We start from the raw sequence: 57671 nt of genomic DNA, 5'->3' as shown, positions 1-57671 counted from the left end.
GTTGAGGAACAGTCGCAACCCAGTGTCCCTGTGAGGACACAAGTGGTGGCAATGAGCGAATATCGAGATGTGATCGAAGCGCTCGGTACAGCACAAGCCAATGAAACCGTTGAAATTACCTCGCAAACACAAGATATCGTTGAAGCTATTTATTTTGATAGTGGCGATCGCGTTGAAAAAGGTCAGCTTTTGGCTGAGCTTAATGCGCGTAAAGAGGTGGCGCGCGTTCAACAGTTACAATTTAGCTTGAACGAAGCCCAACGTCAGTTGGAACGTTTAACTTCGCTACGACGTCAAAATGCGGCATCACAACAGCAGGTTGAAGAGCAACATGTCGAAGTGAATCGCCTTCAGGCCGAACTCGAGGTAGCGGAAGCCACTCTAGCCGAAATGAAAATCTACGCACCGTTTACGGGTCGGGTAGGTATCCGAGAAGTCAGCCCAGGCGCCTTAGTTGCACCTGGAGATACCTTTACAACATTAGATGACATCTCGCCCATCAAAGTAGATTTCAGCGTTCCGGAACGTTATTTTGCAAGCCTCGCTGTTGACCAAGAGGTCATTGCTCGCAATCGAGCGTATCCAGGGGAACAGTTTCGTGGCCGCATAACGAGTATTGATTCACGCATCGATCCCGTCACTCGGTCAGTGCGTGTTCGTGCCAAACTGGCAAATGATGATGAACGCTTACGCCCAGGTATGTTGCTACAAATCACCTTGTTACGCAGCATTGATGAGGCTTTGATACTCCCTGAAAAAGCGTTATTACCGATACAGAATCGTCAGTATGTGTTTGTTCTAACACCTGATAACCGCGCCAAACAGGTAGAAGTAACCATTGGTCGTCGGAAGCCGGGTGTAGTCGAAATTACAGAGGGCATTAAACCGGGTGACGAAGTTATCGTCGAAGGCTTAGTGCGCCTGCGTGATGGTATTCCTGTCGATGTAAGGGAGGACTAGGGCATGTTGTTATCTGATGTATCAGTAAAACGCCCAGTCTTTGCCACTGTCGTCAATGTGCTGTTAATTATTTTCGGTATTGTTGCATTTACAATGCTTCCGTTGCGTGAGTTTCCAGATATTGATGCACCTGTGGTAACCATTAGTACAGACTATCCTGGGGCGAGTGCTGAAGTCGTAGAAACGCAAGTAACACAGCTTATCGAAGAACGCATCAGTGGCATTGAGGGGATAAAAAATATCTCGTCACGCAGCCGCCCCGGGAATTCATCGATTAGCATTGAATTCACGCTTTCACGCGATATTGATGCAGCCTCCAATGATGTGCGCGAACGGGTATCACGTGCGCTGGATAATTTGCCCGAGGAATCCGATCCTCCCGAGGTTTCAAAAGCGTCTTCGGATGAAACAACGGTGGTTTGGTATAACTTGCGTAGCGAGAGTATGTCGATACTTGAGCTGACCGACTATGCAGAGCGTTATATTGTGGACCGCCTCGCTGTTGTCGATGGTGTTGCGCGTGTGCGTATTGGTGGTGACCGTCGCTATGCAATGCGTGTTTGGCTTGATCGCGACGCGATGGCTGCACGTCAAATCACCGTGACGGATATCGTCAGCCGCTTACGTGAGGAAAATATTGAGTTACCAGCGGGCGAAGTCGAGTCGACTGAGCGCGAATTTTCTGTGCGTATGGCACGCGCCTACTTATCTGAGGACGATTTCCGCAATTTAGTGATTCGTCAGGGTGATGACGGTTACTTAGTGCGGCTGGGTGAGGTTGCGCGTGTTGAGCTTGGCGCTGAGGACGACAAGACTGACTTCCGTGGTAATGGCGTCAATATGGTCGGTATCGGCATCATTAAGCAATCCAAAGCCAATACCCTCAGCGTCGTGGAAAATGTGCGCGAGGAAATGGAAGTGTTAGAAAAAACACTACCAGAAACCATGTACTTAGCCACGAGTTACGACTCGTCTATTTTCATTAAAGGCTCGATTGATGAAGTGTATAACACACTTCTCATCGCGATGGCCTTGGTTGTGGTGGTTATTTATCTATTTCTCGGCAATATCCGAGCGACCATTATCCCCGCGTTGACGGTACCTGTGGCTATTATTGCTTCGTATATTGTGCTGTTTTCACTCGGATTCTCGATTAACTTATTGACCTTGCTGGCACTCGTACTCGCAATCGGGCTTGTGGTTGATGATTCGATTGTTGTGTTGGAGAACATTTATCGTCGTGTTGAAGAGGGCGAGCCGCCACTACTCGCTGCTTATCGGGGCGCAAGAGAAGTGGGCTTTGCGGTTATTGCAACGACTTTAGTGCTGATTTCAGTATTTGTACCGTTGGCGTTTTTGGAAGGCAATATCGGTAAGTTGTTTACCGAGTTTGCTTTAGCGATTGCAGCGGCTGTGGCGTTCTCCAGTATTGCAGCGCTGACGCTGACGCCGATGCTGGGTTCTAAAATACTACATAAAAAAGAACGCACTAGTAAGTTTGGTATGGCATTCGATCGCTTCTTTAAGTGGCTTGAGGCTAAATATACCACCCTACTAGAGGGCAGTATCAAGCGTCCGAGTTTGGCATTGGTTTTAGTTTTTCTGAGTGGTGTGGTGAGTTACGGCGCAATGCAATTTGTACCACAAGAATTCGCACCACCGGAGGATCGCGGTACCTTCTACATCAGTATTAAAGGCGCAGAAGGAGCGAGTTTTGAATCTAATTCGCGGCACATGGATGAAATTGAGCAAATTCTGCTGCCTTATATCGATCAGAATAAAATAGACCGCGTTATTGTTCGGGCGCCCGGCTGGGGCAACTCAGCGGGGATCGCGATTGTCGGTGCAATTCCTTTTGAGGAACGTGACTGGTCGACTTTTGAACTTATGGAAGAGATGCGTAAAAAACTCAATCAAGTCGTCGGCGTACAGGCTTTTGCCTTCATGCGCAGTGGTATTAGCGGTGGCGGTGGTCGTCCGGTGCAGTTTGTACTGCAAGGTAATACCTACGAAAAACTGGCTGAGTATCGCGACATTGTGATTGAGGAAGCGGCTAAGAACCCGGGTTTGGTTGAAGTTGACAGTGACTATAAAGAGACTTTGCCGCAACTATTAATCGAAGTAGACGAAGTGAGGGCTGCCGACCTCGGTGTATCCGTTGAAGATATTGGTATTACGTTGCAATCGATTTTAGGGCAACGTCGGGTAACGACCTATCTTGATCGTGGCGAAGAGTACTATGTCATGCTTGAGGGTGAGAAGGCTGACTACCGCAGCCCGAGTGCTATCGACAATATTTATGTTCGGTCAGGTAAAAGCGGCGAACTGATTCCACTGTCTAATGTGGTGAAGGTGAGCGAACGTGCTACCTCATCACAGTTAAATCGTTATAACCGTATGCGTAGTGTCACCATTGAAGCCAACCTAGCCGACGGTTATTCGCTCGGCGAAGCGTTGAGCTACCTAGAGGGCGTCGTCGACAAAAAACTTCCAGAAGACGTTTCTATTGATTACAAAGGTGAGTCGCAACTTTATAAGGAGAGTGGCAGCTCGATAGTATTTGTCTTTGGACTGGCATTAATTATTACCTTCTTGGTACTTGCGGCTCAGTTTGAGAGCTTTATCCACCCACTGGTGATTATGCTGGCTGTTCCGATTGCTATTGTAGGTGCTTTTATTGGTCTGTATTTGACTGGAAACAGCATTAATATCTATAGCCAAATTGGTATCGTCATGCTTATTGGCTTGGCGGCGAAGAATGGTATTTTAATTGTGGAGTTTGCCAACCAGTTACGTGACGCTGGCCTCACGTTCCGTGATGCAGTGATTACGGCATCGCGACAACGCTTGCGACCGATTGTAATGACGGCATTTACCACGTTAATGAGTTCGGTTCCGCTTATTCTGGGAACAGGGCCCGGTTCAGAAAGTCGTATGGTGATTGGTACGGTTATCTTCGCGGGAGTCGCGTTATCAGCGTTCTTAACGCTGTTTGTGATACCGGCACTGTATATGTTGATGGCTCAGAAGACACAATCACCGATGGCGATTACACGTCGTTTGGAGTCATTGCAAGAGGAATACCCTGACCACCGTCACTAGGCTGGGGGTCAGTAATGCCAGAGGGGCGAACGGTTTATACCGGGAAGCCCCTCAATAATTTTCTGAGCAAAACTCGGGTGGTTGGTAAAAATGCCATCCACACCCATGTCATGTAACTCTTCGATATCATGCCCTTCATCTACGGTAAATACGTAGACTTCCAGTGCGCGTCGGTGTGCGTCATCAACTAACTCCTGTGTGACAAAATCAACATCAACGTGAACAGAGTAGGCGTTAAGACGCGATGCAAAATCACAGTAGTCTAGTGGGCAACAAGTGGTTAAGGCACCTACGTTGATATTTGGTCGACGGTGTTTTAAGCGCTGTAACCAATGGTGATTAAACGAAGAGACGAGGATCTGATCAGGCTTGAACAGCTTCCGTTCCAAAACATAATCGATGTCGAGAAGCAGCGACTGACTTGGGATATCCCCTTTTAACTCTATATTGACGTGACAATGTCCCGCGATATGCTCAAGTGCTTCACGCAGGGTGGGAATAGGTTGCTGACCGAATACCTTAAGCGCTCTCACTTGAGCTTGAGTCAAATCGAGCAACCGTCCTGGTGAAGTGGTTAAGCGTTCTAAGTATCGGTCGTGGAATACAAATCGCTCGTCGTCGACGGCATAAACGTCAAGCTCAATACCAAAGGCATGGCTATCAATCGCTCGACTGAATGCCGCTAGGGTGTTTTCGGGCGCTTCGAAGCTCGCACCCCGATGCGCCCAAATTTTCATGACCGAACCTTAGCCATCGCTGAACCCATTCGGGTCACAGAACCGGGTTGAAGTGCTTCATCAAACTCTATTGCCCCTTTAGCGAAGGTCATCACTACTGTGGAGCCGAGTTTAAAGTGACCCATCTCTTCACCTTTATTGAGACGAATGGCTTCAGGTCCAGATGTTGGGTAGGACCAATGTTGTATCCGAGCGCCCGTTGGAGGTGTGACGGTCCCCGACCAAACTGTGCCAATACTAGCAACAATCGTCGCGCCAACGAGTACCATCGACATCGGACCGACTTCGGTATCAAATATTGCGACGACTCGCTCGTTGCGTGCAAATAGATTCGGTACGTTTTGTGCCGTGAGCGGGTTGACAGAGAACAGGTCACCTGGAATGTAAACCATCTTACGCAACACACCATCGACCGGCATATGAATCCGGTGGTAATCTTTCGGAGCGAGATAAATGGTGGCGAACGTTCCTTCACGGAACGGTGCCGCGTCCTCGTCTTTTCCACCTAGCAGCTCAAGCAACGAATAATCGTGCCCTTTGGCCTGGAAAATACGGCCTTCCTCAATATCTCCGAGCTGACTTACGGCACCATCAACGGGATGAGCTAGATGGTCAGGTTCATCAACGATTGGACGTAATTCAGGTTTTAAACGACGAGTAAAAAACTGGTTGAACGTGGCATAATCGCGCGGATCCTCTTGAATCGCTTCGGACATATCAATTTTGTACTGTTTGATAAACCAGCGAATAAAAGCTTGAGTAAATATCCCCGCTTTCGCAGCTGCAAATCGACCCACTAAACGTGATAGTAGGTGTTTTGGAAGTACGTATTGAAGGCCAATTTTGAATCGTTCGCTGCTGCTCACTTACAGTTTTCCTCTTGCTGAAACTCGAGACGGCTTATTAGCCAACATAGACTCGATAATCCGATGATAATTTTCTAATCGCCATGGCTGTATTTCACCTTTTTCCACGGCCTCTTGCAATGCACAGCCCGGATCATTTTTGTGTTTGCAATCTTTAAACTTACAGGTCCCAAGATAAGGCTGAAAATCAACATAGCCACTGGCGACTTGCTCCGGTTCAAGGTGCCACAATGCAAATTCGCGTATTCCAGGGGAGTCGATCAAGGCACCACCACTGTTTAGTGGATACCAAGTTGCCACAGTCGTCGTATGCTGACCTAAACCAGAGTTCGTCGAGACTTCTTTGGTTTCGGTTGCAACGTCAGGAAGAAGCCGATTGACGATGGATGATTTTCCGACACCACTTTGACCGACAACAATAGAGATATGTTCACTCAACATGTTGTTAAGTTCAGTCATACCTTCTGCAGTCTGACTACTCACAAGAAGCACTCGGTAGCCGATCGCTTGGTAGTCAGACAACCGCTGTTCAATAAACTGGCGTTCTTCAGTGTCAATCTCTTTTAACAAATCGGCTTTATTAAGAACGATAATCGGCTCAATATCGATCGCTTCACAAGCAACGATGTAGCGATCGATAATCTGTGTCGTAAAGCTCGGGAGTACGCTCGAAATAACAAATATCTGATCGATGTTTGCTGCAACCGGTTTAAGGCCATCATAATAATCAGGTCGAGAAAGCAACGACTGACGTTCGTGCACGGCTTCGATAATGCCCCGCATACCATCTTGTGCCTGAACCATTGGACGCCATTGCACTTTATCCCCAGTCACCAATGAATCGACAGTACGCCGTATATGACAACGAATTATTTCATTATCGGTGGTCAGCAAGTCGGCGTGTTGGCCGTAACGACTGACAATGATGCCTGTTTGGCTGGCTCCTAGCTGATCGCTGGCCACGTCGATCTCTTGCGCGAGACGCTTCTCGCGGTTCTGTTGAATTCGACGTTTTTGTCCTTTATTCAGCCGTTTTTGCTTCGCCAATCGCTTTACCTTGTTGCCACTTACAGTTTAACGCTATCATAACCTAAAATGAGTCGAGTTAAGAGAGTTGGAATGAGTGAAGAACAAAAAAGTCAGCGGTTAATTTGGATCGATTTAGAAATGACGGGGTTAAACCCTGACTACGATCACGTTATTGAGGTGGCAACCATCGTCACGGACGCAGATTTGAATATCCTTGCTGAGGGTCCAACCATAGCGATTCATCAGCCGCAGTCAAATCTCGATAAAATGGATGACTGGAATGTTAAAACTCATACTGGCTCCGGCCTCGTCGAGCGGGTGAAAAAGAGCCAGCACAGCGAAGAGGATGCAGTGCGCGAAACCATCGAGTTTTTGTCACAGTATGTCGAGCCCAATACGTCGCCTATGTGCGGTAATTCAATTTGTCAGGACCGCCGCTTTTTGGCGCGACACATGCCGGAGCTTGAGGCTTTTTTCCATTATCGAAACCTCGATGTAAGCACGGTAAAAGAACTGGCCAAGCGTTGGAAGCCCGAAGCCATGAATGGGTTTAAAAAGAAAGGCGCACATGAAGCACTTGCTGATATTCGTGAGTCAATTGATGAGCTCAAACATTATAGAGCACATTTTTTCGCCATTTAAACGACTGGTGGTGAAAAAGCGGTTGACGTTGGCGGCGGTTTCAGTAGAATACACGCCGCACTGACGATGCGGGAATAGCTCAGTTGGTAGAGCACAACCTTGCCAAGGTTGGGGTCGCGAGTTCGAGTCTCGTTTCCCGCTCCAAGTCAGACTCTCCTAAGTAATTATATCGAAATGCGGGAATAGCTCAGTTGGTAGAGCACAACCTTGCCAAGGTTGGGGTCGCGAGTTCGAGTCTCGTTTCCCGCTCCAAATCTCCTTTATCTCAGTATTCGCTACCCAACATCCCTTTTAAATGCGCTACAACGCTGCGTCCTAACGCGCTGTGATCATAGCCGCCCTCTAAGCTAGAAACGATACGTCCAGAACAATGTTTGTCGGCGATCAACTTCAGTTTTTGCGTAATCCAAAAGTAATCATCTTCTTTCAATAAAAACTGCGACATCTCATCCTCAATATGACCATCAAACCCCGCTGAGATGAGAATTAATTGGGGTTTAAATGCTTCGAGTTGGGGCAAAATCTGGTAGTACACAGCCTCTCGCCAATCTAAACTTTTACAGCCTGGCGGTAGCGCGATCGAAATAATGTGATCATCGTTTTTGTTCTCATCGACGTAAGGGTAGAGTTGTGACTGAAAAGTTGAGCAAAACAGGATATCAGGGTGCGCTTGCACTATATCTTCCGTGCCGTTGCCATGGTGCACATCAAAATCAACAATTGCTACGCGTGATAAACCATAAGCCTGCTGAGCGTAAAGCGCTGCAATGGCTATATTATTAAATACACAAAACCCCATTGCTTGACTCTTTGTCGCATGATGCCCCGGAGGTCTCACAAGGCAGAATGCCTGTTTGTTTTGGTCGGCTAACACTTTATCTACGGCAGCCACGTTTGCGCCAACCGCATGGAGTGCAGAATCAAGCGTGTCGGGCGTCATCGGGGTATCTGGATCGAGCCAAACATGACCCTCCTGGGGTTGCTTACTATACAACTCACTGATGTACTGGTCGCTATGCGCTAGTTTTATATGCTCTAACGTTGCAGGACCCGCCTGCTCACGAGTCAACACAAAGTCGAGCCCTGAACGAATAATCTGGTCATTCACTGCGTCTATGCGACTCGGACACTCAGGATGTTCCTTATCAGGGTTATGCAGTAGACAGTGAGGATGAGAGTAAAGGTAAATACTCATGAGGGCGACTCTTGTTGGGTTTGGTTTTGCTTGAGTTCGAGTTTGAGCATGACTTCACCCGGCTCATCACTCGCTTGACGCACAAACCCTGACTTCTCAAACACATTGAGCATGGGTTTATTATTCACGAGTACCACGGCTTGCATCGAGTCGAGTCCACGTAGTCTGGCGATTCGTATCATTTCTTGTAGCAACAGACTGGCCATTCCCTGACCTTGATAATGCTCACGTGTGACAAACGCTACCTCGCAACTATTATGGGACTCAATATAGTAATAGCGCCCCACGGCCATGATTTTTGCAGCCGAGCCTTTTTGACGCACAATACACAGTGCAAGATCAACGGACTGATCAATACTCACTAAAGTACAGGACTTTTCTCGACTCATTTGTGTCGGGACGGCGTTATAGCGCAATTGGAGCGTTTCTTTTGTGTGCGAATAGAAGAACTCTTGTAGACGGCGTTCGTCGGACGGGTATAGCGGCCGTAAATCAAACTCTTCTCCGGCAAAGCTGATTTTTTTAAAACCAATCTCTCCAAGTTCAGGCACATCACTTGGTGTTAGCTGTTGGTAATGGGGTACCCAGTAATGCTGGCGCACTTGCTGTAATAACTGCTGCCTAAACTTAGGGTGGGCAACACGGATGAGCTCGAGTGCCCGTTCTCGAATACTCTTACCGCGCAACGATGCGACACCGAACTCAGTCACAACATAATGAACGTGACCGCGCGAGGTCACCACGCCAGCGCCTTCACGGATGTGTGGCACGATACGAGAGGTTTTACCATCCTGCGTCGTTGACGGTAGGGCGATGACCGGTTTACCACCTTGGCTCAGCGATGCGCCTCGACTGAAATCTACTTGTCCACCAATACCCGAATAGAATTGATGTCCTATCGAATCGGAGACCACTTGCCCAGTTAGGTCGACTTCAATCGCGCTATTAATGGCGATCAGGTTGTCGTTGCGCGCGATGTTCGTTGGCGAGTTGACATATTCACTTGGATAAAAGCCAACGTGGGGATTTCGATCGACAAAGTCGTATAACGCTTGGCTACCCATGCAAAAGCTGGTGACAATTTTGTTGGGATGGAAGGTCTTTTTACGGTTATTAATCACGCCTTGCAGCATCAGGTTCATGATGTCATCGGTGATAAGTTCGCTGTGTACACCCAGATCCTTATGATTGCCTAAGTAGTGAAGCGCCGCAGCGCAAATACGACCTAAGCCAATTTGCAAAGTACAACCGTCTCGTACTAATAGGGCAATATACTGTCCAATACGTTCAATAATTTTATTGTCCACGGTATCGGGGGGCGGTAATTCAGGTAGCGGCTGATCGTGGTACCAAAAGTAATCAATCTGATTTTTATGCAAGAAGGATTGACCAAAGGTAACGGGCATATGCTCGTTGACTTGTGCGATTACGGTATTAGCAGATTTAGCAGCAGCAGCCACCACATCAACGGAGACCCCCATCGAGTGATAGCCATATTGATCGGCTGGGCTGACCATGATTAGGGCCGCATCTAAGGGTAATATGCCATTATTGAACAAGTTAGGAATATCGGAAATAAAGCAAGGTGTGTAGTCTGCTCGTCCTTCATTAACCGCCTTGCGAACGTTATCACCGCCGATAAAAAAGGTGTTTACTTTGAATAGCTGTTGATGCTCGGGTAAAGCCCATTTATTGTCAGATAGAGTCATGAGCTGCACAATTTCAATATCGTGCAGGTGCTTTGCATTTTCGATCAGGTCGTCGATTAACGCCGTTGGCACCGCCGCGTGCGAACCGATAAAAATGCGTTGTCCAGACTTTAAAATCTTGGACCAGTTAAGTTTGCTCATAGTCACCACCTTGCGGGGATTTTCTTTATTTAGATTGAGCGCTAAATAAGCTAAACTGTTACAGGATGTTGCAAAATCGTATACAATGTCGCCGCTAATACAAAAAATATAACAAAAAGTTGGACGCATATCCGTGAAATTTGTCAAAACTCATGAGTCACTCACGCATACATTATGTCTATTGTTACTGAGCTTTGTCTTGGTCGGCTATGCGTCTTTAGTCGAAGCGAGTACGGTTGAGGACCAACCCCCTCAGTCTATCGAGTCGCAACTCGACGAATATCTTAATCAATCGGTGGCTGATGATTTTGACGGCAAAGCTTTTTTGCAGCCCGTCATTAGTCGGCTCTCGCCAACGACCCCCCTTGCCATACGCGTCAGAGCACTTACTTACTGGGCATCCGAGTTTGCCTATGAAGAACAGTATGATAAGGCGAATGAAATTTTAGATCGGTTGGAAAAAGAGGTTCAGCAGAGTAGTGACGCGAATCTAAAAGCTGAATTACTGGCCAATCGAATCGATTTACTGGTATTTGCAGATAAGCTCGACAAAGCCTTTGTTAAAGTGCCCGACCTCGAGGCAATTATGCCGCGAGTGCGCAATCCTCGAATCAATTATTACGCCTATAACTTGCTTTCGCGACTCTACACACAGTGGAGCCGCTATGAAGTTGCGTTGGGCTATTTAATTAAAGCACAGTCCGCGCTCGATCATATGGAAGGTATTAGTCAGCTTCGCCGTCGATTGTACCTTAAGTCATCCATTGCAGATATTCAGTTACGCCTTGAACAATGGGATTTAGCGTTGAAAACCTCGCAGGAGGCACTGGATGAAATCGGCGATAATTCTATTCCAGCCCTGTCTTATGAACTTTGGTTTACTCAGTATTATGCCTATACCAGTCTTGGCAACTATGAACGTGGACTCACGGCGCTACAAAAGGCATATCAGTATACAGAGAACTTTCCGTACCAACGCGCCATCGTATTGAATAATTTCGGCGACTCGTACATGCGGTTGGAGCAGTTGGATAAAGCCAAAGATCATCTAAATGAAGCCTTGGCGTTAGCCAAATCAATAGATTACGACGATATGGTGCGCACGGTCGAATTTAACCTAGGTTTTATCGCTGTGAGACAAGGCGATAGTTTGGGTTTGCAACAGATGAAACGGGTCGTTGACTATTTTCGCGAAACCGACCAACTGAGTGCGCTTGAACAAACGCTAAAGGAACTTGCGCAAGCCTATGAAGTTATGGAGCGGTATAAAGAGCAGGCGGTTGCTTTAAAAGAGCGACAGTCTATTCGAGAAAAAATCTTACAGAATTCGCAAAGTAAGGCGTTAGCCGAAATGCAGGCACTGTATGATAATCGCGATAAAGCTCAGCGAATAGATTTGTTGGAGCAGCGTAATAAGCTGAGCGAGCAAGTCATCGAGAATAATCGTCAACAAACAATAATCACTTGGTTGGCCATTATTCTGGGTGGTTTTGTATTCTTCGCGCTGCTGTTGCTGTACCGCAAAGTGAAAGAGTCTAACCGTAAATTGCAGCAGGCCAACGTTGCTTTGTCAGAGCAAACCAAACGCGATCCGTTGACCGGATTGGAGAACCGTCGCTCGATGCAACTAGCGATGGAAGCGCGCAGAAAGCAAAACGTCACCACACCAATTGGTCTCGTGTTACTCGATATTGACAACTTTAAGCGAATTAATGATACCTACGGACACCATACAGGCGATGAAGTGCTGGTGGAGATGAGTCGTCGTCTGCGAGAGTTGTGTCGCGAGGACGATAGCCTGGTACGTTGGGGCGGAGAGGAGTTTTTATTTTGCCTCAATCGCGTTAACCAGCAGCAGCTCATCGAGCTTGTGAAGCGTATTCAGCACGCGGTGTCGTCCGAACCGGTCGAGACCTCGAAAAAAGAGATAGAGGTGACAGCCACTATTGGATTCATTACATTGCCTTTCAGTCATTTCAGTGAGGCTGAGCTAGACTGGGAGAGCGCTCTAAAGTTGGCGGACCTTGCTCTTTATTCGGGCAAAGCACGTGGTCGTCACTGTGCGGTTGGCGTCATGGGATTAACAGAGCAAGGGCATGCGCACATGGATGACTTAATTGATAACTCAGACGCAGCTATCGAAGATAACTGGTTAGTACTTGAGTTAGTCGAGGAAGGTTGATGAAGCTATCGCAATTTGGTCCCGGGGCGCTTGTAGCAGCTGCATTCATAGGTCCGGGAACGGTAGTAACGGCCTCGCTGGCTGGCGCTGAATTCGGTTATGCGCTGTTATGGGCATTGATGCTTTCCACCGTCATTTGTGCTGTTCTGCAAGAGATGGCGTCGCGCATTGGCGTCATTACGGGTAACGGGCTTGGTGAAAATATCCGTTCCCAAATGACCACGCCTTGGCTGCGTGTTCTTTTCTTCACACTTATTATTGCGGCCATCGTGGTTGGTAACAGTGTTTACCAAGGCGGTAACTTATCGGGCGCTACACTCGGTGCGCAGGAAGTGCTAGGGCAAGTACCGTTATTGTCGGATTGGTTTGCTCAGGGGTGGCCGTTAGTTTTTGGCGTATTAGCAGCCGCTATTCTTTGGCAAGGCAAAGCCAAGTTTATCGAATATGCGCTGATTACGCTGGTTTTGTTAATGAGCCTCGCGTTTATCGGCACGTTTTTGCTGACCGATCCGAACTGGCTCGGTGTGGCCGATAGCTTGCTGCGCTGGCGTTGGCCTTCGGACGGTATTATCACCGTTATCGCGCTGGTCGGAACTACGGTGGTGCCCTACAACTTATTTCTTCATAGCGCGTCGGTGGCAAATAAATGGTCCGGTGATGACGGAGTAAAACAGGCTCGGCTCGATACGTTTATCTCGATTCCATTAGGCGGTTTAATTTCCATGGCGATATTGGCGACCGCTGCCAGCGCTTTTTTTGCTCAAGGCATCGTTATTGAGTCCGCCGGCGATCTTGCTGTTGCCTTAGCACCACTGTTCGGTGACTCAGCGAAGTACTTAATGGCGCTTGGCTTATGTGCCGCGGGTATTTCATCAGCCACCACTGCGCCACTCGCATCTGCTTATGCGCTATGCGGCATCATGGGGTGGAAGCAATCATTAACAGGCTTTGCGTTTCGTGCCATTTGGGCAACGATTCTAGTGCTCGGTGTTGTCATTAGTAGCCTCGATCTATCGCCGATTAAAGTGATCTGGTTTGCTCAAGTTGCTAACGGTATTTTACTTCCGGTTATCGTCGGTTTCATTTGGTGGTTGTGTAATCAGTCGACGATGGGACACATGAAAAACAGTATCGTGGGTAACGCATTCGCAGCCATCATCATGTTAACCAGTATCGTGCTAAGCTGGAAAAGTCTGCATCATGTCTGGCTGTCCGTCACTGGTTAGTCACAGGTATTTGCGTTTAAAAATAAATTTTTCGTTGACAAACTTTCTTTCTACATCTATATCGTCATTGTCGTTATAGGCGACAGACTTTTTGTTAGGTTTTAGTCTGTAGGAAGGGCTTGCCATGACCGCAATTACACGTGAATTTTTATTGAGAAAACCGTTTAACGATTTCCGCAATTATCCCTATGGTTTCTCTCGCTCTGGGGATTTTTCCATCCGAGAAAGTGACGCACTAACTCAATATGGCTGTTTAATCACTGCTTTACTGCAGGGTGAATTAACGCCTGGCTGCGATGAAGATATCTCATTGCTCGCATCGGCTCGTGGTGAACAAGCGCCAGTAACCGTTGTTGAAAAGGCTTGGGCAAAGTACCAAGCACGCATACACCGCCCTAAGGTGGCAAGTATGTATGGTAAAGGTAAACTATCCGATGAAGATTTCGGTTACTCCACTGACAGTGAAGATGACTTAATCGTCGAGGATTAATTGAGGAAAGCGTCTGTGACTGAAAAAACAGGCGCTTTTTTGTTGTTGTTTTGCGCGCTTCTTTGCTTCTGCCGCTAAATCAGAAACGTCATGATACGAGTTACAGCGATAGTAGTCTGGCTGTACAATACCGATCGCAATGCCTAATAATGGGAATTGCGCACGTTCTCCCGTTCTGTCATTGGCCAAAATATACTGCCTTGCTTGATCAGCAGTCGAGTAAAACTCATTCACTTTGGCCTCAAAACGCGCCACTACGTCGAGGTACTTATCTCTGTTAGTAACAGCAACAGGCGAGATAGTGACAAAGTCGTCGCCACCGATATGACCGATAAAGTGATGACTCTCAGCGAATATCTCGCGTAACAGCTCGCCCACCCACGATATTACTCGGTCGCCTTTCGAATAGCCGTAAACGTCGTTATAGGGTTTGAAGTTGTTAAGATCAAAGTAAGCGACTTCAAAAGCTTTATTTTCATCGAGGTACTGGGAGATAGTGCGGTGTATCGGCACGTTTCCCGGTAACAGTGTTAGTGGATTAGCGTAGCGTGCATTCTGAACTTTTACTTCGGTGATGCGTCGCAAGAGATCTCGAATGGACGCGATGCCTTGAAATCGACTATTTTGTGTAACAATAAATTGTTTGTAGATATCAACATCAAAATCATCGGTCACTTTGTTACTGACCAAATCGATCGGTGTTTGCCAGTCCACAATCATGGGATTCTTATCCATTACTCGAACGACATCTTTATTGGCGTAAAGAGCGCGTCCATAAGATCCCGAGAATAGCTCCATAATCGCTTCGCGGCGCAACATACCTACCGGCTTACTGTTGTCGACAACGGGAATTGCGGTGAGTTGCTTGTCATTGGTGAATAAATCAAGCGCCACATGCGCTTTTGTCGTTGATGGGATGCTAGGCGCATCTTTAACTAACTGAGCAATGGTATCGCCATTTTGTCGGTGAGAGCTGGCAATACGCTCTATCAGTTGTGAATCCGGGTGTAAGGGCGGGCTTTGAACGGGCCGACAAAGATAAAAACCTTGATACAAATGGATTCCCAGTTCATTCAACTGCTTTAACTCTGCTTGAGTTTCGATACCCTCTGCAATGACCTTTGCGTTTAAATTGCGAGCAAGGTTGATAATTGACTGCACAAACTCCTTTTTAGTCGCATCATGTTGTAGTTCCTTTATAAAATAGCGGTCGATTTTGACGAAATCCGGTTGTAGCTCCGACCATAACTTGAGCCCCGAATAACCCGCTCCTAAATCATCGATAGCAACGCGCAGTCCCAGTGCGCGATAATGCGCGATAGCTTCAGATAATAAGTCGGTATCATCGATAGGATAACGTTCTGAGAGCTCGATAATGATGCGCTCCGGTGCTAACCCATGTAGTTCCGAAAGTCGCAGCGTGCTGCCTGTGGGATGGCTCTCATCTTTAAGTACGTTGGGATTAACATTGAGGAATAGCTTAGCGTCTGTTTCAAGTTGTACAAAGCGTTGAATGGCTGCGTTGCGGCAAGCTAATTCGAGCTCCGAGAGAAGCTCTTGCTCTTGTGCTAGTTTAAAGAGCTGGTCAGGGAACTCGAGCGAATGTCCCTTAGGACCGCGAATAAGCGCCTCAAATCCCAAAATTGTTTGCGATGCATTGTCAAATATTGGCTGAAAAAGAGGTGACAAACGGTCATTTTCAATGAGTTCTAGTAGGGCGTCCCGATTCGACATGCATAGTGAGCTGACTGATTAACGATGGCGTCAATTTATCTCATTTGAGTGACGAATTTGTGACAACCGGACTAAAAAGCGGCTTAGACAGCCGCTTTTTAAACTCGCTATTAACCGAGACGTTTAATAGCATGGTGTGCAATATCATTGCGGTAATAAACGTTATCCCAATGAATATGTTTAACTAATTGATATGCTTCAAGCTGTGCTTGCTGGACGTCATCGCCAAGTGCCACGCAACACAACACACGACCGCCGTTTGTTAACAAACGACCTTGCTCGTATTTTGTGCCAGCATGAAAAACCTTGTATGACTCCGTGGCTTCGGGGATGCCTTTAATTTCGTCACCCTTATTATAGGACTCAGGGTAACCTCCAGCAGCCATCACTACGCCTACAGCGGTGCGTTCATCAAAACGAGCTGAAGCGCCCGCCAACTGACCTGTAATCGCCTTCTCGCAAAGCTCGACCAGATCCGAGCGCATGCGCATCATGATGGGCTGTGTTTCGGGATCACCAAAGCGACAGTTGTACTCTAACACTTTGGCAGAACCATCTGGAGCAACCATCAAACCAGCATAAAGAAAACCAACATAAGGTGTACCTTCCGCTGCCATACCGTCGATGGTGGGCTGAATGACGTGCTGCATAACCCATTCGTGGACTTCATCGGTGACAACGGGAGCGGGAGAATAAGCCCCCATACCACCGGTATTAGGACCCTTATCACCGTCATCGCGCGCTTTATGATCTTGACTCGATGCAAAAGCGACTGCTGTTTTACCATCGGCGATAACGATAAATGAAGCTTCTTCGCCCGTGAGAAATTCTTCGATGACCACACGGCTGCCCGCTTCACCGAATTTATTGCCAGCTAACATGTCGTCAATTGCTGCATCGGCTTGCTCAAGGGTTTCAGCAATAATGACGCCTTTACCTGCGGCTAAGCCGTCTGCTTTTATGACGATAGGTAGTTGGTTGTCACGTACATAGCTTTTAGCCGCCGCAATATCCGTAAAGGTATCGTAGGCGGCTGTCGGAATGTTGTGACGTGCCAAAAAGTCCTTACTGAACGATTTTGAGCCCTCGAGTTGTGCGGCTGCAGCAGAGGGACCAAAAATCGCAAGTTTACGCGACTGGAAAAGATCAACGATACCTTTTACCAACGGCGCCTCAGGACCAACAATGGTGAGATCGACCGCATTCTCTTGGGCAAAGTCAGCTAACCCTTCGATGTCTTCAGCACTGATGCTGACATTTTTAAGGTTCGCTTCATCGGCTGTGCCCGCGTTGCCCGGTGCAACAAAAACCTCAGTGACTTGTTTTGACTGGGCGGCTTTCCATGCGAGCGCATGCTCGCGGCCACCGCCACCAACTACCAATATCTTCATGTGTTACCTTTGTGTTGTTGGTTTTCTAAACTTCAGTGTGAAGCGATCGCTCTCGCCAATCGCTTTGTATATCTCGGCATCATCACCTTCATTAACATTTAATGTAGGTGGTAGGTTCCAGACACCATTAGGATGGTCTGCCGTATCTTTGGGGTTGGCATTAATTTCACTGGCTTCAACAAGCTCAAAACCTGCTTGTTCAGCGATATCAATAACCCATTGTTGATGAATATATCCCGATTCGGCCATCGCATCCGCGCTCGCATCCTTTGGTAGGCGATGATCAACAACACCTAAAATACCGTCTGGCTTCAACGCACGCCAAAACTGCTTGAATGCGTCACGTACTGCTTCTTCACCGCCGCTCATGTACCAGTTATGTAAGTTACGGAATGTCAGTACGCGGTCAGCGCTGTTAGGCGGCGCAATGTCGCTTTCCAAATCAGTCAGTGGTGCAAACTCGGTGATTTCGACATTGCCGAACACCGCTTCGGTTTGGATACGATCCGTGAACTTTTCTAATGATCGTTGGTAATAGTCGCTACCCGAGTTTTGCGGAAAGTGCGCAGCGTAGAGCTGACCGCTTTCGCTTAAGTAAGGCGCCAGAATTTCTGTGTAGTAGCCACCGCCTGGCCAGATCTCAACCACTGTCATGGTTGGAGCGAGCTCAAAAAACTCAAGAGTTTCAACAGGATGACGAGCTTCGTCGCGCTCTACATAGCGTTCCGTGCGGCTGTCGTCTTGAACGGCTTTTTCTAACGTCATGCTAGAGCCGACTGAATTTTCGTTCGACGCTTGCCCGCAAGCACTTAAAGTCAGTGCCGTGGCAATTGATAACATCAATTTTGTTTTCATTTTGCTTCCTCCGTAGTTGTTGAAGATAGATTAGCCCTGCTGAGGCAGGGCTGCAAATCTGTCTAACTATTACCTACGGATTAATGACGGAAATGGCGCATTCCCGTAAATACCATTGCAATGCCATGTTCATCGGCAGCCGCAATAATTTCTTCGTCACGAATAGAGCCACCTGGCTGAATAATCGCTTTAATGCCCGCCTCCGCAGCGGCATCGATACCATCGCGGAATGGAAAGAACGCGTCAGACGCCATAACAGAGCCAGGCACATTGAGACCTTCGTCGTTAGCTTTTATGCCTGCTATTTTTGCACTATAAACGCGGCTCATTTGACCGGCGCCAACACCGATTGTCGCGCCGTCTTTGGCATAGACAATCGCGTTAGATTTTACAAATTTAGCCACTTTCCAACAGAAACGCAGATCGGCCATTTGCTCATCGGTTGGCGCAACTTTTGAAACGACGCGTAACTGTGACTCATCCACGTCTTGCGCGTCTGCTTCTTGAACTAATAGGCCGCCGGCGACGCGTTTGTAGTCCCATTGCTCGGTTGACTGCGACCACTCTCCACACGCCAATAAACGGACATTTTTCTTCGATTCGATGACGCTTTGTGCAGCTTCACTGACCGAAGGCGCAATAATCACTTCGACAAACTGTTGGTCGATGATTGCTTTAGCGGTGGCTTCGTCAAGCGGGCGGTTAAACGCGATAATGCCGCCAAAAGCGGATGTGGGATCGGTTTTAAAGGCGCGTTGATAAGCCTGTTCAATGGTGTCTGCGACAGCAACGCCACAAGGGTTAGCATGTTTAACGATGACACAGGCTGGCTCAACAAAGCTTTTTACGCATTCGAGCGCGGCATCGGTATCCGCGATATTGTTAAATGACAACGCTTTGCCTTGTAATTGTGTTGCGCTCGAAACCGTACCTCGCGGCGCATCTTGTTCGGTATAAAATGCGGCCTGTTGGTGGCTATTCTCGCCGTAGCGTAGGCTTTGCTTGTGATTAAACTGGAGATTATAGGTGCGAGGGAATGCTGCTTCATTGCGCAGACGACCACCTAAATAGTTTGCAATCATGCCGTCATATTGCGCGGTGTGCTCAAACGCTGACACAGCGAGCTCAAAGCGCTTTTCGGCTGACACTGCGCCGTTGTTTTGCTCCATGTCAGCGATAACAAGTTCATAATCATCACTGTTAACCACGATCGTCACATCTTTATGGTTTTTTGCTGCCGCACGAACCATAGTAGGACCGCCAATATCGATATTTTCGATGGCATCCTCAAAGCTGCAGTCCGCCTGCGCGACAGTTTTAGCGAATGGATATAAGTTAACAACGACCATGTCGATAGGCGCAATATCGTGAGTATCCATCACCACCTGATCGACATCGCGACGACCTAAAATACCACCATGAACCTTGGGATGAAGCGTTTTCACACGGCCATCCATAATCTCTGGGTGTCCGGTATGATCAGAGACATCAGTGACGGTGAGGCCAGAGTCTCGTAACAGTTTTGCGGTACCGCCTGTAGATAGGAGTTCTACACCACGTGATGCTAATTGCTTGGCAAACTCTACGATACCGGTTTTATCTGAAACACTTAAAAGAGCACGTTTGATAGCTGGGGTCGTCATTATAAAGCCTTAATTTGAATTACAATTAATGGACAGTTTAGTAAAAAAAAGAGCGCCAGAAGGCGCTCTTAAGTAATAGGCAATTAATTCATGCCATATTTCTTTAATTTTTTGCGTAAAGTTCCACGGTTGATGCCAAGCATAGTGGCCGCGCGCGTTTGATTCCCTCGAGTATAGGTCATGACTTCTTCAAGCAGTGGAGCTTCTACTTCTGATAAAACAAGCTCGTAAAGCTCTTCAGGATCTTGACCGTCGAGTTGACGTAAGAAGCTGTTGATAGCTTGTTTGACTGAGTCACGTAACGGCTTAGGTTGTGAGTTATTTCCAATAGTGGTTAAAGGAGATGTATTCTCACGATTTGGGTTTTGATCAAACATAATGCGCTTATCTCTTTCCTACAGTGACAAAAAATAATGTTCCAAGGTATTAATCTGCTGTTCAGCTTCTTCAATACCGTTAAACGCTTGGCGAAATTCGCGTCCGTTAGGACGCTCATTGAGATACCAGCCAACGTGCTTGCGAGCAATGCGCACACCTTTATATTCGCCGTAGAACTGATGTAAGGCTTTAACATGTTCTACGACAGTGCGAGCGACTTCGTTGAGCGGAGGTGCTTGTAAGTGCTCCCCGTACTCAAGGAAGTGCTGTATTTGCTTAAATATCCAAGGATTTCCCTGGGCACCCCGTCCAATCATGATGGCATCGGCACCCGTATATTTAAGCACGTGCGCTGCTTGCTCCGGTGACGTGATATCTCCGTTAGCAATGACCGGAATCGAGACTGTGTCTTTAATTGCACGAATTGTGTTGTACTCTGCTTCACCTCTATACATGCACGCACGTGTGCGCCCGTGTATGGCTAGCGCCTGAATACCACACCGCTCGGCAATCTGAGCAATTTCAATTCCGTTTTTGTGGTCTGGGTTCCAACCCGTTCTTGTTTTTAACGTGACGGGCACATCAACCGCTTCGACCACTGCTGTTAAAATGTGTTCTACAAGCTCCGGATGTTGCATTAACGCTGAACCCGCGAGCTTTTTATTCACTTTTTTTGCCGGGCAGCCCATATTGATATCAATAATTTGAGCGCCTTGGCTGACGTTTATTTTAGCTGCCTGAGCCATTAACTCGGGCTCAGAACCTGCTATTTGCACTGACCGAATACCGAGCTCACCAGAGTGATCCATGCGTTGCATTGACTTGTCTGTTTGCCAAACCTTCGGATTACTCGACAGCATCTCTGATACCGTCATACCGGCACCTAGCTTATAGCAAAGTTGCCGGAATGGCTGGTCAGTGACTCCCGCCATCGGCGCTAAAATCAGATTGTTTGGCAAAGAATATGAACCAATCCGCATCGGTCAAAAACTACTCAGCGAAAAGGGAGAGAATTTTATGGAATTTATGGGATAAAGAAAAGGCTAAAAAGTATGCAAATTAGGTCTTTTTTTAATTTTTTACTATTGACAAAAGTCGCGCAGAGTCACTCTGCGCGGTATCCTGCCAACATCACCCATTCTTCTTGTTGAGTTGGTGTTTCAAATTCGATTTCCGGCGCGTAAGCGTCCATGACCGACTGTGCTTGGCGTGCCAGTATGCCGGATAGTACGAGGCGTCCACCTGGCTTTACGAACTCTTTAATAACATGAGCTAACTCACGCAACGGACCAGCAAGTACATTAGCTAATACAATATCAGCTTGGAGGCTTGGATGCTGTTCAGGTAAGTAGACGTCAAATTTATCGGCGACATCATTGCGCTCAGCATTCTCCTGTGTCGATATTAACGCTTGTTTATCGATATCAATGCCCAGCGCATGAGCAGAGCCCAATTTAAGCGCGGCAATGCCTAAGATTCCAGAGCCGCAACCAAAGTCCACAACCTGCTCGTCACCTTTTACATGGCTATCAAGCCATTCGAGACACATCGCCGTAGTTGGATGAGTCCCGGTGCCAAATGCCATACCAGGGTCTAGCAATATATTGACGGCATCGGGCTCTGGGATATCGCGCCAACTTGGGCAAATCCATAGCCGTTTACCAAATTGGATGGGATGGAAGTTGTCCATCCATTCGAGTTCCCAGTCTTTGTCCTCAAGTCCATCGAGTTTGTACTGCAGTGGTTTGGGTAGAACTTTAGCTTTCTCTAAGTTAGCCACGACAGGCTTCATATCGATATCGGCATCGAATAAGCCAGTCACTAAGGTATGTTGCCATAGCAAGACTTCGCCCAGTGGTGGCTCGAAAATTGGCGTATCAGCTCCATCGCGATAAGTCACTGCTTGTGCACCGTTGGCCATGAGCATGTCACCCACTTGGGGTGCATGCTCTTCTGAACTTGATAATGTCAGTTGAATCCAGGGCACTGTTTAGTGACCCCCAAGGCCAAGCTTCTTCTCAAGATAGTGGATGTTCGTACCACCGTGTTGGAAGTTTTCGTCAGCCATGATGGACTTTTGCAATGGAATATTGGTTTTGATATTTTCGATAATCAGCTCATTCAACGCATTGCGCATACGAGCAATGGCGATGTCACGGTTTTCACCGTAGGTAATTAGCTTGCCAATCATTGAGTCATAGTTCGGTGGCACTTTATATTCGGTGTATACGTGTGAATCCCAACGCACACCAAACCCACCGGGTGAGTGGAACCGAGTAATTTGGCCCGGTGAAGGGACAAACGTCTCAGGATCTTCCGCATTGATACGACACTCAACGGCATGCCCGCGAATCACGACATCTTCTTGATTGAAGGAGAGTTGACGACCCGCAGCAATACGTAGCTGTTCTTTGATCAAATCAATACCTGTCACCATTTCGGTAACGGGGTGCTCAACCTGAATACGAGTGTTCATCTCAATGAAGTAGAACTCACCGTTTTCGTACAAGAACTCAAAGGTACCTGCACCACGATAGCCAATTTCGATGCAGGCTTTGGCACAGCGCTCGCCAATGAATTTACGCATTTCTGGTGTAATACCTGGTGCAGGGGCTTCTTCAACCACCTTTTGGTGGCGACGCTGCATGGAGCAATCACGCTCACCTAAATGAACCGCATTACCTTGCCCATCAGCCAATACTTGCACTTCAACGTGACGTGGGTTTTCAAGAAACTTCTCCATGTACACGACCGGATTACCAAAAGCTGCACGCGCCTCGTTTTGAGTCATGCGGATAGCACTGAGTAGTTCACTCTCTTGACGCACAACGCGCATGCCACGACCGCCGCCACCGCCAGCGGCTTTGATGATAATTGGATAACCGATGCGTTTTGCCAATTTAATGTTGCGCTCATCGTCATCGTCCAACGGGCCGTCTGAACCCGGTACACAAGGTACACCCGCCTTTTTCATGGCTTTGATAGCTGATACTTTATCGCCCATTAAGCGAATCACGTCTGCCGTAGGACCCACGAAAACAAAACCTGACTTCTCAACTTGCTCAGCAAAATCAGCATTTTCAGCAAGAAAGCCGTAACCTGGGTGAATAGCGGCGGCGTCGGTAATTTCAGCGGCACTGATAATTCTCGGAATATCGAGATAACTTTCAGTTGCAGGCGCTTTACCGATACATATCGCTTCGTCCGCTAATAAGACGTGTTTTAGGTTACGGTCAACCGTTGAATGAACAGCGACCGTTTTGATGCCTAGCTCTTTACACGCGCGCAGAATGCGAAGTGCAATCTCACCGCGGTTTGCTATGACCACTTTATCTAACATGATGCGTTCCCGGTTTAGTCTTACTCAATGACGAACAAAGGTTGATCAAATTCAACGGGTTCTTCGTTTTCGACCAAGATTTGCTTGATAACGCCGCTCTTATCCGCTTCGATTTGGTTCATCATTTTCATCGCTTCAACGATACACAGCGTATCGCCTGCATTAACGCGTGAGCCAACAGTCACGAATGGACTTGCGTCTGGCGAGGGTGCCTCATAGAACGTACCGACCATTGGTGAGCGAACGATATGACCTGAAATCTCCTCTGACTCAGCGGACGCGCTGTCAGAACTTTGCGGTGCTGCCGGTGCGGGGGCTGCTTGTTGAGGCGCGGCACTGTATTGGATAGGTGCTTGCGCTGGTTGCGGGCTGTAACGGTTAATGCGAACAGACTCTTCGCCTTCTGTAATTTCTAATTCCGAAATGCCCGATTCTTCAACTAACTCAATGAGTTTCTTAATCTTGCGGATATCCATGGTGCTGTTTAACCTCTAATTTATTTTTCTAGAGTTGAATCGATGAGCCGATTAGCCGCAGCTAACGCCAGCTCGTAACCGTAAATCCCGAAGCCGCTAATGACACCCTCGGCTATATCTGCCAAATATGAGTGATGTCGAAACGCTTCGCGACGATAAATATTGGAGATGTGTACTTCGTAAAAAGGTATTCCCACGCCAAGCAATGCATCTCTTAGCGCTACGCTGGTATGCGCGAATGCGCCCGGATTAATGATGATCATCTGGGATTTGTTAGCCGCTGCGTGTACCCATTCGATCAGTTCATATTCGCGATTGCTTTGCTTGCACTCGAGCGTTACATCGAGCGTATTCGCTTGTGTTTGAAGTAACTGTTCAACATCTTTAAGCGTTTCATGTCCGTATATATTGGGCTCACGGCTTCCTAATAAGTTCAAGTTAGGGCCGTTTAAAACCAAAATATGCTTTTTTTGTCGAGAAGTGTTTTGCATATTGCCGCCAAAAGTTACGAACATGTTAAAAGTCAAAGATTAATGGCGGTTCAGTACAATTTAACCGCCATTTTGACAAAACTTTCTGCATTATAGTTGAGTTATGCTAGTTTGCAGTAAAATACTGGTCTTATCAGCGATTTTCGCCGCAAACTCTAGTTTGCAGTGTCTTTCATCTTTTGTAAATGTTCATTGAACGCATCTTCATCCAAAAAGCCGGTTACACGCCACTGCTTGAGCTCCTCGCCAGTTGGGGAGAAGAATAAAAGCGTTGGTAACCCCAGTACTTGGTAGTCGCTGAGTAGTTGCTTGTGTTCCGCGGTATTTGCCGTGACGTCTATCTGCAACTTTTTAAACTCGCCAAGTGCACGCTGTACTGAACGGCGTGAAAAGGTATATTGCTCAAACTCCTTGCACGCAACGCACCAATCAGCATAAAGATCGACCATCACCCACTGCTGAGATTGGCGTGCGTTATTCAGCTGTTGCTCAAGCGCTGCTCGCGTTTCAACCTGAGTGAAAAAACCGTGGGCCTGCTTAACGGCGTAATATTTATCGACTTGCCAATAGCTACCAGCGACGGCTGTCGCCGTTACCAGGAGGTAGAGTAAAGCGCGGCTTAACGGATGCTTCAGATCGTTAATATGTCGTCCCATATACACCGCTAGACCGACAAAGTAAGTAAGCCATAAAAAGAAGCTTACTGTGTCGTTAAACAGGCGCTCTAATAAGAAAGCCACAGCAGCTAATAGTAACCAGCCGAGCAAGTGCTTGATGATATTCATCCAAGCGCCGGCCTTTGGTAATAACCGTCCACCTGATGCGGCAAATATAATTAACGGCAAACCCATGCCTAAACTCAGCGCGTAGAGTAAAACTGCGCCCGAGAGCCAGTCGCCTGTTTGCGCAACGAATAGCAATGCCCCACTGAGTGGAGCGGTCGTGCAAGGTGAAGCGACTAATCCTGAAATCACACCAATAGAAAAAACACCGGCAATACGGCCGCCGCTTTGTTTTCTGCTGATTTGGTCTAAACGAGACTGCCAACTCGACGGAAGTTGCAGATTGATGATATCCAACATGCTTATTGCAAAAATCGCGAAGGCGATCGCTAAAGTGCCAATGATTGCGGGGTGTTGGAAATAAGCCTGAAATTGCATCCCCATTGAAGCGACGATAAGTCCTAGCAACGAATAGGTGATAGCCATTCCCTGTACATAAATGAAGGCAAGAAATACGAGATTTCTAAGTGTTTTCGGTCTATCGCCTACCACTGTCGCCGAGATGATTGGGTACATTGGGAATACGCACGGAGTAAAGGCGAGTCCGATACCGAGTAAAAAGAAAAGTCCCAAAGTGGCGATATCAACGTGTTGGATTTGCCAGTTGGCGGCTGCAGCGCTAGGCGGCGCATTGGATGACTCATTGGTATTACTCTGGACACCAATAGTGCGTGTTTCGGGCGGATAGCATAAGCCGGCGTCGGCACAGCCTTGGAAATGAAAGGTCACCTCGTTGACATCAGTATTCAGTGCATAGGTCAGTTCGACGTAGTTGCGATAAATCTGACTCTCCCCAAAGAACTCATCGATGTGTGACTCCGCAGGTGGGTAGTCGACAGGCCGAGTTAACGCCGACTTGGGCGTCAGCTTAAATGCGTGCTGGTATAAGTAATAGCCGGGCTGGATCTCGATACCAAAGGTAAGAGGTTGCTCACTAATAACTTGAACCTTAAACGCTTGGTCAACGGGTAAAAATTCAGGTTGTTGGTTGAATAGATTTTTGTTCTGAGCAAGTGCGCTGGTGGTGAGTAAGCACCAACCAACGAAAGCAAGTAAGAAAGTCGAACATATTTTTTTCATGGTTTGGTTTGTACCTCAACCCAGTCCAAGTAAGACTCAAGTCCATCAACGATTTCTGTAACGATAAACTCGGGTGAATCATAGTTGTGCTGTTCGCTGATAAACTGCTTAAGGTTTGCGACCTGCCAATGATGGGTTTTAATCACCAACCAGTATTCGCTGTCGCACTGAACTTTATCCTCCCAGCGATAGTAAGAACTCACCTTGGGCACGATTTTTACGCAGGCGGCTAGACGTCGCTCAATCATTGTTTTGGCTAGTCTATCAGCAACTTCGCCATCGTCGGTAGTGGTGTAAACCATGCGGATGGGGGTAGTCATGTTCACCTCGAATATGATGAAAAAAATTTTCTTGCAAACCTTGATAACAGAAAATCATACCCCATTTAAAGGTCACGACTAAATTTAAACGCCCACTCAGTGGGTTTTATCAACAACAATAGGTTAAGGAGTTATCGAGAAATGAAACTTCGTCCTTTACACGACCGAGTCATTATCAAGCGTATCGAAGTCGAGGCGAAATCGGCAGGCGGTATCGTTCTAACTGGCTCAGCAGCAGAAAAATCAACGCGTGGTGAAGTCGTTGCTGTTGGCAACGGACGCATCTTAGAGAGCGGTGAAGTACGTCCACTTGACGTTAAAGTGGGTGACAAAGTGCTTTTCAATGAAGGGTACGGCGTTAAGACTGAAAAAATTGACGGCGAAGAATACCTGATCATGAGCGAAAGCGACATCTTGGCTATCCAAGAGTAAGCCGAATCTAAACAGTCTCTAAGAGTACAGTTAAGAGGAATCAAAAAATGGCAGCAAAAGAAGTAAAATTTGGCAATAACGCGCGTCAAAGAATGTTGAAAGGTGTAAACACCCTTGCAGACGCGGTTAAAGTGACCTTAGGTCCTAAAGGCCGTAACGTTGTTCTAGATAAATCATTCGGCGCACCAACCATCACTAAAGATGGTGTTTCTGTAGCGAAAGAAATCGAGCTTGAAGACAAGTTCGAAAACATGGGCGCTCAGATGGTTAAAGAAGTTGCCTCTAAAGCTAACGACGAAGCAGGCGACGGTACAACCACTGCAACGGTTTTAGCACAAGCTATCGTAAACGAGGGCGTTAAAGCAGTTGCAGCGGGTATGAACCCAATGGATCTGAAGCGCGGTATCGATAAAGCAGTTACTGCGGCTGTCGAAGAACTGAAGAAGATCTCTCAACCTTGCGCTGACAGCAAAGCCATTGCACAAGTAGGTACTATCTCAGCTAACTCTGATAGCACCATTGGTGAAATCATTGCTAAGGCGATGGATAAAGTCGGTCAGGAAGGCGTTATTACCGTTGAAGAAGGTCAAGCGCTGCAAGACGAGCTTGATGTTGTCGAAGGTATGCAGTTCGACCGTGGTTACTTGTCTCCTTACTTCATCAACAATCAAGAAAGCGGCTCTGTTGAACTCGACAACCCATTCATCTTGTTGGTTGATAAGAAAGTATCGAACATTCGCGAATTACTGCCTGTACTTGAAGGCGTATCGAAAGCAGGTAAGCCATTGCTTATTATCGCTGAGGACGTTGAAGGCGAAGCGTTGGCGACCTTGGTTGTTAACAACATGCGCGGCATTGTAAAAGTTGCGGCTGTTAAGGCACCTGGTTTCGGTGACCGTCGTAAAGCCATGCTACAAGATATCGCGGTATTGACCGGTGGTACGGTCGTTTCTGAAGAAATCGGCATGGAGCTTGAGAAAACTCAGCTCGAAGACTTGGGTACTGCTAAACGTGTTGTTATTACCAAAGACAACACCACTGTTGTTGATGGTAACGGTGATGACGCTGCGATTGAAGGCCGTGTCACGCAAATCAAACAACAGATGGAAGAAACTTCATCTGATTACGACCGTGAGAAACTACAAGAGCGTCTTGCGAAACTCGCTGGCGGTGTTGCGGTAATTAAAGTTGGCGCAGCAACTGAAGTTGAGATGAAAGAGAAGAAAGCTCGAGTAGAAGACGCGTTGCACGCAACTCGTGCTGCGGTTGAAGAAGGTGTTGTACCGGGTGGTGGCGTTGCCTTGGTTCGCGCTGCAAGCAAGCTAGCGGAATTAACCGGCGACAATGAAGAACAAAATGTAGGTATTCGCATGATGTTACGTGCGATGGAAGCACCACTACGTCAAATCGCTTACAACGCGGGTGCTGAAGCGTCTGTTGTTGCAAACCGTGTACGTGAAGGTGAAGGTAACTTCGGTTACAACGCAGGTAATGACACCTACGGTGACATGCTCGAGATGGGTATCCTTGACCCAACTAAAGTAACTCGCTCTGCACTGCAATTTGCTGCATCGGTTGGTTCATTGATGATCACGACCGAAGCAATGGTTGCCGAAATCCCAAAGGACGATGAGTCTGCTGGCGGTATGGGCGACATGGGTGGCATGGGCGGTATGGGCGGCATGATGTAATCTGCCGTTCAACTTCATGAACACTTAAAAAAGAGCCCTGCGGGGCTCTTTTTTTGTTTGTTTGTGTAATCAGGGAATCTTTTGGTTATATTGTAGTCAAATCTTGTGAGTCAATTACCTATGGAGGTGATTATGAAAAGGATATTGGTTACATCGTTGATTCCGCTATCACTTATCGCAACGTCTGTGCTTGCGGGTGAGGCTAAAGTAACGTTCAAGGATGTCGAGAAGTACACTGATTTTTCGCCAGCCACGGGCATTGAGTCGCGTTTCCAAGAAAAGACAAAAGAAGACTTTACTGAGAAATTTAAAGAGCTGGCTAGTTTATTGCCAAAAGGCCAGACTTTTGATGTGACGGTCACCGATGTCGACTTAACTGGACGTGTCGAGCCTACTTATGGACAAAGCGCGACATCATATATTCGGGTTGTACGGCCTATTGATTTTCCCCGCATGAATTTGACTTACAAGTTAACCGACGCGCAAGGACAGGTCATTAAAGAGGATTCTGTTGTTGTGAAAGACATGGGATTCGATATGGACAGTATGGCGTCGATTAAGCGACAACGTAATATTAATTACTATGAGCATAAGATGCTCGAAGATTGGTTTAAGCAAACCTTCTCCGAGCAAATTAAGGTTAACCAGCCTGGCGGATCTGCTTAAGCCGAGCCAACGTCTCTGTTAGTAACTGGAGTTGCTCGACAATGGTTTTCAACAATTCCTCATTGTCACGCTCCAGTTGCCACGCTTCTACGTTCTTTGTCACTTCCTGGAGATACGGCTGAAAGCGGTTACCTTTGGTATCGAAGGCTGTCTGTTCAACAAAAATGCTGTCAAACTTAGCTTTACCCTGCTCTCTTAAGTCATCTAAATACTGGTCAGCGTCTACAACTTGGCGGTACAACACGCGAAGGTGTTCTTGTAACTGCTTGTCAACGCGATCAATTGCTTCACTCATCGTTAGGTTCCTCATTCGCTCGGCATGATGGGTGTTTTACTGTCACGGTTAGGAATTTCGCGAACGAGCTTGGGTACTAAAAACCCAGGCAGTCTGGCATTAATCTGTCGCCAAAGCTCACGTGCGCGTGCGTCGCTGACGGCAAAGTGCGCAGCTCCTTGAACCGGGTCGAGTTGGTGTAGGTAATAGGGTAACACAGACGCATCGAAAAGCCTTTCGCTGAGTTGCGAGAGTGAGTCTGCGTCGTCATTGATTGATTTTAGTAATACGCTTTGATTCAGTAATGTAATACCACGTTGTCGCCACGGCGTTAAATGCTTTTTAAGTGAGCTTCCGATTTCATTAGCGTGGTTGGCATGTATTACCAATATCACTTGTTCGAAGCGCTTGGTTAAATGCGAGGCAAGACGTTCGGTTAAACGTTGTGGCAATACCACCGGCAGGCGAGAGTGAATGCGCAACCGTTTTATTTGTTTTAGTTCGGCCAATTTATCGGCGAGTTCGATGAGGTATCCATCATTGGCAAACAGCGGGTCGCCGCCACTTAAAATGACTTCATTCACTTCTTGATGCTGACGAACGTACTCGACACATTCGTCAAACTGCTTACGCGGTAATACATCATCCGCATAGGGATAGTGGCGACGAAAGCAATAGCGACAGTTTATAGCGCATGCCCCCTGAACCAGAAGTAGTACACGCGATGCATACTTATGAAGTAGACCTTGGGGAACTGCATGCTCACGTTTGTCGGTCACTTCATTAAGCGGGTCAGTGCTGTACCCTGGCGTTACTGTGAATTCATCAGCGAGGGGTAGCACTTGTCGCAGGAGAGGGTCCTGTGGGTTTCCAGCTTCCATCAACTCGACAAAGGGCCGCGGCACACGGAACGAAAACAATTTTTTTGCTTCGAGGTGCTCGTTGAATGCACTGGGATCGAGCCCTAATGTTGTAAGCAGCTGGCGCGGATCTTTATAGCTTTTAGCCAATTCGAGCTGCCATTCATCGCGCGTTGATACTTCAAGGGTTTGCACTGCACGACTCCCTATTTGACAATTAATGTCATTATTTTACCTGAAAATCTGCTTGGATTGGTTTATTATTGCGGCAATCAAGTTGTATTGAGAAACAAGGATACAAAATTTATGGCGAATTACAGCACCAACGAATTCAAAGGTGGCTTAAAGATCATGCAAGACGGTGAGCCATGCTCTATCGTTGAAAACGAGATGGTTAAGCCAGGTAAAGGTCAGGCGTTTAACCGTGTTAAAATCCGTAAGCTAATCAGCGGTAAAGTCGTTGAGAAAACGTTTAAGTCGGGCGAGTCTGTGGAAGGCGCCGATGTAATTGAACTGGAGTTGGCATACCTTTATAACGACGGTGAGTTCTGGCACTTCATGAACAATGAAACTTTTGAGCAAGTTGCTGCGGATGCAAAAGCCGTCGGTGAAGCTGAAAAGTGGTTGGTTGAGCAAGACGTATGTACGCTTACCTTGTGGGAAGGTAACCCGATTAACGTACAACCACCTAATTTCGTTGAGTTGGAGATTACTGAAACCGATCCAGGGTTAAAAGGTGATACTGCCGGTACAGGTGGTAAACCTGCAACGCTAAGCACCGGTGCAGTAGTGCGTGTCCCATTGTTCGTGCAAATTGGTGAAGTTATTAAAGTGGATACTCGCTCAGGCGAATATGTTTCACGCGTGCAGAAGTAAATACTATGTCTGACTGGCGTTCAAAAGCCACGTTAAACGTATTAAAGAAACGAGCGGAGTTGTTGCGGCAACTTCGTTCGTTTTTTTTCGAGCGCGATGTTTTAGAAGTCGATACACCACTATTATGTCAGCACGGTGTCACCGACCGCCATATTGAAAACCTCAGTACGCGCGATAGTCGAAACAACCTACGTTATCTTCAAACTTCCCCCGAATATGCGATGAAGCGTTTGTTGGCCCAATACCGACATAGCATTTATCAGTTAAGTCATGTAGTACGAGATGATCCGGTGGGTCGTCACCATAACCCTGAGTTTATGATGTTGGAATGGTATCGAGTGGGTTTAGACGATGACCAACTGATAGCTGAGATTGATGAGCTATTAATGGCAGTTGCTGGTGCACCGCCCCTAGTAAAGTTGACGTATCAAGATGCCTTTTTGCGACATATGCAGTGTGACCCGCTAACAACTGTTGGAATAAAGGCTATTCATCAGCGGCTAAAAGAGGATGAGCGTACACGAGAATGGATGACGGATGAACGAGATGAAAATACTATACTGCAAGTTGCGTTTAACTTTTATATCGAACCGCGGCTATCTTATTCAAAGCCTACGGCTATCACGCATTTTCCTGCCAGCCAAGCTGCATTAGCCCAAATTGACTCAGAAGATCCGCGGGTGGCACGCCGATTTGAAATTTATTGGCACGGTATTGAGCTCGCTAATGGTTATTTAGAACTCACAAATGCGTCAGAGCAATCACTGCGGTTTGAACTGGATATTCAAGCGCGAGAGATTGCTGGACTCCCTTATCGTTCCGCCGACAATTTAATGTTGGCAGCGCTTGAGCATGGACTCCCCCAGTGTGCTGGCGTCGCTATGGGGTTTGATCGTCTTTTAATGATTGTGGTTAATGCTGACGCTATTGACCAGGTGTTACCGTTCTCCTATCAGTCTGCTTAGTGATTATATAATGATCTCGCTTGCTACAACGTTGCGTATGTTATAATATAACAGACTAATCGTAGTGAAGGGGGGCTTATGACTTATTCAAAGCAACAAAAATTGGATCGCGCTGGTATTTGGATTACCACTGTGTGTGCTATTCACTGTTTGTTATTGCCTCTGATCCTGCCTCTATTGGCACTCGTTGGTTTTTCTTTTCTCGGAGAAGACCTTCTCGAAAATGCGATTTTAGGTATCAGTGTTGTGGTTGGCTTAACGGCATTGATCGGCGGAGCAAAACAGCATGGTAAATGGTCGTTGCTACTACCCCTGTTAGCTGGCGCTTTAATATATTCTCAACGTGATGTACTTGGCCCATGGGGTGAACCGGTGATTATCGCAGTAGGCGCTGGTTTAATTATCTACGCTCATATTAGTAATTTACGTCGTTCACGTAAATTAACGGCTTCAACAAGTACACCCCTCGCTGAAGCCGAAAATATCTAGCCTGTTTTTCGTTCTAATAATACACCGGCTTCGATATGGTGTGTGTAAGGAAACTGGTCGAATAAAGCCGCTTTTGTAACAGTAAACTTATCGCTCAGATCGTCTATATTCCGTATCAGTGTTTCTGGATTACAAGATATATAAAGTATCCGTTGGTACTGACTCACTACATCAAGTGTAAGATCATCTAAGCCTGCGCGAGGCGGATCGACAAGGACGGTTCCAAAGTCGTAGCTCGTTAGGTCGATATTCTGCAAACGTCGCTTTTCTACATCACCCTTGAGTGCTTCACTGAATTCTTCCGATGACATGCGAACAAACTCAACATTATTGATTCCGTTCATTTCGGTAGCGAGCTGAGCCGAAGCTACTGACCGTTTACTGATTTCGGTAGCAAGTACGTGTTCAAATTGCGTTGAGAGCGGCAGAGTGAAGTTACCGTTACCGCAGTACAGTTCGAGCAAGTCGTGTTTAGATGTACCTACACTATTTATTGCCCAAGTTATCATTTGCTTGTTGATCTCGGCATTCGGTTGGGTGAATGCATTTTCGGTTTGCACGGTTTTCCAATCACGATCACCGATATTCAAGCACTCGACTACTTCATCGGTTCCGATGACATGTTTTTGTTTCCGTGCGCGGCCTATGAGTCCAAGCTTGACAGTTAATGATGACAGTGCCGCATGCATTTGCTTAGCGGCTTCTTCCCATTCTGTATCTAATTGCTTGTGGTATAAGCATGAGATAACTGCTTCATTAGTCGTGGTGGTTAGGAAATCGACCTGGAACAACTTATTCCTTAAGATCGGTTTATCGATGACATAGTCTCTGACGGCTTTCATCAAGGTATTAATAAGACGAGCGCCTGGAACAAACTCGTCCATTCGGATCTTCTCCCGCGTTTCGGGATTAAACATAATATAGTACAAGTCATCTTGTTCATGCCAAACGCGAAACTCTGCACGCATACGGTAATGAGTGCGAGGTGACTCGTGCAGCTCCACTTCTCCCTTATAGTAGGGGGATAATAGCTGCTGTAGTCGTTTCGACTTATCGGTGAATTGCGCCGGGTATTCGGAGGTATCGATTGTTTTGTAGGTCATGGCTAATACGTGTTGCTTTAAATTGATGGGTATTAGTTTATCATTTTTGCCGCGTGAGTGCGGTATTGCTGACTTATTAGGCAAATTTATGCTTGATTGTGTTGGGTTTATTTACATTTGATGAGAATCTGCGCAAACGAACAAAGGAGTTAAAAAAAGCCCTTGACCCGCGGAGATAAATGTCTAAAATACGCCCCACGTTTGAGGCAGACAACGAAGTCGCCGAAAACATAAGTTTTCTAAAAAATCTTTTTTCAAAAAAGTGTTGACAGAAAACTGACGGTGTGTAGAATACGCACCTCTCGCAGCAAGGCTGCTGAGAAACGCTCTTTAACAAATTATCAAGCCAAGCAAACTGTGTGGGCACTTGCAAAAGTAAGCAACAAAAAATATTGCAACTTTTGAATGAGTGTCTAGCTACTGAGGTAGCAAACACACGTAATTCATTGAGTTGATTGAACTACTTTTAATTGAAGAGTTTGATCATGGCTCAGATTGAACGCTGGCGGCAGGCCTAACACATGCAAGTCGAGCGGTAACAGAGAGAAGCTTGCTTCTTTGCTGACGAGCGGCGGACGGGTGAGTAATACTTGGGAACTTGCCTCTAGGCGGGGGACAACCACTGGAAACGGTGGCTAATACCGCATAATGTCTACGGACCAAAGTGGGGGACCTTCGGGCCTCACACCTAGAGATGGGCCCAAGTGGGATTAGCTAGTTGGTGAGGTAATGGCTCACCAAGGCGACGATCCCTAGCTGTTCTGAGAGGATGATCAGCCACACTGGGACTGAGACACGGCCCAGACTCCTACGGGAGGCAGCAGTGGGGAATATTGCACAATGGGCGCAAGCCTGATGCAGCCATGCCGCGTGTGTGAAGAAGGCCTTCGGGTTGTAAAGCACTTTCAGTGGTGAGGAAGGTCAGTAAGTTAATAGCTTGCTGAATTGACGTTAGCCACAGAAGAAGCACCGGCTAACTCCGTGCCAGCAGCCGCGGTAATACGGAGGGTGCAAGCGTTAATCGGAATTACTGGGCGTAAAGCGTACGTAGGCGGTGTGTTAAGCAAGATGTGAAAGCCCCGGGCTCAACCTGGGAATTGCATTTTGAACTGGCACGCTAGAGTCCTGAAGAGGGTGGTAGAATTTCCAGTGTAGCGGTGAAATGCGTAGATATTGGAAGGAATACCAGTGGCGAAGGCGGCCACCTGGTCAGAGACTGACGCTGAGGTACGAAAGCGTGGGGAGCAAACAGGATTAGATACCCTGGTAGTCCACGCCGTAAACGATGTCAACTAGTTGTTCGTGTCACTAAGACGTGAGTAACGCAGCTAACGCACTAAGTTGACCGCCTGGGGAGTACGGCCGCAAGGTTAAAACTCAAATGAATTGACGGGGGCCCGCACAAGCGGTGGAGCATGTGGTTTAATTCGATGCAACGCGAAGAACCTTACCATCCCTTGACATCCAGTGAACTTTCTAGAGATAGATTGGTGCCTTCGGGAACACTGAGACAGGTGCTGCATGGCTGTCGTCAGCTCGTGTTGTGAGATGTTGGGTTAAGTCCCGCAACGAGCGCAACCCTTATCCTTAGTTGCCAGCACGTAATGGTGGGAACTCTGGGGAGACTGCCGGTGATAAACCGGAGGAAGGTGGGGACGACGTCAAGTCATCATGGCCCTTACGGGATGGGCTACACACGTGCTACAATGGCGCGTACAAAGGGCAGCGAACCTGCGAAGGTAAGCGAATCTCATAAAGCGCGTCGTAGTCCGGATTGGAGTCTGCAACTCGACTCCATGAAGTCGGAATCGCTAGTAATCGTGGATCAGAATGCCACGGTGAATACGTTCCCGGGCCTTGTACACACCGCCCGTCACACCATGGGAGTGGGCTGCACCAGAAGTGGTTAGTTTAACCTTCGGGAGAACGATCACCACGGTGTGGTTCATGACTGGGGTGAAGTCGTAACAAGGTAGCCGTAGGGGAACCTGCGGCTGGATCACCTCCTTACACTTCGCTTATGGATGTAAGTGTCCACACAGATTGCTTGGTTTGATGAATAGAGAAGAAAACTGGGTCTGTAGCTCAGCTGGTTAGAGCGCACCCCTGATAAGGGTGAGGTCGGTAGTTCAAGTCTACTCAGACCCACCATTTTGAGCGCCTGAACAGCGTTGGTAAAAACCTCGCATAGCAGTCTACGCTTCGGTTTTTCCCGCCTTGTCAGCCACTCAAAAACATTTCACATTAATTCGTTATTGTGAAAGTACTTTTCGGGTTKTGTYGGACGTGCCGACAGACCTGCGGTCTGTGGGGCCATAGCTCAGCTGGGAGAGCGCCTGCCTTGCACGCAGGAGGTCAGCGGTTCGATCCCGCTTGGCTCCACCACTTCTTCTCTATAGCGATGTTAGCGTTAAGCGTTCAAAGCTGAATGTTTACCGGTAACTTTGCGTTACATGCTCTTTAACAACATGGACAAGCTGATTGTAATAAAGTAATGAAATGCCACTCTACTTGAACCTTATTCAAATTGGTAGAGGCGTATCTTACAAGTGTACAGCGAGAACAAACAATCTTAGTTGCAATACAACGCACGAGGTTCTGCGTAGCAGACATCTTAGGTGTTGTATGGTTAAGTGACTAAGCGTACACGGTGGATGCCTAGGCAGTTGGAGGCGATGAAGGACGTACTAACTTGCGATAAGCCATGACGAGACAGTAAGAGTCGTTATCAGTCATGGATTTCCGAATGGGGCAACCCACTCTGTTTACAGAGTATCCGGCACTGAATATATAGGTGCCTGGAGGCGAACCCGGAGAACTGAAACATCTAAGTACCCGGAGGAAAAGAAATCAACCGAGATTTCCCTAGTAGCGGCGAGCGAACGGGAAGCAGCCCTTAAGCTGACAATGCGTTAACAGAATCTGTTGGGAAGCAGAGCCATAGACGGTGATAGCCCGGTATGTGACGGCGCATAGTGAGTGAAAACGAGTAGGTCGGGACACGTGTTATCTTGACTGAATATGGGGGGACCATCCTCCAAGGCTAAATACTCCCAACTGACCGATAGTGAACCAGTACCGTGAGGGAAAGGCGAAAAGAACCCCGGCGAGGGGAGTGAAATAGAACCTGAAACCGTGTACGTACAAGCAGTAGGAGCCTCCTTGTGGGGTGACTGCGTACCTTTTGTATAATGGGTCAGCGACTTATATTTTGTAGCAAGGTTAACCGMATAGGGGAGCCGTAGGGAAACCGAGTCTTAACTGGGCGTTGAGTTGCAAGGTATAGACCCGAAACCGGGCGATCTAGCCATGAGCAGGTTGAAGATTGAGTAACATCAATTGGAGGACCGAACCCACTAATGTTGAAAAATTAGGGGATGACTTGTGGTTAGGAGTGAAAGGCTAATCAAGCCCGGAGATAGCTGGTTCTCCCCGAAATCTATTTAGGTAGAGCCTCGGATGAATACCTACGGGGGTAGAGCACTGTTTGGGCTAGGGGGTCATCCCGACTTACCAACCCCATGCAAACTCCGAATACCGTAGAGTACTATCCGGGAGACACACGGCGGGTGCTAACGTCCGTCGTGGAGAGGGAAACAACCCAGACCGCCAGCTAAGGTCCCAAAGTTATGGCTCAGTGGGAAACGATGTGGGAAGGCATAGACAGCTAGGAGGTTGGCTTAGAAGCAGCCACCCTTTAAAGAAAGCGTAATAGCTCACTAGTCGAGTCGGCCTGCGCGGAAGATGTAACGGGGCTAAGCCATACACCGAAGCTGCGGCAGCGCATTTATGTGCTGGGTAGGGGAGCGTTCTGTAAGCGGATGAAGGTGTGTTGAGAAGCATGCTGGACGTATCAGAAGTGCGAATGCTGACATGAGTAACGATAATGCGGGTGAAAAACCCGCACGCCGGAAGACCAAGGTTTCCTATCCCATGCTAATCAGGGTAGGGTAAGTCGGCCCCTAAGGCGAGGCGGAAACGCGTAGTCGATGGGAAACAGGTTAATATTCCTGTACCGACATGTACTGCGATGGGGGGACGGAGAAGGCTAGGTGGGCCAGGCGTTGGTAGTCCTGGTGAAAGTTAGTAGGCTGAGGGTTTAGGCAAATCCGGACCCTTAAGGCCGAGAAACGAGACGAGTACCTACGGGTACGAAGCCATTGATGCCCTGCTTCCGGGAAAAGCCTCTAAGCTTCAGGTACATGTTGACCGTACCCGAAACCGACACAGGTGGTCAGGTAGAGAATACTAAGGCGCTTGAGAGAACTCGGGTGAAGGAACTAGGCAAAATAGTACCGTAACTTCGGGAGAAGGTACGCCACCTTTGGTGAAGACTTCGCGTCGTAAGCTGAAGGTGGTCGCAGTGACCAGGTGGCTGGGACTGTTTATTAAAAACACAGCACTCTGCTAACTCGAAAGAGGACGTATAGGGTGTGACACCTGCCCGGTGCCGGAAGGTTAATTGATGGGGTTAGCGTAAGCGAAGCTCTTGATCGAAGCCCCGGTAAACGGCGGCCGTAACTATAACGGTCCTAAGGTAGCGAAATTCCTTGTCGGGTAAGTTCCGACCTGCACGAATGGTGTAACCATGGCCACGCTGTCTCCACCCGAGACTCAGTGAAATTGAAATCGCTGTGAAGATGCAGTGTACCCGCGGCTAGACGGAAAGACCCCGTGAACCTTTACTACAGCTTGGCACTGAACATTGAACCTACATGTGTAGGATAGGTGGGAGGCTTAGAAGCACTGGCGCTAGTTGGTGTGGAGCCATCCTTGAAATACCACCCTTGTATGTTTGATGTTCTAACCTAGCACCCTTATCGGGTGTGGGGACAGTGCCTGGTGGGTAGTTTGACTGGGGCGGTCTCCTCCCAAAGAGTAACGGAGGAGCACGAAGGTTGGCTAAGTACGGTCGGACATCGTACGGTTAGTGTAATGGCAGAAGCCAGCTTAACTGCGAGACAGACACGTCGAGCAGATACGAAAGTAGGTCATAGTGATCCGGTGGTTCTGAATGGAAGGGCCATCGCTCAACGGATAAAAGGTACTCCGGGGATAACAGGCTGATACCGCCCAAGAGTTCATATCGACGGCGGTGTTTGGCACCTCGATGTCGGCTCATCACATCCTGGGGCTGAAGTCGGTCCCAAGGGTATGGCTGTTCGCCATTTAAAGTGGTACGCGAGCTGGGTTTAGAACGTCGTGAGACAGTTCGGTCCCTATCTGCCGTGGGCGTTTGAGAGTTGAGAGGAGCTGCTCCTAGTACGAGAGGACCGGAGTGGACGAACCTCTGGTGTTCCGGTTGTCACGCCAGTGGCACTGCCGGGTAGCTAAGTTCGGAATCGATAACCGCTGAAAGCATCTAAGCGGGAAGCGAGCCTCGAGATAAGCTCTCACTAGCACATTAAGTGCTCTGAAGGGTCGTTGCAGACGACGACGTTGATAGGCGGGGTGTGGAAGCGTTGTAAGGCGTTGAGCTAACCCGTACTAATGGCCCGTGAGACTTAACCATACAACACCCAAGGTGTTTGCTTGTTGAGCACGTAAGACGCTTTATCGAGTTGAATAAGAGAGTGGCAGTACAATCAGCCGAATCCATGTTGTGACAGTTTATGTCTGGCGGCCATAGCGGTATGGCACCACCTGGCTCCATTCCGAACCCAGAAGTGAAACATACCAGCGCCGATGGTAGTGTGGGGTCTCCCCATGTGAGAGTAGGACACCGCCAGACTTCAAATAGAATGACCCCAGCCAAGCGGCTGGGGTTTTTTTATGCCTGCTCGCCAGACGCACGTCGCGCATTGTGCGCGACAATCCACACCGCCCCGTGCGCCCAAGGCGCACGCTACAAATAAATCGAACGTTATATCCTAAATTCGCTGCTTTTATTTCTATATATCCATACTATTATTCATATATCACGCAACAACATATCAGTGAAATAGTGAGGAAATATGAAAGAAGCAGGGTGTAAAGGTTATGATGCCCTAATGATCATCATTCACTGGATCAGTGCCCTGCTTGTATTTGGGCTGTTTGCGCTCGGCTGGTGGATGGTAGACCTCACCTATTACTCTAATTGGTACACAACAGCACCTTGGTGGCATAAGTCCCTGGGTTTGTTGGTACTTTTTATCACCCTTTTTAGAGTTGTTTGGCGGTTTGTAAAAGGCACCCCGACAATCGATGGTTCTGCATTCGAGAAAAGAGCTGCAAAACTCGGTCACTTACTACTCTATATCAGTCTACTCGCGGTTGTTTTTAGCGGTTATCTAATCTCGACTGGTGAAGGTAAACCTATCGGCTTTTTTGACTGGTTTGACGTACCCGCGTTGCCGTTTCAGATAGAGCAACAAGCAACATGGGCAGGAACCATTCATGAATATGCCGCTTACGTATTAGTGATCCTAGCCCTAGGTCATGGCGTTATGGCATTAAAGCATCATTTTATTGATAAACGTTCAACACTTATTCGAATGATAAAACCTTAAGAGGAAACTGAGCTATGAAAACACAACTTTTAGCATTATCTGCCATCGTAGGTAGCGTATTAGCAGCCCCCGCGGTCGCAGACGACTACGTAATTGATACTGAAGGACAACACGCCTTTATTCAGTTCAAGATTAAACACTTAGGTTATAGCTGGTTGCTAGGGCGCTTCAATGACTTTGAAGGCAACTTTAGTTACGACGAGGCGAATCCGGGCAATGCCTCAGTTGAAGTGACAATTGACACGGCGAGCGTTGATACCAACCATGCGGAACGCGATAAACATCTCCGTAGCGACGACTTTTTAAACACGGGGGAATACCCTGAAGCAAGCTTTGTCAGCACACGTTACGTCCCAGATAGTGATGATGAAAATGAGGGTACGCTGTACGGCAACTTTACTCTGAATGGTGTAACCAAGGAAATTGCTATCGAAGTAGAGCAGGTCGGTGCCGGTGAAGATCCTTGGGGTGGTTTCCGTCGCGGTTTCGAAGGTGAAGTCGACCTTACGTTGGCCGACTACAACATTGATTATAACTTAGGCCCCGAAGCCAAAGAGGTTGAGTTGTACCTTTCTATCGAAGGTGTCCGCCAGTAATTAGCGCGCTTTAGCGGTTAGTGCTTGCTTATAAGCATTAGCCGCTAAGCGGTTATCACCTAGCGCAGCGTATGCGTCACCCATCCGAATGTAATCGTCCTTATTGCACGCATTCAAATCGCTAAGTTTCTTTAACGCTCGCTGAGCCAGCGAATAGTCTTTGTTACCCAACGCTAACACAGCAAGTGCCCGGATATATTGACTGTCGTTAGGCTTCCGCTTCAAATGAGACTGAACCCAATCGATGATGTTGGGATCGGTGCCAACTAACACATGCTCGTTAACACAATCGTTTAAGTTAAGCTCACCGCGTTCTAAACCATTTTTGACGACCTTAGTACATGCATCATGTTGGCCATAGTAGTTCAGCGCTTTAGCATAGGCTAAACGAATAGCTGGCGTGCTACGTTGTGTTCGGCTGAGGCTCTTCCAGTCTTTAAATAATGCCTTGGCATCATTACGCGCAATACGGATAAAGTGTTGCAGGTAGACTGATAACACCAGCTGGTTAAAATCATCTTGCGTGAGTTGCGACTGTTCGCGAATTTGATTTAGGTGTGGCTGTAAATCATCTAGGCGTTTTTCCGCTTTATAAAGCTCAATCGCTTGTGTCCAAAGATGTGGTGGGAATTCGCCTCGGTCGAGTTGGGTTTCAACTTGTTGAATCGTTAGCCCTTGATGATCATCGTTGTGCTGAACTGCGTTATGCACGGCCAGAAATTCGCTCGCGGGCTCGAAGTCTGCACCTGCTGTATCGAGCCAGTATTTTGCTTTGCCAGGCTCGCCCGCTTTGTTTGCAGTGAAGGCTAATAAAGCCGCCAAGTTTTCCGAACGCTGCTGCTTATAAAGCAGCTCAAAATCGACTAATGCCGAAGTATAATCGTGTTTTAACATCGCGAGGAGCGCGCGCTTTTCGCGTTGCTTTAGTTTGCGAGCTTTTCGTCGCGAAAACCATTGCCCACCGGCACGCGTTTTACCCAGTAATGCCTTAATGGCAGCAATGACTAAGCTCAATGCCAATATCGCGATTACCAAAAATACAACTAAGCCAATAACAGTGCTTTCTATTGTGTAGCCAGCAAAATTAATTAACAGATAACCTGCGTTGCCAGCAGAGATGGGCCCTAAAATAGCGCCCGCAATTAAAACGACTAGGACGTATACCCACCATCTCATTGTAAACGCCCTCCTAACTGACTCGCTGCCACAGAAAGAGATGATACTTCGGGCAGCTCCGCCGCTTGTTGAATGCCACCTTCTAATTGCGCTAGCTTGTTCAGTACGCGCTGTTGCGCAGGACTAACAGCTTTTATGTCGCTAATTAATGCACTCGCTTCGTTTAGTTTGGTTTTCGCTAGTTCAACTTGACCTTTCAGTGCTGCATTCTCCGCAACGCTTAGAATAAGATCGAGTTGTTGTTGTTTAAGTGTGATGGTCTCGCTAGATATAACGGGCTCTATAGATGCTGACGACTTTTCAATTCGGAAAAAGTTATCCATAAAGGCGTGCCAGTTGTATGCGAGATGCTCACGCCAGTTAGTTGGTTCGGTAGCTTGCTCTTTTTCAATTGAGAAATCATCGGTTGGTGTTTTATTCGATAGCGAGAGCGCTTGGCGCTTTAAAGCGGCAAGTTCAACCACCCATTGGGTTGCATCGCTTTGTTGGTATTCCAAAAGGGCTTGCTTGTCTTCTTCAATCGCCTGCCGAATTTGTAAGGCACCGGATGACTCAATGCCTGCTAACTGCTGGCTCGCTACATCAAGCAGTTGAATAGCGGTTTGCGCATCGGCATTAAAAATTGCTGAACGGGCTGCCGCTGCTAAGGTTTGTTTAACCTCAAACAAACGCCATTCGCGTATGCGTTCGGCCTGTTGTTGAGGTAGTTGATTAGCTAACTGTTGTAAGGTTTGCTGCTGCTGGTTCAGCTTCATCTCTAGCTGCTGAATGCGCTGCCCTAGCTGATCGATTGAGCGGTTATCTGAGTTCTGCTGAATTTGCTGTTTTGCCTGCTGAAGTTCGGCTTGTAGCTGCTCAAGTTGCTTTTGAGCTCGCTGCATTGTCGATTGCTGAGCATACTCCACCTTTGGCTCTTGAGCCTGAGTCGTTGGCGATGATTCCGACCAAAATGGCAGTTGTTTGTATGGTTGTTCAAAATAAATCCAAACGGCGAGCGCTACGATTGCTAGTAGCACGATAATATAGAGGATACCTTTGAACCGCGAACGCACTTGACCCGACGAATCATTCGAGTTGAGTGAAGTTGTCTGTTCAGCGTCGTGTATTTGCTTTGCAGTTTCTTGAGCTTCGTTGTTATCTTTATCCATGTTTTATAATCGCCTCAATCATCTTGCTCTCAGTTGCACTGCCAGTCACAGTAATGGTATCTGCTGCAACAAAAGGTATTAGGTCTCTTAATCGTTCACTAGGTACTATCCAATCACAGCGAGACAACCAGCTTCCGGCTTCGCGCGGCAAACTGGATAAAAAGTAACCTAACTGTTCTGCACTTGTCACTACAATTAGGTTAACTGTATTCATCCATTGCGTCACTTGTCTATCGTCATTTAATACGCGTTTTACCCGCCGGTATACATCAATACTATCGACTTTAGCACCGCGAGCTCGCAATGTATCAAATATTAAATCACGGCCCTTCTCACCCTTAACAATTAGCCACTGCTGGCTATCAACATCTAATAATTCAGGCAAGGCTAGTAGCGACTCACTGTCATGTTTAAAGGTAGGGCAGCGTGTCGATGCTCCAAACGTATTAGCGGCCAGCCGAGCAGTTGTCGGTCCCACAGCAAACATCGGTGTTGCTGAGTTAAAGCTTAAACCTGAGTGAGCAGCAAACCTCACTGCGTTTTTACTAACCCAAATAACACCGTCATAGCCATTAAAGGTTTCCGGTTTTACCGAAATGGGTTCGATGTCGATAAAACTGTGCTGGGTAAACTCAATAGGAGAGCGAGACAGCGCATCAATAATACGCTGTCGTGAATCATCGGGTTGTAATATCAGCGCCTTAGTCGTGCTGGTCATACACCGCCTTCAAAATTTCACCTGCACCACGTGCGAGCAGTTTCTCAGCGAGCTCGATACCTAACGCCTCGGCTTGTTCGATAGGTCCTTCAATATGCTCGCGAATCACCTCGACACCGTCTGGATCGCCTACTAGCCCTCGTAAACTGAGATGCTCACCATCGACCACAGCAAACGCCCCTATCGGTACTTGGCAACCGCCTTGTAGTCGACGATTCATCGCACGCTCGGCTAATACGCGATAACGTGTCGTAGAGCACTGAAGTGGCTCGAGTAGCGCTTTTATCTCGTCATCATCGCTACGTACTTCAATACCTAATACGCCTTGACCATTTGCGGGTAGGGAGTCTTCAACCGGGATAAACGAAGTAATACGCTCCCCGAGCTCCAATCGAATAAGACCTGAAGCCGCTAAGATAATCGCATCAAATTGGCCCTCATCCAGTTTGCGCAAGCGCGTTTGGACATTGCCGCGTAGATCTTTGATTACTAAATGCGGGAAACGCTCTTTTATCTGGCAACGACGACGCAGGCTACAGGTGCCAACAACCGCGCCCTCTGGTAACTCATTCAATGATTGGTATTGATTAGAAACAAAGGCATCGCGCGGGTCTTCGCTCTCACAGATGGTGTGTAGCTCTAATCCTGGTGGGAACTCAACCGGAAGGTCTTTCATCGAGTGCACTGCGAGGTCGGCTCTGCCCTCTAACATCGCGGCTTCAAGTTCCTTTACGAATAGGCCCTTGCCGCCGATTTTAGCTAATGGCGTATCAAGGATAATATCACCGCGTGTGGACATCGGTACAAGCTCAATCGTGAGCTCTGGATAGAGCGATGCTAAACGAGCTTGTATATGTTCTGCTTGCCACATGGCGAGTTTACTTTTCCGCGTGGCAATTCTGACCGTCTTTGACATGTCTACCCCTTACTACTTAATGACATTTCGCTTTGGTGGTGCGATGATAGGCGCCACAAGCATATTCAATATAAAGATATAGTTTAGCGATGTTTAAGCGAAATGTAACCAAGCCATTGATTCAACTCTGCGTCATTTTGACCAGTGTATGCGCGCTTGCGGCCTGCGGTCAAAAAGGACCTCTGCAACCGGCGCCTATGCCAGAGAAAAACGAACAGCAGCAACAGCAACCACAACAACCAAGTAACGCCAATGAGTCAGTTAAGTTATAAAGCAGCACAACTTCATATCGAATCTGTCGCTCTGCCAACGTTAGCTGAGCGATTCGGTACGCCACTTTATATTTATTCGAAAAGTCAGATTATTGCGAACTGGGAAAAGTTTCGTGCCTTCTGGCCTAGTCAACATAAGTTGTGCTACGCGGTGAAAGCGAACAGTAGCTTGGCTATCTTGCAACTGCTGGTTAAGCAAGGTGCTTGGTTCGATATTGTTTCAGGTGGTGAGCTTAAGCGTGTGCTTGCAGCAGGCGGGAAAGCTGAGCACGTGGTGTTTTCGGGCGTGGCCAAGTCAGAAGCAGAGATTCGGTTTGCGTTAGAGCAAGGTATTGGGTGTTTTAACGTTGAATCTGCAGCAGAGCTCGAGCGTATTGAGCAAGTCGCGCAAGCACTGAAAACGCGCGCACCCGTGTCGCTGCGCGTTAATCCCGATGTCGATGCGAAAACACATCCCTATATTTCAACGGGCCTAAAAGCTAATAAGTTTGGCATCCCGATGGATGACGCGATGGCGGTGTTTCGTAGAGCTCATACGCTTAACCATATCGAGCTATTAGGCGCAGACTGTCATATCGGTTCACAAATTATGACCGACGCGCCATTTTTGGATGCTGCAAAGCGCATGTTTCGATTATTAGAGCGCTTGAGAGACGAAGCGATTGAGCTTTCTCACCTCGACTTAGGTGGTGGTTTTGGAATCGATTATCAAGGTAAACAAACACTGGACGTGCAAAGTTACCTTGAGAGTGTCATTGAACTGGCAAAAGACTATCCTCAACTTACGTTAATGTTGGAGCCGGGACGTGCAATTGTTGCTGACGCCGGTGTTTTGCTCAGTCAAGTTGAGTACACCAAACAATCGGACGATAAACAGTTTGTGTTGGTTGATGCAGGTATGAACGATCTGATGCGTCCATCGCTTTATCAAGCATGGCACGATATTTTACCTGTTAATGAGAGCAATAGTGTTGCCGATGCCATCGTGGATGTTGTGGGTCCGGTATGTGAAACAGGATGTTTTTTAGGTCATGCGCGACACCTCAATGTGCAAGCGGGCGATTTTATTGCGGTTAACCATGCAGGTGCTTATGGATTTACCATGGCCTCAAACTACAATACACGCATGCGTCCAGCGGAAGTACTGGTAGAAGACGATCAAGTCTGGTTAATTCGTGAGCGTGAAACGTTTGATGATCTGATCCGCGGTGAGCGGCTTATCGCTGAGGAGTAGAACGATGTTACTGCAGTTCTCTAAAATGCACGGATTAGGTAATGATTTTGTCGTGATTGATAACGTCACACAGAACTTTTATGTGAACCCTGAGCAAATTAAGCAGTGGGCAGACAGAAACCGTGGTATTGGCTTTGATCAGCTCTTATTGGTCGAGCCGCCTTATGACCCTGACCTCGATTTTCACTATCGCATTTTTAACGCTGATGGAAGCGAGGTCGCACAATGCGGTAATGGGGCGCGATGCTTTGCTAAATTTGTTAAAGCGAAAGGTTTATCAAATAAAAATCACCTAAAAGTGAGTACCAAAGCCGGCACTATGGTATTGCATATAGAAAAGGATGGCCAAGTAACGGTCGAAATGGGTGAGCCCATGTTTGAGCCAGCCAGTGTCCCTTTTAAAGCTCAGAAACCGGAGCATACCTATGTATTGAGAGTCGCCGATGAGACCGTGTTGTGTGGTGTAATGGGGCTTGGAAATCCACACTGCGTTATCGAAACTGATGATGTAAATACCGCTCCGGTCGCGTCATTAGGTGGAAAAATTGCTCAGCATGAACGCTTCCCTGAAAGCGTCAATGTGGGCTTTATGCAGATTGTCTCGCGTCAACACGTCAATTTGCGAGTATTTGAGCGGGGCGTTGGCGAGACTCAAGCCTGTGGTAGCGGTGCTTGTGCAGCAGCGGTCATCGGTATGCAGCAGGATAAACTCGATCGCCAAGTCAAAGTCTCTCTGCCTGGTGGCGACTTAATGATTCGTTGGCAAGCGGGTCAGCCGGTAAAAATGACTGGGCCTGCAACACTTATTTTTGATGGACAAATGGTGATATGAACAACAACAAACAAGCGCTCGATACGCCTGTCATTGATGACTCGCTCATCCGCGCCTATTTGGAAGAGAATCCGGATTTCTTTGAGCGACACGATGATTTGCTTAATAACTTAACGGTCTCACACGAACGTAAAGGCACGGTGTCTTTAGTTGAACGACAGCAGCAAAAGCTGCGTGAACGCGTTAATCAACTCGAAGAGGAAATTACTGAGTTAATGATTAACGCTCGCCGTAACGAGGCGATTTTCAAAGCATATAGCGAATTATACGTCCAATTATTGAAGTGCCGTACGCTACAACAGGCTATTGATGCCTTACGAAATACATTTGAAGAAGATTTAGGCTTATCGGCTTTAACGCTCAAACTATTCGATAGTCCGATAGAAGTAAGTGACCAACTGGTGTTTGCAGCCGATACTCACCGCCAGCTGTTAAGCAAACGCTTTGACGACAGCCCCATTTATCTTGGGCGATTAACTGAACAAGAACGGAAACTACTATTTCAAGATGATGCGGTGCATTCGGTAGCTCTGATGTCGCTTGGTGAACAAGGTGAAGTGGGTATGTTTGCGGTAGGTAGTGGTCAGGCGGACCATTTTGAGCCGGCGATGGATCCGTTGTTAATTAATCAATTGCAAGCTTTGCTAAGCGCATTATTACCACGTCTACTTGTTGAAAATGAAGCTGCGTGACATTCAGCATCGGTGGTTACAACAACTCGAGGGTGAGCGCGGGTTAGCTCAACTGACGATAAAAAACTATAGTCGTCTGACCGGGATTGATATTGAGCTCCTCGAACGGCAAGGTATCGAGGCGACAGGACAATTGACGCGCCCTCTTTTTGAACGTCTGCTAGTGGGGTGGCGTCGCGAAGGCTTAGGTGAACGCTCTATTGCGCTTAAGCTGTCAGCGTGGCGCACCTTCGTGCAGTATATGCTCGATTACCAACATCTAAGCGACGACCCACTTAGTGGCTTGAAAGCGCCTAAAATTCCTAAAAGACTGCCCAAAAACCTCGATGTCGACAGTATCTCCCATCTTTTAGAGCTGCCCCTTGATGACGAAATAGCGATCCGGGATTCCGCAATGATGGAACTATTGTACTCGAGTGGTTTGCGTTTAGCTGAGCTAGTGAGTTTGGATATGGATAGTATCGACCTTCGCTACGGGCAATTGCGCGTTGTCGGTAAAGGAAGTAAGACACGGATTGTGCCTGTGGGTAAGGTCGCCATCAAAGCCATTCAACGCTGGCTAAAAGTGCGCGCTATCTGGTTGGCTGCGCGCCCAGAAGTTGCATTATTTATCAGTCAGCGTAATCAACGAATAAGTCAACGTACCGTACAGCAACGGCTCAATTTTTGGGGGAAACAGCAAGGCGTGGTGGGTAACTTACATCCACACAAATTGCGCCACTCTTTTGCTTCACATATGTTGGAATCCAGTGGCGACCTAAGAGCCGTACAAGAGTTACTCGGGCACGCGAACCTGTCGACCACTCAAGTCTATACCCACTTGGACTTTAAACGATTGGCGGAAGTTTACGATGCGGCTCATCCACGCGCAACTAAAGGTAAGAAGTCCTCATGATACGTTTTCATCGACGCTTTCATCCACCTAAAGTCATTAGTTTTGATTTAGATGACACTTTATACGACAACGTTCCGATTATTAAACGTACTGAGGAGCGCACCCATTCGCTTATCACTGAACGTGTACCTGAGACGCGTGAGTGGGATATTGAGCACTGGCGGCAGCGCCGGTTGGACTTAATGCGACGCGATGATGCTCTAGCAGACAATATGACTGCGCTACGTCGTGCCACCTTGCTACAAGGCTTTCGAGAACTTGAGATCGATGATGCGGAAACGGTAACCGATGAGATTATGGATGCATTCCTCGCCTTTCGCAGCGACTTCAGTGTCAGTGAACAAGTGCATGACTTGCTCGATCAATTAGCATCTCGGTATAGCTTAGTGGCTGTAAGTAATGGCAATGCCGATGTTAAGCGTGTGGGCATCGGGCATTACTTTAAACTTGCTTTACAACCGACGCATGACTTCCGTGGCAAACCCAATACTGACATGTTCGAGTACGTAAAGCAGGCAATGAATTGCGCACCCGAGGCTATTTTGCACGTTGGTGATTCGCCGCAGTCGGATGTTTTCGGCGCTCATCGCGCGGGAATGCAAAGTGTTTGGTTAACCAGTGGCTTAGGGCGTTCACACCAGTTGCGAGTATTGCCAACGGTGACCATCGATGATTTACAGGAGCTTAGCGCGTTACTCCTGTAAGATAACTGGTTGCTTATACAGTATTGGATCATTACACTGAGCCTCATTCAGTTAGCCAAGGAGTCATGCATGAGCACGCACCCGTTAATTTCCGGTTTAAATGAGAAGCAAGCCACGGCGGTAAGCGCTGATGATCGGCCTATGCTGGTATTGGCTGGCGCCGGGAGTGGTAAAACTCGGGTATTAGTGCACCGAATTGCTTGGCTCATTCAAGAACGTCGTTATTCTCCTTACAGTATTTTAGCCGTAACCTTCACTAATAAGGCCGCCTCGGAAATGCGAGGTCGCGTCGAGCAACTCTTGGGTTCATCGGTTAGAAATATGTGGATAGGCACGTTCCATGGCCTCGCTCATCGTCTGTTGCGAGCGCATTATATGGATGTAGGCTTACCGCAAAACTTTCAAATATTGGATAGTGACGATCAACAGCGTTTGGTTAAGCGCTTAATCAAGTCAATGAATTTGGATGAAAAGCGCTGGCCAGCAAAGCAAGCGCAATGGTATATCAATGGTAAAAAAGACGAAGGTTTAAGAGCGCAGCATATTGAAACCTTTGATCCCACCGAACAAACCTTAAAACAGATTTACGAGGCATACCAAGAGAGTTGTGACCGTGCCGGTTTAGTTGATTTTGCCGAGCTGCTTTTGCGTGCGCACGAGCTACTGCGTGATAACAAAACCGTTCGGGAGCATTACCAAAAACGCTTCCGCCATATCCTCGTAGACGAATTTCAGGATACTAACTCGATTCAGTATGCATGGATTCGTTTGCTTTCTGGGCAAGATAATATCGTCACCATTGTCGGTGATGATGACCAGTCAATTTATGGTTGGCGCGGTGCTCGCGTAGAGAATATTCAGCAGTTTTTAGACGATTACCCTGCAGCGATGACTATTCGCCTCGAGCAAAATTATCGTTCGACCGGAAATATATTGCGTGCCGCGAACTCAGTGATCGCAAATAATTCAGACAGACTTGGCAAAGATCTTTGGACAGAGGGTAATGAGGGCGAGCCTATTAGCCTCTATGCTGCGTTTAATGAAATGGACGAGGCGCGCTATATCGTGGGTCGTATTGAGGAGTGGCGCGATCAAGGTGGTGCCTTACAGGACGTAGCGCTGTTGTATCGCAGCAATGCGCAGTCACGCGTGCTTGAAGAAGCGCTACTGCATGCGCGTCTTCCCTACCGAATTTATGGTGGCTTGCGATTCTTCGAACGGCAAGAAATCAAAGATGCACTCGCTTATTTACGTTTAGTTAGTAATCGTGATGATGATGCGGCGATTGAGCGTGTCATTAATACACCGACGCGCGGTATTGGCAATCGTACCTTAGACATCATCCGGCAGACGGCTCGAGAACAGAAGAAATCTCTCTGGCAGGCGGCGACCCAGCTTGTAGATGAAAAGCAACTAGCGGGTCGAGCGCGCAATGCAGTGGCGAGCTTTATCGAACTTATCAATACCATTGATGATGAAACGGAAGACTTCACTCTGGGTCGTTTAAGCAATGAAGTGATATCACGCTCTGGTTTGCTGGCGATGTACGAGGCCGAAAAAGGTGAGAAAGCGGAAACACGAGTTGAGAACTTGAAAGAGTTAGTCAGTGCCTGCGAAAACTTTACGCAAGACGAGACTGAAGAAGATCTTACACCGCTTAATGCCTTTTTAGCGCACGCAGCGTTGGAAGCGGGTGAAGAGCAAGCCGATGAATACCAAGATGCGGTTCAGCTGATGACGCTACACAGCGCAAAAGGACTCGAGTTTCCGATGGTCTTTATGACTGGGGTAGAGGAAGGCGTATTTCCTTCGCAGCAGTCGATGGACGAACCAGGACGCTTAGAAGAAGAGCGTCGGTTGTGTTATGTCGGTATGACACGAGCGATGCAAAAGTTAGTTATCACATACGCTGAGCAGCGGCGCATTTATGGGCAAGACTTCTTTCATAAAGTGAGTCGCTTCATTAGCGAGATGCCTGCAGACGCATTACATGAAGTGCGCTTGCAAACTCAGGTGCAAAAGCCGACAAGTTATGGACGCTTCAATACCGGTGCAAGTCATGAGGCATTTGAGCAAACTGGATTTTCGTTGGGACAGCGCGTGCGTCATGCGAAGTTCGGTGATGGAACCGTGCTCAATTATGAAGGCACAGGTCCGCAAAGCCGTATCCAAATAAATTTCGATCAAGTAGGGACTAAGTGGCTTGTGGTTGCTTATGCCAAACTTGAACCATCTATCAGTTAGTTGATCGACATTCGCGTTATGCGCGTAAGCCATAATACACTCTCATTAATGAGGAAATTATTATGAAACGCAGTGCAAACGCAGTTTGGAAAGGAAGTATCAAAGAAGGTTCAGGTGTTGTATCAACTCAAAGTGGCATCTTGGATGAAACACAGTATTCGTTCAAAAGCCGCTTTGAATCAGGCAAAGGCACTAACCCTGAAGAGTTGATCGGCGCTGCTCATTCAGGCTGTTATGCGATGGCTTTTTCGCTGATGCTAGGCGAGGCCGGTTATGAGCCTAACTCGATTGATGCAAAAGCTGAAGTGAGCTTAGTTGAAGCTGACGGTGGCTTCAAAGTGGATAAGATTCACTTAACAGTGCAAGCCGATATTGAAGGTATTGAGCAGGACGAGTTCGAGAAGCTCGCTGAAGAAGCCAAGAAAGGCTGTCCTATCAGCAAACTTCTCAATGCAGAAATCACAATGGAAGCTACGCTCAACTAATCGGCTCCTGCACCGCTGACTTTTTCAGGCGGCGGTTTCTCTGGCGCTGTATCACCGAGTCGAAGGTATATAGCGCCAACGCGCTCCAAATAATCACAAAAGTAATGAGCTTACTCTCCGCTAATGGCTCGTCATATAAGTTCACGGCAAGAATAAACATCAGACTTGGCGCGATATATTGGAAGAAGCCGAGTGTCGCATAACGGATACGTTGCGCAGCCGCCGTAAAGCAAAGGAGCGGTATCGTCGTAACTAATCCTGCGGCCATCAGCAACAAGTTTAGTTGCCATGAGTTTGCGGTCATATCAGCACTGGGTGAATCTGCGAAAAATAGTAAATATCCTAGCATTACCGGCACAAGCAATGTCGTCTCTAACCAAAGACCCGAAATCGAATCTACAGGCAAACGCTTTCTTATCGCCCCATAAATCGCAAAGCTGCTCGCTAAAGCGAGCGCGACCCAAGGCACTGAGCCAAATGTAACGACTTGTATTCCCACACCAACAATGGCTAACCCAATAGCAAATAGCTGTAACCGTCTCATCTTCTCTTGGAAAAATGCCATGCCAATGGCGACATTAAGCAGTGGGTTGATATAGTAGCCCAAGCTTGCATCTAACATATGGTTGGCATTGACGGCCCATATAAATAGAAACCAGTTACCTCCTAATAGACAGGTGGCAACGGTGAGACGAAACATCATTTTTGGTGAACGGATAATCGGCTTCAAGCGATTTAGTCGTTTCAAGCCTACGATGAGAATAAAAACTAATATAAACGCCCAAATAATTCGGTGTGCCAGAATTTCGAACGCCGGCACTTGTTGGACTGATTTAAAATAGATGGGCGCGAAACCCCAAAATGAATAGGCGGCCAGCGCGAAGAAAACGCCCTGACGCGCTCGAACAGCATCTTCGGTCATGATGTTACCTAGTGATTATCCGACGAGATAAGTGCCTGTACCAAAGGCGATATGCGTACCGTCTTCATTATGAAGTTCCATTCGCGCTACGGCAACCTTGTTGCCTGAACGGATTATCGATGCATTTGCAATAAATTCTTTACCCCGACCGGGACGCAGGTAGTCGACGCGAAGATCAATCGTGCCACAACGACTCAACCGTTCCATCAGATAATGTTCTGATGGCTCCTGTAAACGCTCAATCATGCCAGCGATGGCGACTAACCCGCCGGCAGTATCAAGCGCTGTTGCGGTTACACCGCCGTGTAACATACGTTGTGGAACATTACCCATGAGTGGATCTTGCCAACGAAACTTCACTTGGCCGCGCTCGGGGGTGAACTCGGTAATTTCAAAGCCAAGTAACTTTTGAAAAGGTACTTGTTCGTTCATAAAAGCAGATACGCGTGTGAGAATTTCTTGGGTATTCATTATTTATCATGGTGCAAAGAGACTAGGACGCTTACAATAGAGTGATGCGAATCATTAAGTCAATAACAGCTAGCCGATTTTATTATGACGTTAAGTGAAGCTCAGCCGACAACATCTAGCTTGCAGCAGACGCTCGCCAAGGTATTTGGTTACACCGAGTTCCGATCTGGCCAAGAGGCGGTTATCGAACACTTGCTCTCGGGTCGAGATACCTTAGTACTGATGCCAACAGGTGGTGGTAAATCGCTCTGCTATCAGCTACCGGCTGTGCACGAGCCTGGATTGACCGTGGTTATTTCACCTTTGCTGTCGTTGATGCAAGATCAGGTGGAAGCGCTTCAAGCGATGGGGGTTGCTGCTGAGGCACTGCATTCAGGTCTCTCTTCTGAGCACGCATTAAATGTTTTAAGACGCTTACAAAACGGCGAAGTATCTTTACTGTATGTCAGTCCAGAGCGTGCCTTGCAGAGCGCTTTTATTGAGCGATTACAGGCGTATCAACCCCGGTTTATCGCGATAGATGAAGCGCATTGTATTAGCCAGTGGGGCCATGACTTTCGTCCAGAATATGGTCAATTAGGACGCTTACGTACTGTTCTCCCTCATGTTCCGTTTATGGCGCTTACCGCCACAGCCGATGCGGCAACGCAACAAGATATCATCGAGCGGTTAGGGCTGAGACAGCCCTACTGCCACCGTAGCTCCTTTGACCGACCTAACATTCGCTATGTAGTACAGGATAAATACAAGCCTTTTAAACAAGTTAAAGACTACGTACGCAAACAGAAAGGCGCGGCGGGTATCATTTACTGTGGTAGCCGAAAGAAAACTGAGGATATTGCTGAAAGTTTGCAAGATGCGGGTGTTAGAGCAGCCCCCTATCACGCGGGCCTTGCGAGCGAACTTAAAGAGACAACGTTGAGACAGTTTCTGCGCGATGACTTAGATGTAGTGGTTGCAACTGTGGCGTTTGGTATGGGTATTAATAAACCCAATATCCGCTATGTCATACACTTTGATATCCCGCGTAGCATTGAGTCCTATTATCAGGAAACCGGCCGAGCCGGTCGGGATGGTTTGCCTGCGGAAGCTTTACTATTGTACGACCCAAGTGATGCACAATGGATACGACGTATTCTAGACGAACATGATAATGAGCATCGCGGTATCGTCGAACGTCAAAAGTTTTCTGCAATGCAAGCGATGGCAGAAGCCCAAACTTGTCGGCGTTTAGTCCTGCTTAATTACTTCAATGAGTTCTCTGAAAAAGAATGTGGTAACTGTGACTTGTGTCTTGACCCGCCTACACGCTTTGATGCGCTTGAGGATGCGCAAAAAGCCTTGAGTTGTGTTTATCGTGTCGGGCAGCAGTTTGGTATTTCTCATGTAGTCGAAGTGTTACGTGGCTCAAAGAATCAAAAGGTACTCGAGCATCATCATCATGAATTAAGCACTTATGGTCTCGGGCGTGAGCAAACTCACGAATATTGGTATTCGATTCTACGGCAGTTGATTCATCGCGGTTTTCTGGTTCAGGACATTCGTCGTCATGCGGCCCTGCAATTGACCGAGGAAGCGCGTCCCATACTACGCGGCGAGAATACTTTAGAGTTGGCAAAACCTCGACTCAACTTAACTTCTAGCCAAAGTAAAATCACTGATCGTGGTGACTACAATAAAGTCTTGTTTAGGCGTTTACGTAAACTAAGAAAAGACATAGCTGATCGAGAGAGTGTGCCACCTTTTGTTGTATTCAACGACAATAGTTTGGTAGAAATGTGTCAGAAATATCCAACCTCGGCACCGGAAATGTTAATGATAAGTGGTGTCGGACAGGTGAAATTAGAGCGTTATGGCGAGGCGTTTATTGATGAAATCGAGGCGTTTCTGACGCTAAGCTCTGAGAAGGATGTGCTCGATGGATGAAGTTATCATACTAACCAAATTGCCTGACAATGATACGGAAAAAGAAATTAATGCTTGGTTAGCTGATGTGACTAAGGTAATTAATGCCACTGTTAAAGAGCACGAGTGCAGTGCAGATATATGGAGCTGGCGCCTCGCAATATTAGGAAAACATTGGCTATTACATTATTCGTCGTTGTGCGAGGCGGCGTGGTTATTACCACTTGAGGGAACAGAGCAATGGGTCGAGGAACGATTAAGGGATTTCTAACATCATGAAATTCGCTAATCAAAGCGGGTTTTTGTTGAGCATTTTGACTGTGTTGCTGTGGCTAGGAAGTGCTACGGCGAATGATATCGTTACCGTTTCTGCGCAAACTGATCGTTTGACGCTATCACAACATATGACATTTCGAGTGCTGCCTGCAAACACGTCATTGCAGCAATTGGATATCAATCGGGCCCGTTACTGGCAGTCATTCAACACTCTGAAAAAGAGCGCTCAGGCTAACTTGGATACCACGGTTTGGGGGCTGGCGACGCTTTACAATCGCAGTGCCATAAACCAATCCTTTGTGATTGATTTGGGTGGGTCCTACATCAAATATGCACAAGTATTTGTCATCGATCGTGATAATGACGTAATTGACTCCGCCGATGTACGTTTTAATGATGGCTTAATTCAACGTCCGTACCTTGCGCAGCAGATGATGTTACCTATTGAGGTTCCGGCACGTTCCACTGTGCGTTTATTGGTATCGGTCGAAACACCACCGGAATACGTAAGTCCGATAAAGCTTTGGAATCCGGGCTCACTGCAGTTGCACCTACAGCAGAAGCAAACAGCACTTGGCATTAATGTCGGCTTAATGGTGCTGATTGCCGTTGCGGCATTCAGTATGACACGAGGCAATCGGCGTCGATTGCAACTGAGCATTGCCTTTGTGTGTGTCAGCTTGATTTTGGTCGTTCTATTACACAGTGGCCTATGGATTACTTACTTTTCGCCGTTAAAACCCAGTATTGCCCAATTACTCATGCCCTATTCACAGCAATGGCTTTTGGTCATGATGAGTTGGGCGAGTGTGGAATTGTTTAGTCGATCCGCCCGGCAATCCAGTATCGTCCGCTTTTTGATGCTACTCACCGTCGTATCGCTGTTGAGTGCCATCGCTCAGCCTTGGTGGTCGGTCTTGCGAAGTCCTTGGTGGTTGGCCGTGCAAAGTGCGCTGCTAGCGACTACCGATATTTTAGCCGTCTTTTTTGTTACATCCAGTAAAGCAAGAAACCGAGCGTTTTGGGAGGCATCGCTTCTTACCACGTTAACTATACTCACATTGCAAATTATTTGGCCGACAATGGCGGCCACTTGGATTGGCCAAAACACCATTGTGGTTTACTGTGCGATGACCGCCGTGTTGCTCGCGCTTTTAATTGCCAACTTCGAGCGTATTTCAGAGCAACTGGGACACAAAGTACATCGATTGAAATCGGCAAATCGCTCAATACGCCGACGTATGCGGCTTTTTCAGCAGCGTAGTTCTGAGGGCTGGTTTGAGCTCGACCGTAAAATGCAATGGCTCCGTACTAACAAGCCATTTTTATCAATGCTTGCCTGTACCAATAAGCAGATGCTTGTCCAACAATGGCCTACGGCCGAAGACCTATTTGGTGATGCTGCGTTAAGTTGGCGTGAACCCGGACGTTCAGAACCATGGCAACAGCTGATTAATGTTACGTTGATTAATGGTCAGCGGCGTTGGTTTTCTGTCGTTATCTATCCTGATGGCTTAGGTCACGCGATGGATGTATCTAAGCAAGTGGATGCTGAGATGCAACTGAATT

The 57671-nt window shown here is 47.5% G+C and carries 51 protein-coding genes, 4 tRNA genes and 3 rRNA genes (2 of these 58 running past the window's edge); 32 read left to right on the top strand and 26 right to left on the bottom strand.

The window, feature by feature from the left end:
- Together BFR57_RS01090 and BFR57_RS01085 are read left to right on the top strand one after the other, a co-directional pair.
- A protein-coding gene (locus BFR57_RS01090; RefSeq protein ID WP_071462231.1) for an efflux RND transporter periplasmic adaptor subunit crosses the window boundary here: on the top strand, positions 1 to 960 show its 3' portion. The gene continues 96 nt to the left of window position 1, outside the view; only the last 960 of its 1056 coding nucleotides appear in the window; its start codon lies off the left edge, out of view; the stop codon is at positions 958 to 960.
- A 3-nt stretch (positions 961 to 963) separates the two neighbouring features.
- On the top strand, positions 964 to 4062 hold the full coding sequence (locus BFR57_RS01085; protein WP_071462230.1) for an efflux RND transporter permease subunit: 3099 nt from the start codon (positions 964 to 966) through the stop codon (positions 4060 to 4062).
- 8 nt (positions 4063 to 4070) lie between these two features.
- On the opposite strand, the gene BFR57_RS01080 is transcribed toward BFR57_RS01085, so the two are convergent.
- Genes BFR57_RS01080 through rsgA form a run of 3 tightly spaced genes read right to left on the bottom strand, consistent with a single transcriptional unit; the run spans position 4071 to position 6712 of the window.
- Complete coding sequence (locus tag BFR57_RS01080) at positions 4071 to 4799, bottom strand: glycerophosphodiester phosphodiesterase family protein (protein WP_071462229.1); 729 nt, start codon at positions 4797 to 4799, stop codon at positions 4071 to 4073.
- On the bottom strand, positions 4796 to 5665 hold the full coding sequence (gene asd, locus BFR57_RS01075) for an archaetidylserine decarboxylase (protein WP_071462228.1): 870 nt from the start codon (positions 5663 to 5665) through the stop codon (positions 4796 to 4798). The genes BFR57_RS01080 and asd overlap by 4 nt, the downstream gene beginning before the upstream one ends.
- Complete coding sequence (rsgA, locus tag BFR57_RS01070) at positions 5666 to 6712, bottom strand: small ribosomal subunit biogenesis GTPase RsgA (RefSeq protein WP_071462227.1); 1047 nt, start codon at positions 6710 to 6712, stop codon at positions 5666 to 5668.
- A gap of 72 nt (positions 6713 to 6784) precedes the next feature.
- Here rsgA and orn point away from each other — a divergent pair, with 72 nt between their 5' ends.
- The 3 genes from orn (at position 6785) to BFR57_RS01055 (ending at position 7588) form a co-directional block, all read left to right on the top strand.
- Complete coding sequence (gene orn, locus BFR57_RS01065) at positions 6785 to 7336, top strand: oligoribonuclease (protein WP_071462226.1); 552 nt, start codon at positions 6785 to 6787, stop codon at positions 7334 to 7336.
- A gap of 68 nt (positions 7337 to 7404) precedes the next feature.
- Positions 7405 to 7480: transfer RNA gene (locus BFR57_RS01060), tRNA-Gly, on the top strand.
- A gap of 32 nt (positions 7481 to 7512) precedes the next feature.
- Positions 7513 to 7588: transfer RNA gene (locus tag BFR57_RS01055), tRNA-Gly, on the top strand.
- 13 nt (positions 7589 to 7601) lie between these two features.
- Here BFR57_RS01055 and BFR57_RS01050 read toward each other — a convergent pair.
- Positions 7602 to 8531: a histone deacetylase family protein gene (locus BFR57_RS01050; RefSeq protein ID WP_071462225.1), complete on the bottom strand. Its 930-nt coding sequence runs from the start codon at positions 8529 to 8531 to the stop codon at positions 7602 to 7604.
- Complete coding sequence (locus BFR57_RS01045) at positions 8528 to 10510, bottom strand: bifunctional acetyl-CoA hydrolase/transferase family protein/GNAT family N-acetyltransferase (RefSeq protein WP_290439312.1); 1983 nt, start codon at positions 10508 to 10510, stop codon at positions 8528 to 8530. The genes BFR57_RS01050 and BFR57_RS01045 overlap by 4 nt, the downstream gene beginning before the upstream one ends.
- Positions 10511 to 10514: 4 nt before the next feature.
- Between BFR57_RS01045 and BFR57_RS01040 the strand changes: the two genes are divergently transcribed.
- The 3 genes from BFR57_RS01040 to BFR57_RS01030 all read left to right on the top strand — a co-directional run bounded on the left by BFR57_RS01040 (position 10515) and on the right by BFR57_RS01030 (position 14279).
- Positions 10515 to 12563, top strand: a complete 2049-nt coding sequence (locus tag BFR57_RS01040; RefSeq protein WP_071462223.1) for a diguanylate cyclase — start codon at positions 10515 to 10517, stop codon at positions 12561 to 12563.
- Positions 12563 to 13789 (top strand): NRAMP family divalent metal transporter, encoded by a 1227-nt coding sequence (locus BFR57_RS01035; RefSeq protein ID WP_171903914.1) that lies wholly within the window; start codon positions 12563 to 12565, stop codon positions 13787 to 13789. The genes BFR57_RS01040 and BFR57_RS01035 overlap by 1 nt, the downstream gene beginning before the upstream one ends.
- A 124-nt stretch (positions 13790 to 13913) precedes the next feature.
- Positions 13914 to 14279, top strand: a complete 366-nt coding sequence (locus BFR57_RS01030) for a DUF413 domain-containing protein (protein WP_006954363.1) — start codon at positions 13914 to 13916, stop codon at positions 14277 to 14279.
- Here the strand turns inward: BFR57_RS01030 and BFR57_RS01025 are convergent.
- From BFR57_RS01025 to cutA, 12 genes are all read right to left on the bottom strand, one after another.
- Positions 14262 to 16013 carry an EAL domain-containing protein gene (locus BFR57_RS01025; RefSeq protein ID WP_071462221.1) on the bottom strand — a complete coding sequence of 584 codons (1752 nt, stop codon included), beginning with the start codon at positions 16011 to 16013 and terminating at the stop codon, positions 14262 to 14264. The two genes, BFR57_RS01030 and BFR57_RS01025, sit on opposite strands and share 18 nt — an antisense overlap.
- A 110-nt stretch (positions 16014 to 16123) precedes the next feature.
- The gene (purD, locus tag BFR57_RS01020; RefSeq protein ID WP_071462220.1) at positions 16124 to 17404 is read right to left on the bottom strand and encodes a phosphoribosylamine--glycine ligase; all 1281 of its coding nucleotides are present in this window, start codon (positions 17402 to 17404) and stop codon (positions 16124 to 16126) included.
- A gap of 3 nt (positions 17405 to 17407) precedes the next feature.
- Positions 17408 to 18259, bottom strand: coding sequence for a class I SAM-dependent methyltransferase (locus BFR57_RS01015; RefSeq protein ID WP_071462219.1), 852 nt, complete (start codon positions 18257 to 18259; stop codon positions 17408 to 17410).
- Positions 18260 to 18339: 80 nt separating this feature from the next.
- Entirely contained in the window at positions 18340 to 19902 is a 1563-nt protein-coding gene (gene purH, locus BFR57_RS01010; RefSeq protein WP_071462218.1) for a bifunctional phosphoribosylaminoimidazolecarboxamide formyltransferase/IMP cyclohydrolase, read from the bottom strand.
- A gap of 83 nt (positions 19903 to 19985) precedes the next feature.
- Positions 19986 to 20279, bottom strand: coding sequence for a DNA-binding transcriptional regulator Fis (fis, locus tag BFR57_RS01005; RefSeq protein WP_006954357.1), 294 nt, complete (start codon positions 20277 to 20279; stop codon positions 19986 to 19988).
- Positions 20280 to 20297: 18 nt separating this feature from the next.
- Complete coding sequence (gene dusB, locus BFR57_RS01000; protein WP_071462217.1) at positions 20298 to 21260, bottom strand: tRNA dihydrouridine synthase DusB; 963 nt, start codon at positions 21258 to 21260, stop codon at positions 20298 to 20300.
- Between the two features lie 125 nt (positions 21261 to 21385).
- Complete coding sequence (gene prmA, locus BFR57_RS00995) at positions 21386 to 22267, bottom strand: 50S ribosomal protein L11 methyltransferase (protein ID WP_071462216.1); 882 nt, start codon at positions 22265 to 22267, stop codon at positions 21386 to 21388.
- A gap of 3 nt (positions 22268 to 22270) precedes the next feature.
- Positions 22271 to 23620 (bottom strand): acetyl-CoA carboxylase biotin carboxylase subunit, encoded by a 1350-nt coding sequence (gene accC, locus BFR57_RS00990; protein WP_071462215.1) that lies wholly within the window; start codon positions 23618 to 23620, stop codon positions 22271 to 22273.
- Positions 23621 to 23640: 20 nt separating this feature from the next.
- On the bottom strand, positions 23641 to 24096 hold the full coding sequence (gene accB, locus BFR57_RS00985) for an acetyl-CoA carboxylase biotin carboxyl carrier protein (RefSeq protein ID WP_071462214.1): 456 nt from the start codon (positions 24094 to 24096) through the stop codon (positions 23641 to 23643).
- A 20-nt stretch (positions 24097 to 24116) separates the two neighbouring features.
- Complete coding sequence (aroQ, locus tag BFR57_RS00980) at positions 24117 to 24587, bottom strand: type II 3-dehydroquinate dehydratase (protein ID WP_040487587.1); 471 nt, start codon at positions 24585 to 24587, stop codon at positions 24117 to 24119.
- 155 nt (positions 24588 to 24742) lie between these two features.
- Positions 24743 to 26449 carry a protein-disulfide reductase DsbD gene (locus tag BFR57_RS00975; RefSeq protein WP_071462213.1) on the bottom strand — a complete coding sequence of 569 codons (1707 nt, stop codon included), beginning with the start codon at positions 26447 to 26449 and terminating at the stop codon, positions 24743 to 24745.
- A complete protein-coding gene (gene cutA, locus BFR57_RS00970; RefSeq protein ID WP_040487585.1) occupies positions 26446 to 26769 on the bottom strand; it encodes a divalent-cation tolerance protein CutA in 324 nt (107 codons plus the stop codon). The genes BFR57_RS00975 and cutA overlap by 4 nt, the downstream gene beginning before the upstream one ends.
- 141 nt (positions 26770 to 26910) lie before the next feature.
- Between cutA and BFR57_RS00965 the strand changes: the two genes are divergently transcribed.
- The 3 genes from BFR57_RS00965 (at position 26911) to BFR57_RS00955 (ending at position 29558) form a co-directional block, all read left to right on the top strand.
- Positions 26911 to 27201 carry a co-chaperone GroES gene (locus tag BFR57_RS00965; protein ID WP_006954340.1) on the top strand — a complete coding sequence of 97 codons (291 nt, stop codon included), beginning with the start codon at positions 26911 to 26913 and terminating at the stop codon, positions 27199 to 27201.
- Positions 27202 to 27248: 47 nt separating this feature from the next.
- Positions 27249 to 28892 carry a chaperonin GroEL gene (gene groL, locus BFR57_RS00960; RefSeq protein ID WP_006954339.1) on the top strand — a complete coding sequence of 548 codons (1644 nt, stop codon included), beginning with the start codon at positions 27249 to 27251 and terminating at the stop codon, positions 28890 to 28892.
- Between the two features lie 132 nt (positions 28893 to 29024).
- Positions 29025 to 29558 (top strand): DUF3016 domain-containing protein, encoded by a 534-nt coding sequence (locus BFR57_RS00955; RefSeq protein ID WP_083404980.1) that lies wholly within the window; start codon positions 29025 to 29027, stop codon positions 29556 to 29558.
- On the opposite strand, the gene BFR57_RS00950 is transcribed toward BFR57_RS00955, so the two are convergent.
- Complete coding sequence (locus tag BFR57_RS00950; RefSeq protein WP_071462212.1) at positions 29533 to 29853, bottom strand: hypothetical protein; 321 nt, start codon at positions 29851 to 29853, stop codon at positions 29533 to 29535. The two genes, BFR57_RS00955 and BFR57_RS00950, sit on opposite strands and share 26 nt — an antisense overlap.
- Before the next feature lie 11 nt (positions 29854 to 29864).
- Positions 29865 to 30887 (bottom strand): EF-P beta-lysylation protein EpmB, encoded by a 1023-nt coding sequence (gene epmB / locus BFR57_RS00945; RefSeq protein ID WP_071462211.1) that lies wholly within the window; start codon positions 30885 to 30887, stop codon positions 29865 to 29867.
- A 111-nt stretch (positions 30888 to 30998) separates the two neighbouring features.
- Between epmB and efp the strand changes: the two genes are divergently transcribed.
- The 3 genes from efp (at position 30999) to BFR57_RS00930 (ending at position 33022) form a co-directional block, all read left to right on the top strand.
- On the top strand, positions 30999 to 31568 hold the full coding sequence (gene efp / locus BFR57_RS00940) for an elongation factor P (RefSeq protein ID WP_006954335.1): 570 nt from the start codon (positions 30999 to 31001) through the stop codon (positions 31566 to 31568).
- Positions 31569 to 31573: 5 nt separating this feature from the next.
- Positions 31574 to 32533, top strand: coding sequence for an EF-P lysine aminoacylase EpmA (epmA, locus tag BFR57_RS00935; protein ID WP_071462210.1), 960 nt, complete (start codon positions 31574 to 31576; stop codon positions 32531 to 32533).
- Between the two features lie 78 nt (positions 32534 to 32611).
- On the top strand, positions 32612 to 33022 hold the full coding sequence (locus BFR57_RS00930; RefSeq protein ID WP_071462209.1) for a MerC domain-containing protein: 411 nt from the start codon (positions 32612 to 32614) through the stop codon (positions 33020 to 33022).
- On the opposite strand, the gene trmA is transcribed toward BFR57_RS00930, so the two are convergent.
- The gene (gene trmA, locus BFR57_RS00925; RefSeq protein WP_071462208.1) at positions 33019 to 34125 is read right to left on the bottom strand and encodes a tRNA (uridine(54)-C5)-methyltransferase TrmA; all 1107 of its coding nucleotides are present in this window, start codon (positions 34123 to 34125) and stop codon (positions 33019 to 33021) included. The genes BFR57_RS00930 and trmA overlap by 4 nt on opposite strands.
- 467 nt (positions 34126 to 34592) lie before the next feature.
- Here trmA and BFR57_RS00920 point away from each other — a divergent pair.
- The 7 genes from BFR57_RS00920 (at position 34593) to BFR57_RS00890 (ending at position 41212) form a co-directional block, all read left to right on the top strand.
- A 16S ribosomal RNA gene (locus BFR57_RS00920) occupies positions 34593 to 36135 on the top strand.
- A gap of 64 nt (positions 36136 to 36199) precedes the next feature.
- Positions 36200 to 36276 (top strand) — tRNA-Ile (locus BFR57_RS00915).
- A gap of 158 nt (positions 36277 to 36434) precedes the next feature.
- A tRNA-Ala gene (locus BFR57_RS00910) sits at positions 36435 to 36510 on the top strand.
- Positions 36511 to 36752: 242 nt separating this feature from the next.
- Positions 36753 to 39637 (top strand): 23S ribosomal RNA (locus tag BFR57_RS00905).
- A gap of 103 nt (positions 39638 to 39740) precedes the next feature.
- Positions 39741 to 39856: ribosomal RNA gene (gene rrf / locus BFR57_RS00900) — 5S ribosomal RNA — on the top strand.
- Together the 16S, 23S and 5S rRNA genes with 2 tRNA genes alongside form the textbook arrangement of a ribosomal RNA operon.
- A 223-nt stretch (positions 39857 to 40079) precedes the next feature.
- Positions 40080 to 40616, top strand: coding sequence for a cytochrome b (locus BFR57_RS00895; RefSeq protein ID WP_071462207.1), 537 nt, complete (start codon positions 40080 to 40082; stop codon positions 40614 to 40616).
- A 14-nt stretch (positions 40617 to 40630) separates the two neighbouring features.
- Positions 40631 to 41212: a YceI family protein gene (locus tag BFR57_RS00890; RefSeq protein ID WP_071462206.1), complete on the top strand. Its 582-nt coding sequence runs from the start codon at positions 40631 to 40633 to the stop codon at positions 41210 to 41212.
- Here BFR57_RS00890 and BFR57_RS00885 read toward each other — a convergent pair whose 3' ends face one another.
- The 4 genes from BFR57_RS00885 to hemC are packed head-to-tail and all read right to left on the bottom strand — an operon-like array spanning position 41213 to position 45170.
- A complete protein-coding gene (locus BFR57_RS00885; RefSeq protein WP_071462205.1) occupies positions 41213 to 42388 on the bottom strand; it encodes a heme biosynthesis HemY N-terminal domain-containing protein in 1176 nt (391 codons plus the stop codon).
- Positions 42385 to 43536 (bottom strand): uroporphyrinogen-III C-methyltransferase, encoded by a 1152-nt coding sequence (locus BFR57_RS00880; RefSeq protein WP_071462204.1) that lies wholly within the window; start codon positions 43534 to 43536, stop codon positions 42385 to 42387. Before BFR57_RS00880 ends, BFR57_RS00885 begins: the two co-directional genes overlap by 4 nt.
- A complete protein-coding gene (locus BFR57_RS00875; protein WP_071462203.1) occupies positions 43529 to 44254 on the bottom strand; it encodes a uroporphyrinogen-III synthase in 726 nt (241 codons plus the stop codon). Before BFR57_RS00875 ends, BFR57_RS00880 begins: the two co-directional genes overlap by 8 nt.
- Positions 44238 to 45170, bottom strand: a complete 933-nt coding sequence (hemC, locus tag BFR57_RS00870; RefSeq protein ID WP_071462202.1) for a hydroxymethylbilane synthase — start codon at positions 45168 to 45170, stop codon at positions 44238 to 44240. The genes BFR57_RS00875 and hemC overlap by 17 nt, the downstream gene beginning before the upstream one ends.
- A gap of 89 nt (positions 45171 to 45259) precedes the next feature.
- Here hemC and BFR57_RS00865 point away from each other — a divergent pair, with 89 nt between their 5' ends.
- From BFR57_RS00865 to BFR57_RS00830, 8 genes are all read left to right on the top strand, one after another.
- The gene (locus BFR57_RS00865) at positions 45260 to 45442 is read left to right on the top strand and encodes a lipoprotein (protein WP_071462201.1); all 183 of its coding nucleotides are present in this window, start codon (positions 45260 to 45262) and stop codon (positions 45440 to 45442) included.
- Positions 45423 to 46676, top strand: coding sequence for a diaminopimelate decarboxylase (gene lysA, locus BFR57_RS00860; RefSeq protein ID WP_071462200.1), 1254 nt, complete (start codon positions 45423 to 45425; stop codon positions 46674 to 46676). The genes BFR57_RS00865 and lysA overlap by 20 nt, the downstream gene beginning before the upstream one ends.
- A gap of 4 nt (positions 46677 to 46680) precedes the next feature.
- Positions 46681 to 47508 carry a diaminopimelate epimerase gene (gene dapF, locus BFR57_RS00855; RefSeq protein WP_071462199.1) on the top strand — a complete coding sequence of 276 codons (828 nt, stop codon included), beginning with the start codon at positions 46681 to 46683 and terminating at the stop codon, positions 47506 to 47508.
- Entirely contained in the window at positions 47505 to 48200 is a 696-nt protein-coding gene (locus BFR57_RS00850) for a DUF484 family protein (protein ID WP_071462198.1), read from the top strand. Before dapF ends, BFR57_RS00850 begins: the two co-directional genes overlap by 4 nt.
- The gene (locus BFR57_RS00845; RefSeq protein ID WP_071462197.1) at positions 48187 to 49095 is read left to right on the top strand and encodes a tyrosine recombinase XerC; all 909 of its coding nucleotides are present in this window, start codon (positions 48187 to 48189) and stop codon (positions 49093 to 49095) included. The genes BFR57_RS00850 and BFR57_RS00845 overlap by 14 nt, the downstream gene beginning before the upstream one ends.
- Entirely contained in the window at positions 49092 to 49799 is a 708-nt protein-coding gene (locus tag BFR57_RS00840; RefSeq protein ID WP_083404979.1) for an HAD-IA family hydrolase, read from the top strand. Before BFR57_RS00845 ends, BFR57_RS00840 begins: the two co-directional genes overlap by 4 nt.
- A 69-nt stretch (positions 49800 to 49868) precedes the next feature.
- Complete coding sequence (gene uvrD, locus BFR57_RS00835; protein WP_071462196.1) at positions 49869 to 52043, top strand: DNA helicase II; 2175 nt, start codon at positions 49869 to 49871, stop codon at positions 52041 to 52043.
- A gap of 56 nt (positions 52044 to 52099) precedes the next feature.
- The gene (locus BFR57_RS00830) at positions 52100 to 52528 is read left to right on the top strand and encodes an OsmC family protein (RefSeq protein WP_071462195.1); all 429 of its coding nucleotides are present in this window, start codon (positions 52100 to 52102) and stop codon (positions 52526 to 52528) included.
- Here the strand turns inward: BFR57_RS00830 and rarD are convergent.
- Positions 52521 to 53450 carry an EamA family transporter RarD gene (gene rarD, locus BFR57_RS00825; protein WP_071462194.1) on the bottom strand — a complete coding sequence of 310 codons (930 nt, stop codon included), beginning with the start codon at positions 53448 to 53450 and terminating at the stop codon, positions 52521 to 52523. The genes BFR57_RS00830 and rarD overlap by 8 nt on opposite strands.
- Before the next feature lie 15 nt (positions 53451 to 53465).
- Positions 53466 to 53921 (bottom strand): thioesterase family protein, encoded by a 456-nt coding sequence (locus BFR57_RS00820; protein ID WP_006954664.1) that lies wholly within the window; start codon positions 53919 to 53921, stop codon positions 53466 to 53468.
- An 84-nt stretch (positions 53922 to 54005) separates the two neighbouring features.
- On the opposite strand from BFR57_RS00820, the gene recQ reads away from it, so the two are divergent.
- The 3 genes in view from recQ to BFR57_RS00805 are tightly spaced (at most 4 nt apart) and all read left to right on the top strand, a layout consistent with a single transcriptional unit that may run on beyond the window.
- Positions 54006 to 55847 (top strand): DNA helicase RecQ, encoded by a 1842-nt coding sequence (gene recQ, locus BFR57_RS00815; RefSeq protein WP_071462193.1) that lies wholly within the window; start codon positions 54006 to 54008, stop codon positions 55845 to 55847.
- Positions 55840 to 56097 carry a DUF3630 family protein gene (locus BFR57_RS00810; RefSeq protein ID WP_071462192.1) on the top strand — a complete coding sequence of 86 codons (258 nt, stop codon included), beginning with the start codon at positions 55840 to 55842 and terminating at the stop codon, positions 56095 to 56097. The genes recQ and BFR57_RS00810 overlap by 8 nt, the downstream gene beginning before the upstream one ends.
- Positions 56098 to 56101: 4 nt before the next feature.
- On the top strand, positions 56102 to 57671 hold the 5' portion of the coding sequence (locus BFR57_RS00805; RefSeq protein WP_071462191.1) for an EAL domain-containing protein. It continues 1265 nt past the right edge of the window; only the first 1570 of its 2835 coding nucleotides appear in the window; it begins with the start codon at positions 56102 to 56104; the stop codon falls past the right edge of the window.

It is taken from the genome of Idiomarina sp. MD25a, from assembly GCF_001870515.1.
GTDB lineage: Bacteria > Pseudomonadota > Gammaproteobacteria > Enterobacterales > Alteromonadaceae > Idiomarina.
This window is presented reverse-complemented; position numbering and strand designations above follow the sequence as displayed.

Coding starts and splice junctions, on each gene's coding strand:
- BFR57_RS00965 (WP_006954340.1), top strand. CDS start 26,911: ATGAAACTTCGTCCTTTACACGACCGAGTCATTATCAAGCGTATCGAA.
- trmA (WP_071462208.1), bottom strand. CDS start 34,125: ATGACCTACAAAACAATCGATACCTCCGAATACCCGGCGCAATTCACC.
- BFR57_RS00810 (WP_071462192.1), top strand. CDS start 55,840: ATGGATGAAGTTATCATACTAACCAAATTGCCTGACAATGATACGGAA.
- BFR57_RS00895 (WP_071462207.1), top strand. CDS start 40,080: ATGAAAGAAGCAGGGTGTAAAGGTTATGATGCCCTAATGATCATCATT.
- dapF (WP_071462199.1), top strand. CDS start 46,681: ATGTTACTGCAGTTCTCTAAAATGCACGGATTAGGTAATGATTTTGTC.
- cutA (WP_040487585.1), bottom strand. CDS start 26,769: ATGACTACCCCCATCCGCATGGTTTACACCACTACCGACGATGGCGAA.
- BFR57_RS00850 (WP_071462198.1), top strand. CDS start 47,505: ATGAACAACAACAAACAAGCGCTCGATACGCCTGTCATTGATGACTCG.
- BFR57_RS00950 (WP_071462212.1), bottom strand. CDS start 29,853: ATGAGTGAAGCAATTGATCGCGTTGACAAGCAGTTACAAGAACACCTT.
- BFR57_RS00865 (WP_071462201.1), top strand. CDS start 45,260: ATGTTTAAGCGAAATGTAACCAAGCCATTGATTCAACTCTGCGTCATT.
- BFR57_RS00840 (WP_083404979.1), top strand. CDS start 49,092: ATGATACGTTTTCATCGACGCTTTCATCCACCTAAAGTCATTAGTTTT.
- dusB (WP_071462217.1), bottom strand. CDS start 21,260: ATGCGGATTGGTTCATATTCTTTGCCAAACAATCTGATTTTAGCGCCG.
- hemC (WP_071462202.1), bottom strand. CDS start 45,170: ATGTCAAAGACGGTCAGAATTGCCACGCGGAAAAGTAAACTCGCCATG.
- BFR57_RS01045 (WP_290439312.1), bottom strand. CDS start 10,510: ATGCGTCCAACTTTTTGTTATATTTTTTGTATTAGCGGCGACATTGTA.
- BFR57_RS00875 (WP_071462203.1), bottom strand. CDS start 44,254: ATGACCAGCACGACTAAGGCGCTGATATTACAACCCGATGATTCACGA.
- fis (WP_006954357.1), bottom strand. CDS start 20,279: ATGTTTGATCAAAACCCAAATCGTGAGAATACATCTCCTTTAACCACT.
- BFR57_RS01085 (WP_071462230.1), top strand. CDS start 964: ATGTTGTTATCTGATGTATCAGTAAAACGCCCAGTCTTTGCCACTGTC.
- recQ (WP_071462193.1), top strand. CDS start 54,006: ATGACGTTAAGTGAAGCTCAGCCGACAACATCTAGCTTGCAGCAGACG.
- uvrD (WP_071462196.1), top strand. CDS start 49,869: ATGAGCACGCACCCGTTAATTTCCGGTTTAAATGAGAAGCAAGCCACG.
- lysA (WP_071462200.1), top strand. CDS start 45,423: ATGAGTCAGTTAAGTTATAAAGCAGCACAACTTCATATCGAATCTGTC.
- BFR57_RS00880 (WP_071462204.1), bottom strand. CDS start 43,536: ATGGATAAAGATAACAACGAAGCTCAAGAAACTGCAAAGCAAATACAC.
- BFR57_RS00955 (WP_083404980.1), top strand. CDS start 29,025: ATGAAAAGGATATTGGTTACATCGTTGATTCCGCTATCACTTATCGCA.
- accC (WP_071462215.1), bottom strand. CDS start 23,620: ATGTTAGATAAAGTGGTCATAGCAAACCGCGGTGAGATTGCACTTCGC.
- epmA (WP_071462210.1), top strand. CDS start 31,574: ATGTCTGACTGGCGTTCAAAAGCCACGTTAAACGTATTAAAGAAACGA.
- purH (WP_071462218.1), bottom strand. CDS start 19,902: ATGACGACCCCAGCTATCAAACGTGCTCTTTTAAGTGTTTCAGATAAA.
- BFR57_RS00885 (WP_071462205.1), bottom strand. CDS start 42,388: ATGAGATGGTGGGTATACGTCCTAGTCGTTTTAATTGCGGGCGCTATT.
- BFR57_RS00890 (WP_071462206.1), top strand. CDS start 40,631: ATGAAAACACAACTTTTAGCATTATCTGCCATCGTAGGTAGCGTATTA.
- BFR57_RS00820 (WP_006954664.1), bottom strand. CDS start 53,921: ATGAATACCCAAGAAATTCTCACACGCGTATCTGCTTTTATGAACGAA.
- purD (WP_071462220.1), bottom strand. CDS start 17,404: ATGAAGATATTGGTAGTTGGTGGCGGTGGCCGCGAGCATGCGCTCGCA.
- BFR57_RS01025 (WP_071462221.1), bottom strand. CDS start 16,013: ATGTCGAATCGGGACGCCCTACTAGAACTCATTGAAAATGACCGTTTG.
- rarD (WP_071462194.1), bottom strand. CDS start 53,450: ATGACCGAAGATGCTGTTCGAGCGCGTCAGGGCGTTTTCTTCGCGCTG.
- BFR57_RS01030 (WP_006954363.1), top strand. CDS start 13,914: ATGACCGCAATTACACGTGAATTTTTATTGAGAAAACCGTTTAACGAT.
- orn (WP_071462226.1), top strand. CDS start 6,785: ATGAGTGAAGAACAAAAAAGTCAGCGGTTAATTTGGATCGATTTAGAA.
- BFR57_RS00975 (WP_071462213.1), bottom strand. CDS start 26,449: ATGAAAAAAATATGTTCGACTTTCTTACTTGCTTTCGTTGGTTGGTGC.
- BFR57_RS01035 (WP_171903914.1), top strand. CDS start 12,563: ATGAAGCTATCGCAATTTGGTCCCGGGGCGCTTGTAGCAGCTGCATTC.
- BFR57_RS00845 (WP_071462197.1), top strand. CDS start 48,187: ATGAAGCTGCGTGACATTCAGCATCGGTGGTTACAACAACTCGAGGGT.
- efp (WP_006954335.1), top strand. CDS start 30,999: ATGGCGAATTACAGCACCAACGAATTCAAAGGTGGCTTAAAGATCATG.
- BFR57_RS01050 (WP_071462225.1), bottom strand. CDS start 8,531: ATGAGTATTTACCTTTACTCTCATCCTCACTGTCTACTGCATAACCCT.
- accB (WP_071462214.1), bottom strand. CDS start 24,096: ATGGATATCCGCAAGATTAAGAAACTCATTGAGTTAGTTGAAGAATCG.
- BFR57_RS00930 (WP_071462209.1), top strand. CDS start 32,612: ATGACTTATTCAAAGCAACAAAAATTGGATCGCGCTGGTATTTGGATT.
- aroQ (WP_040487587.1), bottom strand. CDS start 24,587: ATGCAAAACACTTCTCGACAAAAAAAGCATATTTTGGTTTTAAACGGC.
- BFR57_RS01015 (WP_071462219.1), bottom strand. CDS start 18,259: ATGAAAACAAAATTGATGTTATCAATTGCCACGGCACTGACTTTAAGT.
- BFR57_RS01080 (WP_071462229.1), bottom strand. CDS start 4,799: ATGAAAATTTGGGCGCATCGGGGTGCGAGCTTCGAAGCGCCCGAAAAC.
- groL (WP_006954339.1), top strand. CDS start 27,249: ATGGCAGCAAAAGAAGTAAAATTTGGCAATAACGCGCGTCAAAGAATG.